Here is a 42612-nt window from a genome sequence, read left to right as displayed (position 1 = left end):
TGCATTTCAGCGCACGGGCGATCTTGAGGATGAGGGGGAGCGTGGGGACATGCTCGCCGCGCTCGATCTTGCCCATGTGAGACCGCTCGATGCCGGCCATGTGAGCCAGCGTTTCCTGAGCGATACCCTGGTTGGTTCTCTCTTCCCGCACGGCAGCCCCAAACGCGATGGCTGGTTCCGCTTCGTAGGTAGTGGTGCCGGTGGGGCGGCCCCTTTGGATCGAACGCTTTGTCCTGAACATGAGTCAGGAACCAGATGCTGGTCACGTCGACCTCGCCCCTCCATCAACAATCCGGAATCAGCCGCGCCCGCAAAAATGGACTTGTTTGTGGACTAAAAAGTCCCGGCTGTAGGCGGATCGCAGTGGACCACGGCAGAACGTCAAAGAGAGGAAAAGTCTTTGTGGAGCAATGACTTGCAGACTCTCTTGGACTTCTGCGGAAGTCCGCAGAATGATGCAGTGGAGCGGGTGATGGGAATCGAACCCACGCTTGAGGCTTGGGAAGCCGCCGTTCTACCATTGAACTACACCCGCCCGGGCGCTGCGGTGACAGATCTTGCTAAAATGAAGCCCTGCACCGAACTCCGAAGCATTGCATTTTATCAGCATTTTGAATCCTTCCAAATCCCCCCTGCCTGCACCCACGTCGCTGGGGCCTTCAGGCCGTACGCACATCCACAGTTTCGTGCATCGGCGCGCGCACATCACCGCCGCCCAGGAAAACGCCCTGGCGCGCTGGCTGCCGCAATGGTCCGTCGCCTGGCAGGACACGCCACTTGACTTCATGCAGGTGTTCGGGCGGCAGGCTCCGGCGGTGCTCGAGATCGGCTTCGGCATGGGTGAAACCACGCGCCAGATCGCCCAGGCGCGGCCCGATGAAGATTTCCTGGCCATCGAAGTCTTCCAGGCCGGGGTGGGCGCGCTGCTGCGCCAGATTCACGAACACGGCCTGCGCAATATCCGTATCATCCAGCACGACGCGGTCGAGGTCCTGCACGCCATGATCCCGCCCGCAAGCCTCGCTGGCATCCACATCTATTTTCCGGACCCCTGGCCCAAGAAGCGTCACCACAAACGGCGCCTGATCCAGCCGCCATTCGTCGAGTTGCTGGTCAGCCGCATGGCCCCGGGGGCTTACATACACTGTGCAACGGATTGGGCACCCTACGCCGAGCAGATGCTGGCGGTGCTCTCCGGGCACCCTGAACTGCAGAATACCGGCGCGGGGTACGCGCCACGGCCCGCATGGCGGCCACAAACCAAGTTCGAACGCCGTGGCCTGCGCCTGGGCCATGGCAGCCACGACCTGATTTTCACCAGGCGGGAACCCACACGCGATGTATCCTGAAATCAACCCCCATGCGCAAGGCCATCTGGATGTGGGCCACGGGCACCAGGTGTACTGGGAGCTCTGCGGCAACCCGCAGGGCCGCCCGGCGATCTTCCTGCACGGCGGGCCCGGCGCGGGGTGTTCTGTGCAGCATCGCCGCCTGTTCGACCCGCAGCGCTACCACATCCTGCTGTTCGATCAGCGGGGTTGCGGCCGCTCCACCCCGGGCGCGTGCCTCGAGCACAACACCACGCAGGATCTGGTCGCGGATATCGAGCGCTTGCGCATCGAAATCCTGCAGGCCGAGCGCATGGTGGTGTTTGGCGGCTCATGGGGTTCCACACTGGCCCTGGCCTACGCGCAGTCCCATCCGCGGCATGTCGCAGCCCTGATCCTGCGCGGCATCTTCCTGCTGCGTCGCGCCGAGTTGCGCTGGTTCTACCAGGAAGGCGCCTCCTGGCTGTTCCCCGATCATTGGCAAGACTATCTGGCCCCCATTCCAGCCGACGAGCGGCACGATCTGATCACGGCCTACCACCAGCGCCTGACGGGCCCGGACGACGCCGCGCGCCTGCGGGCGGCCCACGCCTGGACGCAATGGGAAAGCCGGACCATCAGCCTGCTGTCAAACCCGGAACACCTGCGCTCGCACGCCACCGATGCGGCAGCGCTGGCCTTCGCGCGCATCGAGAACCATTATTTCCACCACCACGGCTTCATCGAGGAGGGCCAGCTGCTGGCCCAGGCCAGCCAGCTGGCGGACATACCCGGGGTCATCATCCAGGGGCGCTACGACGTCTGCACCCCCGCGCGCTCCGCATGGGACCTGCACCAGGCCTGGCCACAAGCAGATTTTCATCTGATTCCGGATGCGGGCCACGCCTATGACGAACCGGGGATCCTGAAGCAGCTGCTGGCGGCCACGGATCACTTTGCCCACGCCTGACGAGACCTTGCCATGAACCTGACCCTGCACCTGAACGGGCAACCCACCACCCTCGAGCGCACAGGCACCGTACGCGAATTGCTGCTGCACCTGGGCCTGGAAGACAAACGTGTTGCAGTCGAGCGCAACGGCGAGATCGTGCCCAAGAGCAGCCATGCCAGCACCATGCTGGCCGATGGTGACCGGATAGAAATCATCACCGCCGTCGGCGGCGGCTGAGCGCTCAGCGCCGCCCGCCCATGCCGGGCAGGCCGCGCAAATTGCCCATGGCGCGCATCATCTTGGCCATGCCGCCCTTTTTCATCTGCTTCATCATGCCCTGCATCTGATCGAACTGCTTGAGCAGACGGTTGACTTCCTGTACGGGTACGCCGGCCCCGGTTGCAATGCGGCGCTTGCGCGATGCCTTGATGAGTTCGGGCTTGCTGCGCTCGAGTGGCGTCATCGAATTGAGTATCCCTTCGGTGCGCGCGAGCTGTTTTTCAGCCTGACCGCCCTGCACTTGCGCTGCCGCCTGGGCAAACTGCGCCGGCAGCTTCTCGAGCAGGGACCCCATGTCGCCCATTTTCTTGACCTGCTGCAGTTGTTCGCGAAAATCGTTCAGATCGAAGCGGGCACCGGATTTCAAGCGGGTCGCCAGCTTTTGGGCCTCGGCGATATCGATGTTCTTCTGCGCCTGTTCGACCAGTGAAACGATGTCGCCCATGCCGAGGATGCGCTGGGCCATGCGCTCGGGATGGAAGGGCTCGAGGCCATCAAGCTTCTCGGAAACCCCGACGAACTTCAGCGGCTTGCCGGTGATCTGGCGCACGGACAGCGCCGCGCCGCCACGTGCATCCCCATCCAGCTTGGTGAGCACCACCCCGGTGAGCGGCAGCGCCTGGGCGAAGGCCTGGGCCACATTGACGGCATCCTGGCCCTGCATGGCATCCACCACGAACAGGGTTTCCACCGGCTTGAGCACGGCATGCAGTTCGGCGATTTCGTCCATCATCACCTGATCGATACCCAGGCGCCCGGCGGTGTCGACGATGAGTACATCATGGTGATGCCGCCGGGCGTGATCCAGGGCCTGGCGCGCAATATCGGCCGGCTTCTGGCTGGTGTCGGTGGGCAGGAAATCGACCTCGACCTGGGCGGCCACCGTGCGCAGCTGCTCGATGGCTGCCGGGCGGTAGACGTCGGCACTGACCACGAGCACTTTCTTCTTGCCCGTCTTGCGACCCTGCTGGATGTGCCCGCCTTCAGCCAGCCACTTGGCCAGCTTGCCGGTAGTCGTGGTCTTGCCGGCCCCCTGCAGGCCGGCCATGAGAATGACGGCTGGCGGCTGCACCGCCAGGGACAGTTCGGCAGCGCCCTCGCCCAGATCACCGCCCATGAGGGCCGTGAGCTGCTTGTGCACCACGCCCACCAGCGCCTGCCCCGGGTTGAGGCTGCCCACGACTTCCTGGCCCAGCGCCTGTTCCTTGACGCGCGCCACGAAGTCACGCACCACGGGCAGCGCCACATCGGCCTCGAGCAGGGCCATGCGCACTTCACGCAGCATGTCCTGCGTATTGGACTCGGTCAGCCGGGCCTCGCCACGCATGGTTTTGGCGATGCGCGAGAGACGGGAGGTGAGATTGTCTAGCATGAAAGGATCCGGAAGCTGGTTGATGCGGCAGGCAGGGCTTAAAATGGGAGATTGCCGCTTGCACGAGACAAGTGGCCAACCGCCAGAGAAACCATGTCTGTCAGCATTGTATTTCACTTGCTTGCTGCACTGGCTTACGCCTTGCTGGGTCTGGCCGCCTGGCGCCCGCTGCTGCGGCCCTCGGTCCGTCCGGCAGCCGAGCCGGACCTGTCTGGCTGGGCCCACGCCACGCCCATTTCGCCGCGTCTGGGCCGGGGCTGCCTGCTGGGTGCCATCATCCTGCACGGCATCGGGCTGGGCGCTGCCATTCTGGTGCCGCAAGGCCTGTATCTGGGCTGGGCACTGGCCCTGTCGGTCGCCTTCTGGCTGGGCATGATCGTCTTCTGGATCGAAAATTTCCTGCTGCGCCTCGACAGCCTGCAATTGCTTTTGCTGCCAGCCGCATCCCTGGCCTGCATCCTGGCTGCACTGTTTCCCGAAGGCTACCTGGTACCACACGCCAGCAGCGACTGGCTGCGCCTGCATCTGCTGATCTCCATGGTCGCCTATGGGCTGATGACGGTGGCGGCATTGCATGCCCTGCTCATGGCCACCCTCGATCGCCATCTGCACCGCCCCATCCGTGCTGACGGCGATCGCGGGCCCATGCAGAAGGCCATGAGCCTGCTGCCCCCCCTGCTCACCCTGGAACAACTGCTGTTTCGCCTGATCGGCATCGGCTTCGTGGTCCTCACGCTGTCGATTCTCAGTGGCATTGTGGTCTCGCTGCAATTCAGCGCACTGATCCTGCCTCTGGATCACAAGTCCATCTTCACGCTGCTGTCATGGCTCACCTTCGGGGTGCTGCTGGCGGGCCGGCGCCTGCGCGGCTGGCGCGGGCACACTGCCCTGCGCTGGACACTGGCCGGCTTCGTCTTCCTGCTGCTCTCCTATACCGGCAGCCGCTTCGTGCTCGAAGTCATACTGCAAAGGGCTCCGATTGGCTAAGTTCCTGCTGTGGGTCGTCATCATCCTGGCGGTCCTTCTCGTCTCACGCATCCTGGCCCAGCAAAAGGCCCGGGCACGCCATCTTGCCGAGCGGCGTCAGGCCGAGATCGGCCAGCGCGCCGCCGAAACCATGGTGCGCTGCGCCCACTGTCACATCCATCTGCCGCGCTCCGAAGCATTCTTCAGCCAGGGTCAGACCTGGTGCAGCGCCGACCACGCACGCATGGGCCTGAAGAAATGAGCCCGGATACCGCTCGGTCTGCCACATCGACGACGCCGGCAAGAAGCCCGCAAAGCAGCGAACACGCCCTGATACTCGGGGAAGACGGCTGGCTTGTGCCCGCTGCGGGCATTCTGTTCCGGCCCTCACCCAACCATGACCCGCGCCCCGGCAATGAAAACCCCACATTGCTCGTGCTGCACAACATCAGCCTGCCACCCGGTGTCTTCAGCGGCAATGCCGTCATCGATTTTTTCTGCAACACGCTGGATTTCGACCAGCATCCATGGTATGAGAACATCCGCGGCGTGCGGGTCTCGGCGCATTTCTTCATCCGCCGCGACGGCACCATCGTCCAGTTCGTGGCCACGACAGAGCGCGCCTGGCACGCTGGCGCCTCATCATTCAGGGGGCGCGCACGCTGCAATGATTTTTCGGTGGGCATCGAACTCGAAGGCACCGATACCCTGCCCTGCACAGCCATCCAGTACACACAGGCGGCTGCCCTGACCCGTGCCCTGCGCACGCGCCACGCGCTCACGGATGTTTGCGGGCATGAACACATCGCTCCGGGGCGCAAGACAGATCCTGGGCCGGCCTTCGACTGGCTGCGCTACGGGCGCGCAGCGGGTTGGGCGGATGAGGTACTGCCGCGGTTGGCGCAGTGACCCGGATACAAGAAAATGCCCGCTGAGCAATACCTACTGTTGATTGTTTGCACGCTGGGAAAACCTGCGGTCGAAGACGTGCTCGGCAATCCGATTCTTCAGGATCTCGATTGAACCGCCGGCAATCATCCATCCCCGACAGCGCCGTACACAGTATTCAACCAGAGACTCACGGCTATAGCCCATACCCCCCATCACCTGAAGCGCATCATTGGCCACATCGAAACCGGCCTGATTGCAGTAGGCCTTCGCAATCGCCGTTTCTGCAGCCGACGGAAACCCCGTATCGGCATTGGAGGCCGCACGGTACAGCAGCAGCTGTGCCGCATCCAGTTTGATCTGCATATCGGCAAATTTCCACTGCAGACCCTGAAATTCGCACAACAGGCGTCCGAACTGGCGCCGCTGCAATGCCCACTGTCGGGCTTCCTCGAATGCGTAGCGACCCAGCGCCAACGAACGCGCCGTGTTGCCTATGCGCTCGACATTGAAACCCGCCATCTGTTTCTTGAAGCCCCCCTCGCCCAGCACGACCTGCTCGTCTGGAACGTAGGTGTCATCAAAAAATATCTCCACCCATTCCTCATCGGACATGAAGGCTGAACGTTTGCCCAACCGTACACCCTCGGCGCCGGTTTCGATCAGCACGGAACCAATACCGCGCGTACCTGGTCCGAAGCGTACGTACGCCAGAATGAAGTCTGCATGGGGCCCGTGTGTGGTGAATATCTTCGAACCCTGAATACGCCAGCCCTCACCCTCCCGTGTAGCGGTTGTCTTCAATTCTGTCACTGCAGAACCCGCATCGGGCTCCGTCATGCCCACCGAGATCAGCGCCTTGCCCTGAAGCAAGGGTCGCAGGTACTTTTCTTTCTGGAAGACGCTGCCATACTCGGCCAGCACACGAATCGCACCGAAATTCCCTGCCTGCACCACGTCTGCACTGCGTGGACAGACAGACGCCACCGCTTCGATGGCGATGACGGCGTCCATCAAAGTGCCACCCGATCCCCCATCCTGCTCGGCAACGATCAGCCCCAACAGGCCCTGTGCCGCCATGGCCTGCGCAACATCCCATGGATAATCGCGTGAATGGGCTCGCGCCACAGCCCCTTCACGCAAGTGTTTCTCGGCAAACCGGCGCACTGCCATCTGGAAATCTTTTTGCTCCGGGGTCAAGGAAAATTCGTACATCGTGGATTCCTGGTAGAGGTCGTGTATTGTGTATGAATCGAATTGAAGCGTTCATGCCTGCCCGTCCATGAAACACAGGATGGCCGATCATGGCTCAGACCAGGCGGATCAGGGCATCGACAGCCATCACGCCATTTTCCTGCACGAACAGCGGATTGATCTCGGCCTCTTCCACCACAGGATCACGCAGCAAGGCCAAATGGGAGAACTGCACGATGGCGGCAGCCAATGCCTCGACGTCCCCTCGTGGGAGATTGCGGTAGCCGCGCACCAGGCGCGTCAGACGCACTTCGGAGATCATTTGTCGTGCGCCGGCAAGATCGACTGGCGCCAGACGCAGTGCAAAATCCCGATTGAGTTCGGCAGTCACGCCCCCCGCACCCAGCATTACCGTAGGCCCCACCAGGGGATCACGCCGATAGCCGAGGATGAGTTCGATCAGGCCACGCTCCATGGACTGAATCAGCACACCATCCAGACGGGCATCTGGCCGTTGCGCGCGGACATCAGCCAGAAGGCTCTGCACCTCCTGCTGCAGGGCCTGCGGCGTTGCAATACCGACACGCACGCCATTCACCTCGGTCTTGTGCGCAATATCGCGAGAACAGATCTTCAGCACCACCGGATACGGTATGGGGTGCTCGTGTTGGTCAGCGTCCAGCAAGTGCGCCGTCGCTGCAGGGATCCCGAGGGCCTGAAGTACCTTGATGGCTTCATGTTCATTGAGAAAGCCGTGGCCAGGCAAGCCATCTGGCCAGACGGGTACATCCGCCATCTCAGTCGGCGGCCCGGGTACATGCCGACTGAGGAATGCCGACAAGGCGTCGGCACAGGATTCAGGTGTGCGAAAACCAGCAATCCCGTGAGCGTGAAGCAGACGCAGGGACGCGTCGGCCTCGGGCGCCAGGAACACCGCCAGTGGCTTGTCTGCCGGCCGATGTGCGCTGATGAGCGGGCGGACTGCATATTCGGGATGAAACTGTGCCGATGAGCCCACGACACTCAATACCGCATCGCACCAAGGCGCCAGCAACAGTTGTTCCAGCAGATCGCGGTACTGCGCGCCACTGGCCGCCATGGTCAGATCGATCACGGGTGACTGACGCAGGTGAAGCCCGCGTTGCGCCATCTGGGCAACGAATTCAGCTGGTGGGGCAACAGCCTCCAGGCCCATCAATCCCATGGCATCCACCACCGTAGCGGCTCCGCCCCCCGTGGTCGTCATGATCGCCACACGAGGCGTGCGATCATGCACCGGCAATGCCTCACGTGCATAGGCTTCAGCCAAAGGCAAGGCTTCGAACAAAGCCTCCAGGGTGCGTATGCGAATAGCGCCATGCGCCTGGAAAAATGCTGCTGTCGCTGCATCGTTGCCCGCAATGGCCCCTGTGTGGGATCGGGACAGGGCCTCTCCGAGTTCGGAGCGGCCCAGCTTGTACACAATCACAGGCTTGCCTGCCTCATGAGCCCTGCGCATGGCGGCCGCCAGTACCGAGGCCTCGCGAATGGTCTCCATGAACAGCAGGATGGAACGTGTCTGTTCATCATCAACCAAGGCATCCAGAATTTCGCCCACCGAGATATCGGATTCGTTGCCTACGGAAATCGATTTGGCAAAACCAAAACCACGGGCAGCGGCACGCGACAGCAAAGACCCCATCATGGATCCGCTTTGCGAAATCATGCTGACATGCCCAGACACCAGGTCCCTGGCTGCGAATGCTGCATTCACCGAAATAATGCAACCCGATGTGATATTGGCCAGACCAATCGAATTTGGCCCCAACAGACGCAGACCCAGGGCTCGAGCGCGTTCCACCAGGGCAGTCTGCCGTCTGAGGCCTTCGCACCCTGTTTCGCCGAAACCGTCCGAATAAATTGTGACGACCCGAGCCCCTGCAGCAGCGCACTCTTCCAGCAGCCCTTCCACCAGCTGATTGGCGACCATGATGAACACATGGTCGACGGGCTCAGGCAATGCGCCAAGCGAAGGGTAGGCCCGAACCCCAAGCACCTCGTCGTGCTGCGGGTTGATAGGGTAGACCCGCCCGGCAAAGCCATGCTGTTGCATGAACAACAACGGACGGGCCGTATTTTTCCCTGCATTGCCCGACACACCGACCAATGCGACCCGGCGCGGCTCGAACAGAGCCTGGACAAAATCACCATGGTTCATGGGCACGCTCACAAGATCAGGTCAGCCAGATCAAGCGTGTCCAGAAGCCACACTCGATCACGCAGGTTTTGCGCCGCTTCGACGCCCAGGACGGTACTCGCAAGGCGCAGGAATTTTTGATCCAGATCGGCATCTGACAGCGGCTCCTCGGGATCACCCTTGCGGTGCGGTGAAAAATGTTCGAGCGTCGTACCATCATGCAGCGTCATGCGGACGCGTGCCGCCCGCTGGCGCGGAAAGCGTGCGCTCAGACCGGCATCTTCATGCAGACTGACGCGTGCCATCAATTGACGTACCTGCGGATCGGACAATTTGTCCGGTGCAAACGAAGCAGGGTCTACAGCGCCCTCGACAAGAGCGTGGCACATGACGTAGGGCAGGCTGAACTTCCCCTCGAACGCGGAGAGCGGGTTCGGATTGCCGGCGACTTCAAGCGCAGTACCATATGTATGGACTTCAATGCGGTCTACCTCACTGGCCTGGATTCGATGGCTCGCGCGCAAGTGCAACACGGCGTCTATCGCTGCGAACGTATGCCCACAACAGGCATGCGTCTTCTGTGTCATGCGAGTAATGTTGAAATGCGCTCCAGCCCCCTGAAGCAGACAAAACCAATCGGGCCCCTCGGCCAGTGCGGCACCGAAGCCCACCGGGCCTTCCATGATATCGGCCACACCTGTCACACCCTGTTTCGCGGCCTGGGCGGCACGCACTCCTACGGCAGCGGCATGGCCAGCATGCAGTGCCTTGGTCATGGCATCGGAACGAAAAGCCTGCTGCAGGCCACTGGCAAAACTGGCGGCCGTTGCCATCGCATGCTGGGCGACGAACGCATCACCGGGCGTCAGGATAGCGGCAGCCGCAGCAGCCGCGCCAATGCAGCCCACTGTGCCAGTGGTGTGAAAATAACGATAGTGCGCTGGCTGAATTGCGGCTGCAATGCGGGTAGACACCTCGTATCCTGCGATCACGCCACGCAGGAACGTCGAACCCGAGGCACGGATGTCATCGCCCACCGCCAGCGCCGCGGCAATGACCGGGCATCCCGGGTGGTACAAACCATCCTTGAAAATGTCATCCAGTTCTGCCGCATGCGAGGCCGATCCATTCAGCCAGGCAGCCGTTGCGGGAAATACCGTGTCCCGGGTACCTGGCACCCGGCTGCGACCAAGCCCGACCTCTTCGCACCACGCCTGGCGCAACAAGGTAGCTGGAGCCATCTGTGTACCAGGATACAGTGCAGCGAGCCAGTCCAGAAACACCCGCTTGGCAGCATGCGTCACCCCAGCCTCGAGTTCTGCCTCCGACAATCTGGCAGCATATGCGGCCAGACCGGCAAGCACCGTCCCTTCTTCGGCCATGTGTCTGGTCTCCCTGTCATCCATTTTCACCTTACCCATGCACTGTACTCATGGAGAAGGCGGGCAGCCTTGAAAATTGATCAAGCCTGCGTTCTCAAAACCTGCAGGAATGAGAATGCATCTGTTCCAAACGGGAAACTCTGACTCGCCATTCCCTCGGTACCATGACCATAGGTGTATGGGCACACCCATCACACATGATCACAATGTTCCGGAGACACAGAATGGCGGAGAAAAACAGCCCAATTGCTTTGGGGTTCATCGGACTGGGCGTGATGGGCGAGCCCATGTGCAGCAATCTGGTGCGCAAGTCCGGAAACACGGTCCACATATTCGATCTGCAGGCCGAGCCGGTACAGCGGCTGGGCCAATTGGGCGCTACCGTATGCTCATCGATCCAGGAAGTCGCTCGAGAAGCGGAAATCGTGTTTCTGTCCTTGCCCGGGATCGCGCAGGTCGAACAGGTCTGCCTGGGCAGCAATAGTTTGTCTGACGCAGGTGGCCGGGTGCGCATCATCGTCGACATGAGCACCAGCGATGTCAGCCGGACACGAGCCCTGGCCGAAAAGCTCAGGGCTCATGGCATTACCCTGGTCGATGCGCCGGTCGCCCGCATGCGTCAGGCAGCAAGGGACGGTACCTTGCTGATCGCGGTCGGCGCCGGAAAAAAGGACTTCGATGAAATCACCCCGTTTCTGCAGTGCATGGGCACGGACATCGTGCACTGTGGCGGATCGGGTAACGGTCAAGTAGTCAAGATCATGAACAACATGGTGGTGTTCATGACCGTGCACGCCCTGGCCGAGGCCATCACGATAGGTCGCGCAGCCGGCATGGATGGTGCCGCCCTGCTCGATGCCCTGAGCAAGGGTTCGGCCAACAGCTTCGTGCTTCAGAATCCTGGCCTCAAGTCCCTGGCTACCGATACATTCCCCGAGAAGACCTTCCCGACAGAATACGCGATCAAGGATATTTCGCTCGCACTGGAACTGGCCAAGGCCGGCGGGGTAGAGGCCCGATCCGCCGGGCTCACACACACCCTGTTGACGCAGACACGTGATGCCGGATACGTCAAGGAATACTACCCAATCATGGTACGCCTGATCGAAAAGGGATATCACTGAGCACACCAGCACCTCGCCACACGCGCCCATCAACTCACGGAATCAGGGAAACCGTCATGCTTTATCCACAGCCCGGGCTTTTCATCAACGGCCACTGGATTGATCAGAGCCGCGACGCACTCGCGGTGCTGAATCCCGCTACGGTCGAGACGCTGGGCCAACTGCCCATGGCCAGCCCCGCTGACATCGCCCGGGCCATTGCAGCAGCACACCAGGCCTTTCGAACATGGCGCAGGACGCCGGCCAGAACCCGTGCAGCCATTCTGCAACGCACGGCCAGGATTCTGCTCGACCGCAAGGAGAAATTGGCCCGCATCATCACGCTGGAACTGGGCAAACCCCTGGCGGAATCCAGGGCAGAAGTGGATACGGCGATCGGCATGTTCGAATGGCACGCTGAGGAAGCCCCTCGCACGTACGGGCGCATCATTCCCGGACGCGAACCACTGACCCGGCAAATGGCCGTGCTCGAACCTGTCGGCCCGGTGGCCGCCTTTTCGGGCTGGAACGCGCCCGCCATCACACCATCCAGAAAAATCGCCGGAGCCCTCGCCGCAGGCTGTACCATTGTGCTCAAGCCGGCAGAAGAAACCCCCGCCACAGCCTGCGAAATCGGTCGGGCCTTGCAGGAAGCCGGTGTACCCGAGGGCGTGGTCAACCTGGTATTCGGTAACCCAGGCGCAATTTCAGATCAGTTGCTGGCGGCCGAGGAAATCCGGGCGCTCACATTCACAGGCTCCACCGTCATCGGTCGCGCCCTGGCGCAGAAGGCTGCTGCAGGTCTCAAGCGGGCCACGCTCGAACTGGGCGGACATGCGCCAGTTCTGGTCTTCGAAGATGCCGACATGGAATCTGCCATCCGGCACATTGCCACAGCAAAATTTCGTAATTCCGGCCAGGTCTGCACCTCACCTACCCGGATCTATGTCCAGGAGGCCATGTACGAAACCTTTTGCAACCATTTCGCAGAAAGGGCTGCAGCACTGAAAATTGGCAATGGTCTTGATGAAAGCGTGCAGATGGGGCCTTTGGCCAATCCACGGCGGCTTGCCGCAATGCAGGCCCTGACGCGCGATGCGCTCGAAAAAGGGGCCACCCTGTTATGCGGAGGTGATTCTCCGTCTGCTACAGGCTGGTTCTGGGCACCCACCGTTCTGTGTGACTACCCGGATCACTGCGACGCCGCGCACATCGAACCGTTCGGGCCAATGGCCTTGCTGCACCGGTTCACGAACCTGGACGACGCCATTGCAAAGGCCAACCGCCTGCCCTTTGGCCTGGCAGCCTATGCCTTCACCAACAGAGCCGACCAGATCAATGTACTTGGCCAGGAAGTGGAAAGTGGCGTGATCTGTTTCAACCACTGTCGTGCTTCGCTGCCCGAAACCCCTTTCGGCGGGGTCAAGGACAGCGGACTGGGCCGCGAAGGCGGCACCGAAGGCCTGCGTGAATTCCTGCAGGTCAAATACCTCAGTCAGGCGAGTTAAGGCAGCCTGATCCCAAGTCAGCCTACTCCAAGGGAGACACCCTCATGAAAACTCAACTGGCCATTACGTTGCTCAGCCTGGGATTTTTTACCCTCCAGGCACCCGCCCTGGTCAATGCCAATGGCATCTCCGACGATATCGTGAAGATCGGCGTACTCACGGATCTGTCGGGCGCATACTCCGGCAACGTCGGCCCCGGCTCCGTACTGGCCACCAAATTGGCGATCGATGAATTTGGCGGCAAAGTAGCGGGCAAACCCATTGACATGCTGGTCTTCGATCACCTGAACAAAGCTGATGTCGCAGCTGCCAAGGCTCGCGAATGGCTGGATCTGGACCAGGTGGACGTGATCACGGAACTGGGCAATAGTGCCGTGGCCCTGTCGGTCATGGATATCGCAGAAGCCAAGAACAGAATGACCATGGTCACTGGCGCCGGGGCTACCAAGATTACCAGCGAGAGCTGCAAGCCCACCAACGTCATGTGGGTCTATGACACCTACGCTTTGGCCAAGGTTGGCACCATGCCCCTGGTCGAATCCGGCACCAAGACCTGGTACTTCATTGCAGCGGATTATTCTTTTGGTCATTCGCTGGAAAAGGACGGTACACGCTTCATCAACGAAGCCGGCGGAGAGGTGCTGGGTAGCTCGCGCTATCCGTTCCCAGGCACGGATTTTGCATCCTATTTGCTCTCTGCACAAACCAGTGGCGCACAAGGCGTCGCCCTGGCCAGCGCTGGTGCCGACCTGATGAACGAAATCAAGCAGGCCAAGGAATTCGGCCTCAGTGACCGACAGAAGATGGTTGCCATGCTCATGAGCATTACCGATGTCCATGGCGTCGGGCTGGATGCGGCACAGAAGATGAATTTTGCCGAAACCTTTTATTGGGACATGGACGACGAGACTCGGAATTTTGCCCAACGGTTCTATGAAGAGTCCGGCAAAATGCCCACTGCCTTGCAGGCAGGACAATACTCGGCGGTACTCAACTATCTGCGTGCCGTTGAGAAATCGGGCAGCGATGACGTCCATGACGTGATTGCCACCCTGAAAACCATGCCCATCCATGACGCTTTTGCGCGTAACGCCCACCTGCGTGAAGACGGCAAGCTGATTCACGACCTGTACGTCGTTTCAGTCAAGACACCCGAAGAATCGACCGGTCCCTGGGACTACTACAACCTCGTGGCCACCGTGCCGGGTGAACAGGCCTTCAATCCCCTGTCCGAAAGCCAATGTCCCTTGGTGAAACAGCAATGATTCAGCGCACCTTGCCCGAATTCGAAGTCTTTGCCATCCGCTACGCACACGTGTTGCGCCATGCACGGGAAAACTTCCTGCAGGGCGATATCCATGACGGGATGATGGATCTGGATTTTTATTTCTGGCTGGTGCGCAACGATCAGAAATGCGTGCTGGTGGACACAGGCTTCAGTGCCTGTTCCGCCCGGCAACGCAAGAGGCAGTATCTGTGCGAACCCCTGCAGGCTCTGGCACAGTTGCAGGTAAAGCCCGAGATGGTGAGTGAACTCATCCTCACCCATCTGCATTACGATCATGCGGGCAATGTGGATTCCTTTCCGAATGCGCGCGTGCACCTGCAGGACACCGAAATGAACTATGCCACGGGCCGCTACATGAGGCACGTGGCGTTGAGTCATTTCTTTTCCGTGGATGATGTCATCACCGTACTGCGTCGTGTCTTTGCCGACGAGGTCTGCTTCCACGACGGCCATGGCGTGGTGACCCCCGGCATTGAGCTGTTCCGTGTCGGTGGACATACTGCCGGCCTGCAGATCGTGCGCATCCACACCCGCAGGGGTTGGGTCGTGCTGGCTTCCAATGCCATGCACTATTATCGCAACCACGACGAGGCAAATCCCTTTCCAGCCATCTTCAACGTGGGTGAAATGCTCGAAGGATATCGCCTGATCGACACATTGGCCGAAACCCCGGCACACGTCGTGCCGGGGCACGACCCCGAGGTGGCCCGGCGTTATCCACGTCTGCCCGGCACTGAAGTGGAAATCTATCAGTTGCACGAATCGCCGCGAGAGCCCGCATGAAACACCAAGCACTGATCACACAGTTCCTGCCCGGACAATTCAACAATCAGGCACGCCTCGTCGAACATGCGCGACACCTGAACACCCGCATGCTGTTGCAGGTGGGTGATGATCAATACCGCATGCACATCCGTGCCGGGCGCATCGAATCGGCCACCCCAGGCCCATTCGTAATGAACGACTGGGATTTCTCGCTGTGCGCCGAAGCAGACGTATGGTCCACCTTCTGGCTGGCAGTACCACCGCCCGGCTTTCATGATCTGTTTGCCCTGTTGAAATTCAGGCGCATGACATTGCAGGGCAATCTGCACCCCTTCATGTCAAATCTGCTGTATTTCAAATCATTGCTGGCCACACCACGCCACATCGAGGTCTCATGATGAATCCAGGTCAAACCGCGTTTGAACCTATACACGGGCGCTACGTTCAACTGGAATTGTCCGGGAAGACCCATCGCATCTACTTCGAAGAAGCCGGTGAGGGGATCCCGTTGCTGTGTCTGCATACGGCCGGATCCGACAGCCGACAGTACCGAGGGCTGATGAATGACACACGCGTCACGGACCGATTTCGAGTCATCTGCTTCGACATGCCCTGGCATGGCAAGTCCTCGCCACCTCCCGGATGGCAGGATGAAACCTACCGCCTCTCGTCGAGCGATTACGTCACCATGATACTGGCCATGGCCGACGTGCTTGCGCTGGACCGACCGGTCGTGATGGGCTGCTCCATTGGCGGGCGCATCGTTCTCCACCTGGCCCTGGATCATGCAAGCCGGTTCCGGGCCCTCATCGGCCTGCAGTCGGGTGCTCACGTGGATCCTTACTATGACCTCGACTGGCTGTACCGACCCGACGTTCATGGTGGGGAGGTGTGCGCCGCCGTCGTCTCTGGCCTGGTTGGCCCGCAAAGCCCGGATGCCGATCGATGGGAAACGTTGTGGCACTATATGCAGGGCGGTCCGGGCGTCTTCAAGGGTGACCTGCACTTCTACACAGCCGATGGCGACATGCGAGGCAAAGTCGCTGCCATTTCCACGCAAGCATGTCCGCTTTGGCTGCTGACGGGCGAATACGATTATTCCTGTACACCGGAAGACACACAGAAGCTGGCAGACTCGATTCCCGGCGCGTGCTATACCCTGATGCCGGGCTTGGGTCATTTTCCGATGAGCGAGGATCCGGCACGATTTCTGACCTACCTGATGCCCATTCTGGACACAATCGCCGACACTTGAATCGCACTGCGCCAAACCCGGCGCAGCGCGCTCCGGCAATATCAGGACCGCACGTGCTCACTGCCACGTGCTGCATCAGGGCTCAGTGTGTGCAGCAGTTCCTTCACCCGCGGGCCGCTGTCTGTTTCACTGAGGATACAGATGAAGAAATGGCGTACGGCCCAGTCATCTTTCAGGCGCAACATCGTCAGGCCCATGCTGCTCAGGTAGTTGCTCGCGATCCGCTCGGGCACAATGCCGATCCCCAACCCTTCCCGGATCATGTTGCAACGTGTCTCGAAGCTGGAGACCTGCAGTTTCACGGTGGGCGGACGGCTGACACTGGAGCCCACATAGGCCAGAAACTTGTCAAGCGAATGCAAGGGAAAATATCCCAGCAGATCAAAATCGAGGGCGTCCTCGAGGTGGAGCTCCTGCCGATCGGCCAATGGGTGCCCCAACGGCACGACCAGGCCGACGCGATCCTTCACAAAAGGAAACGACGTGACTCCGGCGGCCGGATACTTGGCATGATAGATACCCAGATCGACCGTGCCCTCAGCAACCATACGGGGTATGTCAAAACTGTGCGCCTCCACCAGATCCACGCTCACGTTGCTTCTGCCCTTGAAGAATTCGGCCATCTTGCCGGGCAGGAACTGCAGTAGCGTGGATGGGTTTGCCGCGAGGCGGATCTTGGCCATCCCGTCGTTCGAGTACTTGTTGATGGCCATCTCGGCCAATTGCACGCTGCGCAGGATATTCTTGGCCCGTTGATACAACAAGGCACCCGCAGGGGTGGGCTCGACCCCCCTGCCATGGCGCAGCAGCAATGTGCGTTCGAGATGCTTCTCGAGTTCGGCGATCCGCTTGCTGACCGCCGAGGTCACCAGGTTTTCCCGATCCGCGGCGCGCGACAGGCTTTTCTCCTCCACCGCCGCCACGAAAACTTCCAATGATGGGATATCCAGCCCTTTCATGAGTTTCCCTGATCCAGTGTTGACAGTTACAACGCCTTTGCCAAAGTATAGGCCGTACGCCTGTTCACGATCTGCAACGGTATGATCCAGACACAATGAACGCTCCTTTTCCGTTTGATCAAACCAGTGGATGGAGGCGCTCGGTATAGTCATTCCACGCATTGATCACAAGTGCGCAATATGAAGCGCCGCAAGCGCGTGCCCATTCTGGAGACATCGATCATGAAATTCAAACTGCTCGTATCGAGCCTCGTGTTCTGCGCAGCCATGCCATTTGCTTCCTCGCATGCTGCCGACGACACAATCAAGGTCGGAGCCATTTTCCCTTTGTCCGGCGGTTCCTCGCCTCAAGGACAGACCTTGCTGCAAGGTGTACAGGCCATGGCTGATCTGATCAACGAAGACGGCGGAGTACTCGGAAAAAAAATCGTGATCATCGAACGTGACGATGAGGCGACTCCAGCAGTAGGCGTGTCACGCGCCAATGATCTCATTGCCGAAGACGTCGCAGCCATCGTCGAAGGCTGGATCAGTTCCGTCACTCTGGCCATGCAGCCGGTGATCAGCCGTGCAAACATCACCGATATCACGGCCAGTTCGACAGCCGACAAGATCCTCTCCGGCGAGGGCAATCCGGCGCCTGTGCGCATCAACAGCTCAATCGGCCAGAATGGCCGCTTCATGTCCGACTTCATCACCGACAAACAGTACAGGAAGGTCGCTTACGTATCCGAAAACGACGTCTATGGCAAGGACACGCGCGACGCTGTGAAAAAGAAACTGGAAGAGGCTGGATATGATTACGAAGTCGTCGCCGACGAACTCTTCCCATTCAGCGAATCCGATTTTCGCGTCATGCTCACCAAGATCAAGGCTGCCAACCCGGACCTGACGGTGATCATCAACGCCAATGGTGGCGTCGGTTTGCCCGCATTCCTGCGTCAGGCCAAGAGCGTGCGCCTGCCGGGTGACATTCTGGCTGCCGTCGGCACCTTGCTCCCGGTCGTCGTGCAGACGACCGGACCGGCCGCGGATGGTGTCTACAGTCATGACATTTATTTCCCCGACGTCGAACCGCTGGCCTCGCTGCCCATGAATCAGCGCTTCGTCGCCAAGGTGAAAGAACGCTTCGACACTTTGCCCGACAAGAACACTGCCAATGGGGGCCAGGCATTGTTGGTCTGGGCCAAGGCTGCCAATGAAACCAAGTCACTCGACAAGGACACCATCACGCAACACATACGTGGCGGCGCATTCAAGGACACTGTGTACGGCGACGTGCAATTCGAAGACAACGGCCAGATGCAGAGCAAGGGCTATATGTTCCAGGTGGAAGACGGCAAGTTCGCCTTTCCGAAAGACTAGCCTTCACCGGAGAGCAGCCAGATGTCGGTTCAGGCAGGCATGAGTCGGCCCGGCGGCGCCACATCGTTGCGCGCTGACGGGTTGACCGTGAAATTCGGCGGCCTCACTGCCCTTGCTGACGTGTCCTGGAGCGTGAGCTCAGGCGAGATTCTGGGCATCATAGGGCCCAATGGCGCCGGCAAGAGCACCTGCCTGAATGCCGTCACTCACTTCGTGCCGCATCAGGGGAAGGTGCTCATCGGCACAACCGATATCTCCGCAATGCCTTCCTGGCGTCTTCACGAATATGGCATACGCAGGGCATTCCAGCAAAATAATTTCTTTCGTGACCTCAGCGTGCTGGACAACATGGTCGCGGTACTCATGCCCCGCCTGGGGAAAAATTTCTTCTACAGCCTGTTTCGGCCACTCGCCTACAGCGATCACCTCGGGCAGCTCAAGGCCAGGGCGGCCCAGATCCTGAGCCGCATCGGCGTACCTGAATCAGTCTACGCCCACTATCCCGATGAATTATCGTATGGCACACAGCGCATGTTGTCCATCGCCCTGGCCTACGGAAGTAATCCCGCCGTACTCATGCTGGATGAACCTGCGGCAGGGCTCGGCGGCGACGATATGGACCGGCTGCGCATGCTGATCCTGTCATTCAGAGAGGAAGGGCTGGCCGTAGTGGTCATCGAGCACCACATGGATCTGATCATGGAAATTGCCGATCGCATTCTGGTGCTGGACCACGGCCGCACGCTCGCCTACGCCAGCCCCGAGGCGGTGCAGAATGACGAACGGGTGCTCGAAGCCTATCTGGGGCGACAAGATGAATGAGTCCGCCGCAAATGTTTTGCAGGTACTGCAACTGCAGGCGCGTTATGGCGGCAATCTGGCAATACAGATCGAAGCCCTGAACATCCGGCCCGGCGAAATGGTGGGCGTGATAGGCGCCAATGGTGCGGGCAAAAGCACATTGGTCAATGCAATCCTGGGATGGTCGCGCGGTCAACCGAAAATCAGCGGTCGAATCCATCTGGCTGGCGAAGACATCAGCCATCTGCCACCATTTCAGCGTGTTCGCAAAGGCCTTGCGCTGGTACCCGAGAACAAGCTGATTTTCGACCAGCTTACGGTTGAACAGAACCTGATCGACTCCGGCACCACCCAGGACACTGGCGATCGCCGGAAATTCTCGATGGACGATATCTATGCCCTGTTCCCGAACCTGAAAAACCGGCGCCACCACCGAGGCAGCCAGCTCTCCGGTGGCGAACGGCAGATGCTGGGCATCGCCCATGCGCTGCGCCTTGCCCCACGGGCCCTTCTGCTCGACGAGCCCTCCATAGGCCTCGCACCCATGCTGGTGCAATCGGTGCTGGCCACCGTACGAGAATTGGCACAGGATGGCCTGGCCGTCCTGCTGGTCGAACAGAACATACATGCCGCGCTGCGCGTGACGGATCGGATGTTGTTGCTCGAACGAGGGAAACTGGTGCTTGAAGGCACTCCCAGTGAGTTGAAGATCAACCCCGTCGTAGCCCAGGTCTACCTGGGACGACGGGCCTGAGTGGGGCAAGGCAGCATGGAAAACTTCATACAGCAACTGATCAATGGTTTGGTCATCGGTCATGCCTACGCCTTGATCGCCATCGGCTGGACCATACTTCTGGGGGTCGCACGACTGGTCAATTTCGGGCATGGCGAGCTGTACATGCTGGGCGCCTTCACCACCTGGTGGGCCATTTCGGCATATGACATCCCGTATGGCCTGGCTATCTTGATCAGCATGGTGATTGGCGGTCTGATCGGTTTTCTGATGCAGTTGATCATGCTCAGGCTGACCTTCAGGAAAGATCTGATCGCCATCATGATCGTGACCCTGGGCTTCGGCAAGGTGATCAGCGGGGTTGCCTCACTCTTGTTCGGGGCCAATGGCGAAATCCTGCAGACCCCGTTGTCGAGCGTCGATCTGTACTGGAACGATCTGTGGTTCACCTACCAGGATATCGCCATCGTCATCACTGCATTACTGATGTACGGTCTCACGTGGCTGATCATCCAATATACCCGCATCGGCCGGATGGCCCGCATGGTGGCAGAAGACCCGCCCCTGGCTGCCCTCTACGGCATCAATGCCCGACTGGCGTATTTCCTGATCTTTGCCTTCGAAGGTGTGGCCGTCACGCTGGCGGCAGCCATGGTGGCGCCCCGCAGCCCCATACTCACCTCCATGGGGTTCGATGAAACCATCATCACTTTCATCGTCGTCATCATAGGCGGCATCGGCAATGTTCTGGGCAATTACATTGCTGCCCTGCTGCTGGGCATTTTCATCGCTTTCTTCAGCACTTACATCTCGGCTGCCTTTGCCACCGCCGCTGCGTTCGTAGTGCTGATCGTGCTGTTGATCGCGCAGCCCAATCGCTTGCAAGCCTGAGCCCGCACCGACATGAAGATCATGAAACCTCTGATGACTGCCCTGCTGGCCATCGCGCTGTTCTTCGCACCACAGCTGATGGGGGGCTCCAACGTATCCTACAGCCTGCTGGTCATCATCGGCATATTCGCCATTTTGGCCTATAGCCTGGATCTCGTGGTCTCTGATCTGGGAGAAGTCAGCCTCGGCCATACCGTATTCTTTGGCACTGGCGCCTATACGACGGCCGTCGCTTCCTCGCAGTTCGGTCTGGGCGCCCTCGAGACGCTGATGCTGGCGCTTGCCGCAAGTACCCTCGTCGCGGCTTTCGTAGGCTTGATCACGCTCAAGCTACGCGAGTTCATTTTCTCCCTGGTCACCTATTCACTTGCCGTGATTTCGATCACCCTGGCCGATAACTGGATGTTCGTGGGTGGCACCGATGGCATCAGCGGCATCCCGCCGCTCAAGTTTTCCATCCTTGGGCTGGACTACCTGGCACGCACGGATCAGCAACTGTGGCCTGTCGTGTATCTGGGCTTGCTGGCCACCCTGTACCTTGTACATACATTCCGACGATCCAGACTGGGTAGTGAAGCCATGACTGTGCAGTTGAACACGGGGCTCGCCATCATGTCGGGCATCAATCCCATGCTGGTGCGCATGAAGGTTCTGGTGCTTTCCGCACCACTGGCCGGGCTCGCTGGCTGGCTCTATGCCTATCAGCGTGCCTACATCAGCAGTGACGTATTTGGCGCCTATTTCCTGCTGATCATGCTGACAGCCGTGATCATGATCGGTCGACGCCAGCTGCTGTGCCCTCTGATCGGTGTGGCGTTGATCATCACCCAAGAGAAAATGTTTTCTCTGGGAGCCTACTGGGACAATATCATCCTTGGCACGATCATCATTCTGGTGCTCTGCTTCTTTCCCGGGGGGCTGTCGCGCCTGTTCACTCGCCGCGTCGCCCACACCTGACCCCGGATCAGACCGCAACCGTTCACACATCCACATTGACAAGCAGCAGGAGGATTCCCACATGTCAGACAATGTCGCCCTTATCGCAGGAGTTGGTGGCACCTGCGGATCCAATCTCGCAGAAATGCTGCATCGTGATCATCACTGGAAACACATCATAGGCATCTCGCGCAGCAATCCTCGGCTCGACGTACCCATAGACCACCGAGCGGTTGATCTGCTCGACAAGGGCCAATGCAACCGCCTCCTGGGCGATCTGAGTTCGGTCACCCACATTTTCTGGACGGCGCTGATCAATGGAAAGACCCGTACCGAAGAAAACACACTGAATACAACCATGTTCGAGAATTTCATGGATGCGGCCCTGCCTCGCATCCCGGGGCTTCAGCATGTACACGTTCTCGAAGGGATCAAGCAGTACGGCTATGATCTCGGCCCCTACAAGACCCCATGCCGGGAAGATGATCCTGATGGAGACCCTCCTTATTTCTATACGGATCAACACGCCCATACCCTGAAATGTCGTTCCGGCCAGAACTGGACATGGTCGACATCACGCCCCGGTGCAGTATGCGGCTACGCCTATCGTGGCCGTATCAACCTGACCAACGTGATTGCAGTGTACGCATCCATCATGAAGGAATTGGGCGAACCTCTGCACTATCCCGGTGATGACGGAACCTTTGGGCGCCTGACGTTCGCCACGGATGTCCGTATTCTGAATCGCCTGATGATCTGGGCATCCACCGACCCAAGGGCAGCAAATCAGGCGTACAACGTCGCCAATGGCGATCATTTCCGCTGGGAGCACATGTGGCCCCGGATCGCGTCGATGTTCGAAATGCCCATGGGCGAAGTAAGGCCCATGGATCTGGTCGCCTTCATGGAATCACACTCGACGCTGTGGGACGACATGGTACGGCGCCATGGCTTGCGTGAAACAAAATTGATGGAAATTGCACCCTGGCCTTATGCAAACATCGTCTTCAGGCGCAACTGGGACAGCGCCATCAACACAGTGAAGGCGAATCGATTCGGATTCACTGAAATGATCGACACCGAGGATATGTTCCGGGGGTACATCGAGCAATTCCGGGCGGCACGCATCATCCCTTGATGGACATCACACCGCCACGCGGTGTGATGTCACGACAGCGTCACCTACCCCAGCAACAACGCATTCATGCGCTTGACGAACCCGGCCGGATCCTTCAGCGCCGCCCCTTCGGCCAGCAGCGCCTGATCGAGCAGCAAGGCGGCCCATTCGGCAAATGACGCATCGTCCTGCGCCTCAAGGCGCTTGACCAGTGCGTGCTGCGGGTTGACCTCGAGGATGGGACTCAGCTCCGGGGCTTCCTGGCCTGCAGCCTTCAGCATGCGCAGCAGATGCGGGCTGAGCTCGTTTTCGTCGACGACCACACAGGCCGGTGAATCCACCAGGCGAGCCGTCGCGCGGACATCCTTGACGCGCTCGCCCAGGGCGCCCTTGAGGCGCTCGAGCGTCGGCTTGAAGGCCTCGGCCGCTTCGGCCTGCTGTTTCTTCTCGGCCTCGTCTTCGAAGGCATCGAGGGCCAGGTCACCCTTGGCCACCGAGGCCAGCGACTTGCCGTCGAACTCGCGCAGATAGGAAAGCATCCACTCGTCTACCCGATCGGACAGGAGCAGCACTTCGATCCCCTTGCGCTGGAAGACTTCCAGGTGCGGGCTGTGGGCCGCTGCGGCATGGGAATCGGCGCTGAGATAGTAGATTTTGGTCTGCCCTTCTTTCATGCGCCCCACATAGTCGGCCAGCGAGACGTTCTGGATGGGGCTGTCGGACTGGGTGGACGCAAAGCGCAGCAAGGCTGCGATCCGTTCGCGGTTGGCCGTATCCTCGCCCACGCCTTCTTTCAGGACCTGACCGAACTGACCCCAGAATTCGGCGTAGTCCTCGGGCCTGTCCTGGGCCATTTCGTCGAGCAGGCCCAGGATGCGCTTGGCCGAGCCGTCGCGAATCGCACGCACATCACGGCTTTCCTGCAGGATCTCGCGCGAGACATTGAGCGGCAGATCGGACGAGTCGACCACCCCGCGCACGAAACGCAGATAGGCGGGCAGCAGCTGCTCGGCGTCGTCCATGATGAAGACCCGGCGCACGTAGAGCTTCACCCCATGGCGCGCATCACGATCCCAGAGATCGAATGGCGCCCGCCTGGGCACGTAGAGCAGCTGGGTGTATTCACTGCGCCCCTCGACCCGGTTGTGCGTCCAGGCCAGCGGGTCCTCGAAGTCATGGCTGACGTGCTTGTAGAATTCTTTGTACTGTTCGTCAGTGATGTCGGCCTTGTTGCGCGTCCACAGGGCACTGGCCTGGTTGACGGTTTCCCATTCATCCCTGACCACCTGCTCGGACTTCTCGGCATCCCATTCTTCCTTGTGCATCTGAATGGGCAAGGAGATGTGATCCGAATAGCGCCGCAGGATGTCACGCAATTTCCAGCCGGACAGGAACTCATCTTCATCGGCGCGCAGGGTCAGCGTCACGCGCGTACCCCGTTCGGGCTTGTCGACTGCGGCAATGGTGAACTCGCCCTGGCCGTCGGACTCCCAGAGCACCCCCTCGGCTGCAGGCAGGCCTGCGCGCCGGCTGTGCACCGACACCTTCTCGGCCACGATGAATGACGAATAGAAACCGACCCCGAACTGACCGATCAGCTGGGCATCCTTTTGTTCGTCGCCCGTCAGGCGGCTGAAGAATTCGCGTGTGCCGGAACGGGCGATGGTACCCAGATTGGCAATCGCCTCTTCGCGCGACAGCCCGATGCCGTTGTCATCCACCGTGAGCGTACGGGCATCCTTGTCGTACTCGACCCGGATGCGCAGCTCTTCTCCGCCTTCCATCCATTCGGGCTTGTCCATCGCCTCGAAGCGCAGCTTGTCGCAGGCGTCGGATGCGTTGGAGATCAGCTCACGCAGAAAGATTTCCTTGTTGCTGTACAGCGAATGGATCATCAACTGCAGCAACTGCTTGACTTCTGCCTGAAACCCCAGGGTATCGGCTGCTTGTGTGTCTGTCTGGCTCATAGTGATCTATGCATGATATGTGTCAGGATTGAACGAATCGGCTGTGCCACCAGGGTATGCGGAGGGTACACAGCCACTGTCTGGCTAGCTGGGGGCGGGGATGCAAATATCAAGTCAGGCCCATGCACGAACAGTGAGCATCGACACGTCCCATACACAAGAATACACAAAAAACTTTGCTGAATCGCAAAGATAATGATTCTTGTTTGACATACAATGCAGGTTGACATTTATCGTGAGACACCACCATGACCCACCTCACCCGACGTCATTTTCTGCGCAACAGCCTGGTGCTCGGCAGCGGGGCCCTGATAGCCGCCCCATGGTTGCGCAGTGCCCGGGCGGCCGATACCAGAACGCTGGTCCTGTACAACGGCCAGCACAGCCGTACCACGCAGGCGCTGGTCGATGCCTTCCAGCAGGCCACCGGCATCGAAGTACAGATCCGCAAGGGCAGCAGCACTCAACTGGCCAACCAGATCATCGAGGAAGGCAGCCGCTCACCCGCAGATCTGTTCTTTGCCGAAGAGAGCCCACCGGTCGCGGCGCTGGATGATCACCATCTGCTGGCGCCCCTGCCGCAGGACACGCTCGATCAGATCATTCCGGGCTACGGATCCCGCGATGGCACCTGGACCGGCGTCACGGCCCGCAGCCGGGTGACCGTATACAACCGCAATCTGGTGCAGGCAGCCGAGTTGCCAGCGTCGATTCTCGACATGGCCACCGAGGCCTGGAAGGACAAGGTCGGCTTCGTGCCTACCAGCGGTGCGTTCCAGCAGCAGATCATTGCCATCAAGCTGCTCAACGGGCGCGACGCAGCGCTGGGCTGGCTCAAGGGCCTGAAGAAATACGGGCGCATCTACAACGGCAACATGGCCGCCATGCGTGCCGTCGAGCGCGGCGAAATCCCCACCGCGCTGGTGAACAACTATTACTGGTTCATCGTCGCCAAAGAGGTCGGGGCCGAGAACATGCAGTCGGCCATACACTATGCCGGCCCGGGCGATCCAGGGGGGCTGATCACGGTATCGGCCACCGGAGTGCTCAAGACGGCAGCCAACCCGCAGGCTGCGCAGCAACTCGTGGCCTTCATGGTCAGCCCGGCAGGCCAGCAGGCCATGGTCGATACCGTCGCAGAATACCCGCTGCGCCCCGGGATTCAGTCGCCGTTCGATCTCAAGCCCTTCGACACGCTCAACCCGCCGGCCATCAGCCCGGCTGAACTGGGCGATGCCGCTGATGCCCTGGTGCTGCGGCGCGAGGCTGGCCTGGCGTGACCAGTCTGAGCCTGGGCCAGCGCCGGATCAGGCGCATCCGCCCCAACTGGCTGGCGGCAGCTGCCCTGTTGCCCATGGGGCTGGTGGCCCTGCCGCTGATCTATGTGGCGGTGCGCACACTGCAAACCGGTCTGGCCGGCTCGGTGGCCGAACTGTTCCGCAGCCGCACGGCGGAACTCCTGATCAACACCATCACCCTGGCCATGGGGGTGATGATCCTGTCGGCCCTGATCGGCCTGTCTGTAGCCTGGTGTGTCGAGCGCACCGATCTGCCCGGACGTCGCGCCTGGCGAGTACTGGCGGGCCTGCCACTGGCGGTACCCGCCTTCGTGTCCAGCTATGCCTGGGCGTCGATCGACGTGGCCTTCCAGAACCTGGCCGGGGCCATTTTCATCCTGGCGCTGTCCAGCTATCCGCTGGTGTACCTGCCCGTGGCTGCGGCCTTGCGCAGCACGGACCCAGGCTGTGAAGATGTGGCACGCTCACTCGGACATGGCCCGTGGCGCAGTTTCACGCATGCCCTGCTGCCCCAGCTGCTGCCCGCCCTGGGGGGTGGGTCGCTACTCGTACTCACCCATATGTTCGCCGAATTCGGGGCGCTGGCCCTGTTGCGGGTACAGACATTCACCACGGCCATCTTCGAATCCTACGAGCTGCAATTCGACAGCGCCTCGGCCGCCCTGCAATCCGTGGTGCTGATGCTGCTCTGCATTCCGGCCGCCTGGGCGGAAATGCGCCTGCGAGGCCGTCGGCGCATATCACGCAGCGGTCGGGGCAGCGCCCGGCTTGCCCAGCCGCTGCCCCTGCGGCGCGCCACCTGGCCGGTACTCGGCGCCTTTGGCATGCTGGGCTTCCTGTCCCTGGGTGTGCCACTGCTCACGCTGGCCTGGTGGCTGACGCACGGCAGTTCGGCCGGCAGCGGCATGACGCAGCTCTGGCCTGCCGTCCGGGGCACCCTGTCGCTGGCCACATCCGGCGCGTTGCTCACCAGCGCGCTCGCCATTCCGCTGGTTCTGCTTTCGGTACGACATCGCGGACCCCTGGCCCAGTTTGCCGAACGCCTGCCGTACATCGTCCACGGGCTGCCCGGGGTGGTGGTCGCATTGGCGCTGGTCTACCTGTCGATCCGCGTGGCACCCGCGCTGTACCAAGGTGTGGCCGTCCTGCTGGCGGCCTATGCCATTCTGTATCTGCCACTGGCGCAATCCTCATTGCGCGCGTCGGTCGAACTGGTATCGCCACAGCTCGAGCCCATTGCACGCAGCCTCGGGCGCCGGCCCATCACGGTGTTCTTCACCGTGATCCTGCCCAACATCGCGCCCGGTATCGGAGCCGCGCTGGCCCTGATGATGCTCGAGATCGTGCGCGAGCTCACTGCCACGCTGATGCTGGCCCCCACCGGCACTGTTACACTGGCCACGGAAGTCTGGATGCATACGGTCGATGCCGAATACGCCGCAGCGGCACCTTTTGCCGCCCTGCTGGTACTGGTCTCCATCGTGCCCGTCTGGATCTTTACCCGTCGCATGCTGTATCAGGCCCCATGAGCCATATCACGATCACCGGACTGCACAAGCAATACGGCCAGACTCCGGTCTTGCGGGGCATCGAGCTCGACATCCCGCAGGGCTCGGTGCTGGCTCTTCTGGGCCCCTCGGGCTGCGGCAAGACAACCCTGCTGCGCCTGATCGCGGGCTTCGAGCCCCTCGATCGGGGGCGCATCGCATTCGATCAACAGGTCATGGCCTCCGAGCGGGTGTTCGTGCCGCCCGAACGCCGCGGTATCGGCTACGTCCCGCAAGAGGGCACGCTGTTTCCCCACCTGACCGTGGAGGGCAATGTGCGCTTCGGCCTGACACGCCAGGATGATCCGGCACGTCGTATCGAAGAGGTTCTCGCGCTGACCGGGCTTGAAGGCCTGGGCAAGCGTTACCCCCACGAACTCTCGGGGGGCCAGCAGCAACGGGTGGCCCTGGCGCGTGCACTGGCACCCGGGCCGGACCTGGTGCTGCTGGATGAACCCTTCAATGCGCTTGATCTGGATCTGCGCCGCAACATGTGCGAAGACGTGATCCAGGTCCTGCGCCAGACCGGCACCACGACGGTTCTGGTCACGCACGACCCCGGCGAGGCGTTCGCGGTGTCGGACCAGTTGGCCGTCATGCAGGACGGGCGTATCATGCAGCGCGCGCACCCCGAGGAAGTCTACTGGCAGCCAGCCAGCCCGGCCGTGGCCCGGCTGACGGGCAGCGCCCTGTTTCTCTCGGGCGATGTGACCGAACACGCCGCCCAGTGCGCCCTGGGCACGCTGCCGCTGCATCCGGGGCAACCCGGGGTGCGCGGCGATGCCATGATCATGGTGCGCCCCGAGCAGCTGCAATGGCACGACGCACCGCCAGGCACCCCCGCCCAGGTCGACCGCCGTTCATTCCGGGGGGATCATACGCTGGTCAGCCTGACGCTGGATGCCTTGTGTCTCGACCTGCGCATGGCTTCGCTGCTGGCGCCTGCGTTGCACGCCAGCGGGTATGTCCGTGTGCTGGGCGCGTGCATGGTCTACCCGGACCGTACTACCCACTGATATCAATCGATACCGGCCTGCATCGTGCAACATACCCTGGTCCTGATCCTGGCCGTACATGCCATGGCAGTCATCCTGCCCGGGCCGGATTTCGCCGTCATCACACGCCTGTCCATCGTGGGTGGGCGTCAGACCGGGTTGTGGGCCGCCGCCGGTGTGGCCACCAGCATCGCCGGCTACACGCTGGTTACACTGCTGGGGCTGAGCCTGGTCCTGGCGGCGTTGCCTGGGCTGTCACGCATCCTGTCCGTGGCCGGCGCCCTGTACCTGATGTGGCTCGGCATCCAGAGCCTGCGCTCGCAGGGCACGCTGCCCCAGGCAGCCAGCCTGCAGGCCGGCCGTCGGCAGGCGTGGACCACGGGATTCCTCACGAACCTGCTCAACCCCAAGGCCATGCTTTATTTCGGTTCCATTCTCTCGCAGGCGATCAGCCCGGGGTTCACCAGGTGGCAGCTGAGCCTGCTGTTCGTGCTGCTGGTGGCCGAGACGTTCCTGTGGTTCGCGCTTGTGGCGAGCCTGTTTTCCACGCCCAGGATGCTGCACTGGCTGCGCGCCCACCTGCAGGGCTTCGAGCGCGTCATTGGGGTCGTCTTGCTGGCTCTGGCTGCCAGGGTGGGCAGCCTCGCCTGGTGCGGCTGAACCGGCCGGGGCATCGCGCGCCAGTACGCACGCGAGGTGGCATGCCTCATCGAAGCGGCCCCTGGATGAACCGGGACCAACCTGGGCCAACCTGGACCAACCGGGATCGGCCTGGATCAGGCTACAGCAACCCCGTCACCAGACCGTTGATCAGGGCGCCACCCAGCAACAGCCAGATGAACAGCATGGCGGCCAGCAGCAGCGGGCGCGCACCCGCCTGGCGTATGGCCGAGATGTGGGTGGTAAGCCCCAGGGCCGCCATGGCCATGGTCAGGATCAGGTTGTCCAGCACCAGCAGATTCTGCACAAGCTGTGCAGGCAACCAGCGCAGGGAATTGAACCCGGCAACGGCAATGAAGGCCACCGCAAACCAGGGAATGGCATGCAGCGACGCATGGCCATCCGGATGACCTGAGGCACCCCGACGATGGGCGAGCCAGGCGGCCAGGGCAATCAGGAAGGGTGCGAGCAGCATGACCCGCAGCATCTTGATGATGACGGCATTCGTGGCGGCCAGCTCGCCGACCGCGCGGCCAGCGGCCACCACTTGCGCCACCTCGTGCACAGTGGAACCCGTCCAGATGCCGTAGGCCGATTCACTCAGACCCCAGGGCTGCACGAGCGCGTAGAGGACGGGGTAAAGAAACATGCCCAGGGTACCGAACACCACCACCGTGGCCACGGCCACGGCCACCTGGTCGGCACGTGCCCGCACCACGGGCTCCGCAGCAAGGACTGCCGCCGCGCCGCAGATCGAGCTGCCGATGCCGATCAGCATCGTGCTCTGCTCATCGAGCCCCATCTTCCTGTGCCCCACCCACCAGGCCAGGGTGAATGTAGACGCAATCACCAGAACGTCGATCAGCAACCCATCCAGGCCCACAGCGTAAATATCCTGAAAGGTCAGCTTGAAGCCGTACAGAACAATGCCCAGGCGCAAGAGCCTGGCTTTCGAAAACCCCACGCCGGCCCCACACTGGCAGGTCAGTCGAGGGTATAGCGTGTTGCCCAGCAGCATGCCGCCCACAATCGCCAGGGTCAGTGCGGAAAGCCCAATACTGGAGAAAAGCGGGCGCTGCGCCAGGACGATCGCCACCAGGGCAATGCTCAGGGTCAGCAGAAGGCCCGGCACAATCTGTATGGGTCCCGTGAAATGCACACGGCGTGTCAATGTGGTCATGAGTGATGGCAGGTCAGGGGTCAGGGGTCAGGGGTCAGGGGTCAGAGGCCCGAGGGCGGTACCGAAAATGCGCTGGCCCATTGCCAGCGCGTGACGCCACGATACGCGCTATGATGCAAGAAATAAAACAAATACTTTTTATCTGATCGATCGGTATTTCTTGTCAATCAACCATGCCCTGGTATATCAGCCTGCGCGAGCTCGAAGTTTTTCTTGGCATCGTGGACCAAGGCACGGTCACGGCCGCCGCGCAACAGGCCGGCATGACCCAGTCCGCCGCCAGCCAGGCCCTGCTGTCGCTGGAAAACGGCCTGTCCACTCCGTTGTTCGACCGGGTCGGGCGCGGCCTGCTGTTGAATGCCCAGGGGCATGCGCTGCTGCCCAGGGCACGCGCACTGGTGGATCAGGCGCTGGATCTGCAGCGTCTGTTCACGGACGACGCCGGCATTTTCCTGCGCCTGGGGGCCAGCACCACCATAGGCAATCACCTCCTGCCCGCGTTGCTTGCCCAGTTCAGCCAGGCCCACCCGCGTGCGTCGATCCAGCTGGTGGTGGGCAATACGGCCGACGTGGTCGAAGCCGTCGCGCAGCTGCGCATCGACGCCGGGTTTGTCGAAGGCCCCAGCCATCATCCCGAACTGCTCATGGCCCCCTGGCAATCAGACCGCATGTGTGTCTTTGCGGCCGCCAGCCACCCCCTGGCGCAAGGCCCGGTCACCTTGCAGGCACTGACCGAGGCGCCCTGGGTCCTGCGCGAACCGGGCTCGGGCACCCGCGAAGAAGTCGAGCGGCTCCTGCTGCCGCATCTGGGCCGCCTGAATGCCGTGATGGAACTGGGCCAATCGGAAGCCATCAAGCAGCTGGTCGCAGCCGGCATGGGGATCAGTTGTCTGTCATGCCATGTGGTGGCCGAATGGCTCGAGCAGGGTCGCCTGGTGGAATTGCAGTCGCCCTTGCCCCCGCTCGAGCGGTCGCTCTACCGCATCCAGCACAAGGACAAGCCGGGCAGCCGGGCCATGGCCCTGTTCGACGCCATGCTGCAAGCCCATTTTGCCAGCGCTGCGTGACCCGCCAGCGGCATCGTGTCCTTGGTATCGCACCCCAGGCATCGCACCCCAGGTATCGCACTCTTGGCAGCACTCTCCTGGCATCGTACCCGTCAGCGCCGCATGACCAGAAGATTCAGGGCGAGCCCCAGAAACACCCCGCCGGCGATGCGATTCAGCCAGCGCTGCACCCCGGCCGAGCGCCGCAGAACATCCCCGGCCTTGCCACTGAAGCACGCAATGCCGCCGAAGACCAGCAAGGTGGCCACGATGAACAGCGCGCCCAGCACCACGATCTGGATCGCAATGGGGCCACGCGACGGGTCCACGAATTGCGGCAGAAACGCCAGAAAGAACACCAGTACCTTGGGGTTGGTGATGTTCATGATGATACCGCGCCCCACCATGCGCAGTGGATGAAACCCGTTCGTGGGTACTGCACCCCCGGATTGGCCCGGTGCAGCCATGTTCCCCACCTGCGACGCAGCCCGGAAGGCGCCCCAGGCCAGGTACCCGAGGTAGGCGGCACCGGCGATTTTCAGCCCCATGAAAGCAGTGGCCGATGCCAGAAACAGCGCCGCCAGCCCCAGCGCCACCGCCGTGGTCTGGATCACCAGCCCCAGGCACAGCCCGATCACCACGGCAAGACCGGCCTGCCAGCCCTTCTGGGCCGAAACCACCAGCACGAACAGATTGTCGGGCCCCGGACTGAGCGCCAGCAGGAGGGCAACGCCCATGAACCCAGTGAGTGTGTCAGCGCCGGGCATGATGAGGCGCCACGTTCGCGACCCTTGCCGTGTTCCTGATCCTCATGTCGACTGGCTGGCCCGTGTGATTATGGATGCGTTCAAGGCACACATCATGCCACAATAATGCCGGATATTTTGCCTGGACGCGCCAAATGCAACACCGTTGGCTGGACCGCCCCGCCCCCTACGAACCGGTATGGCGGGCGATGCAGGAATTCACCGATCAACGCAGCCCCGAAACCCCCGACGAACTCTGGCTGGTCGAGCACACACCCGTCTACACGCTGGGTCAGGCGGGCCGAAGCGAGCACATTCTGAACCCGCACGGCATACCCATAGTGCACTGCAACCGCGGCGGCCAGGTCACCTACCACGGACCAGGGCAGGTGATCCTGTATACGCTGGTGGATCTGCGCCGCCGAAAGGTCTCTGCGCACGCCCTCGTGCATCTGCTCGAACAGACGGTGCTCGATACGCTGGCGCAGCATGGCATCCTGCAGGCCTGCCGCAAGCCTGGCGCCCCGGGGGTCTATGTACCCCAATCCGCCCTGCAGCGGCCACACGGCACGCAACTGGCAAAAATTGCCGCACTGGGCATCAAGATCCACAAGGGCTGTGCCTATCACGGCATCGCCCTGAACGTGGACATGGATCTGACGCCCTACCAGGGCATCGATCCATGCGGCTACGCAGGCCTGCAAACAGTCGACATGGCTGCATGCGGCGTACACTGCAACGTGGCCGACACTGGCGATGCCCTGGCCCGCATCTTCACCGCGGCCTGGTGCTCCAGCATGGACTTCAGCTCGGCCAGAAACGCCCGACACACCCTGAAGCGCCATTGGCATTCTGGCCCGCCCAACATTCCCCGACCCACGATTGACATTCAGACATGACCACAGACACCCCCATCATCCGCGCCCGCGTACGCCCCGGGGCCAAATTCATCAGCCCGCAGGGTACCCGTGCCGTGAAGGACGGCATGCGCCCCAGCAGCCTGGCCGAGCAGCCAGATGCCGCACCCAAGCCATCCTGGCTGCGGGTGCGCATCCCGGCGGGGGGCAAATATGAGGCCATTCGTGACATCGTGCGCGAGCACCAGCTCAACACCGTGTGCGCCGAGTCCAAATGCCCCAACATCGCCGAATGCTGGGGGCGGGGCACTGCCACGCTGATGCTGATGGGTTCGGTCTGCACGCGCGCCTGCAAATTCTGTGCGGTCAGTACCGGCAACCCCCATGGCTGGCTGGATCACCATGAGCCCGAAAGCGTGGCCGAAGCCGTGATTCTCATGCAACTGAAATACGTGGTGCTCACCTCGGTCGACCGTGATGATCTGGCCGACGGTGGTGCCGGCCATTACGCCGCCTGCATTCGCGCCATCCACCAGCGCTCGGCCGACACCGCTGTCGAGGCACTCACGCCGGATTTCCAGGGCCGGCACGAACACGTCGCCACCGTACTCGATGCCGGGCTGACCACATTTGCCCAGAACATCGAGACGGTCGAACGCCTCACGCACGTGGTGCGCGACGTACGCGCCGGCTACCAGCAGACCCTGGGCGTACTGAAATTTGCCAAGGCCCATGCCCCACAGACGCTGACCAAGACCAGCATCATGCTGGGCCTGGGCGAAGCCGATGAAGAAGTCATCCAGACCATGGAAGACGCCCGCGCCCACGATGTCGACATCCTGACCCTGGGTCAGTACATGCGCCCCACCAGAAATCATTTGCCGGTGCAGCGCTTCGTCACCCCCGAACAGTTCCGCGAATTTCGCAGCCTGGGGCTGGCCATGGGTTTCCGGGAAGTGGTGGCCGGTGCGCTGGTGCGCTCGAGCTACCGCGCCGAGCGCGTGCTCGAGGCTGACAACGTGGGCCTGTGAAGCGGCGCATCGGTCAGGGCCTGCAGGGCTTCGAATGACAGCCCGTCGACCATTTCGCGCACATGCATCGCACCATCGTGGATTTCAATGACGCACAGATCCGTATACACGCGCTTCACGCAACCCAGCCCGGTGAGCGGATAGCTGCAGGACCTCATCAGCTTGGGCTGGCCATCGCGCGTGGTGTGCGTGGTCATCACCCAGACATTGCGCGCGCCCACGGCCAGGTCCATGGCCCCGCCTACCGCCGGGATGGCATCGGGGTCGCCCGTGTGCCAGTTGGCAAGATCGCCGTTCTGCGCAACCTGGTAGGCCCCGAGCACACAGATGTCCAGATGGCCGCCACGCATCATGACGAATGAATCGCCATGGTGAAAGAATGCAGCACCGGGCACGGTAGTGACCGGCTGCTTGCCGGCGTTGATCAGATCGGGGTCTTCTTCACCCGGCGCAGGCGCCGGGCCCATGCCCAGAAGACCATTTTCGCTGTGCAACATCACATGCTTGCCCGGGTCGATGTAATTGCCGACCAATGTAGGCAGGCCGATGCCCAGATTGACATACGCACCAGGAAAAATATCCGCTGCGACGCGTTGCGCCATGGCTTCCTTGTTCATGCGAACATACGACATCATCACTCCTGGGGTGGAACCACCACGACACGTTGCACGAAGATGCCCGGCGTCACGATGGTTTCCGGATCAAGCTGGCCCGGTACCACGACCCGGGTCACCTGCACGATGGTGGTCTTTGCCGCAGCGGCCATGATGGGCCCGAAATTTCTGGCCGTCCTGCGATAGATCAGATTGCCGAACTCGTCGGCCACATGGGCCTTGACCAGCGCCACGGCCGCGTGCAACGGGTATTCGAGCACATAATGCCGACCGTCGATTTCACGGACTTCCTTGCCCCGGGCCAGGTCCGTGCCGTATCCCACGGGCGTGAAGATTGCCCCCAGGCCCGCACCTGCTGCCTCGATGCGCGCCACCAGATTGCCCTGGGGCACCAGTTCGAGCTCGATCTTTCCTGCGCGGTACAGGCCGTCGAATACATGAGAATCATGCTGGCGCGGAAATGAACAGATGATTTTCCGCACCTGACCCCGGGCCAGCAGGGCAGCCAGGCCCGTGTCGCCATTGCCGGCATTGTTGTTGATGATCGTGAGCTCTTTCAGGTTCAGGTCGGCCAGGCCCTCGATCAGCGCTGCGGGCTGGCCCGCGAGGCCGAACCCGCCGATCATGATGGTGTCGCCGTCACGGATGCCCTGCAGGGCGTGAGCGATATCGGGGTAGCGTTTGTTCAAAATGAATCCTCGCGAGAACGGCAGGGTACCGGGCCGATGTTTGAGCATTATACGTATGTGATGATGGCCTTCTGATCCCACGACCGAGGTCTGTCATGGATCGCCGTCGAGGACAATACACATATGCTGCGCACAGGTACCTTGCGGCGTTGCAGGGATATGACCTATATGACCTTCATGAAAGGGCCGACTGGACGGAGACGTCGGGCGCCTTCTTCGGCCACTGCTTCTCGACGATATAGCAATAGGCACTCCTGATGTCGTCTTGCAGCGCCGCAGCGGCCGCATCCGCGTCGGCCTGTTCCAGGGCACTGATCATGCGCGCATGGTGCCCTACTGCGGTCTGATTCTCGGTACGCTCCGAACCAGAGCGCAGGTCGTAGTTGAGCACGGGCCCGATCCGCAGCCATGACGATTCGATGATCTTCATCAGCATGGGCATGTGCGCCGTTTCATACAGCGAGAAATGCAGGGCCTTGTTCACGAGAACCGCCTTCCCCAGACTGTCGCCCCCCTCACTCATGCGCAGGGCAAGTTCCTGGTTCAGATCGCGCAATGACTGAATCAGCGCTGGCGTGACGTGCGCTGCCGCCTCGCGTACGGCATACCCTTCGATGAGCAACCGGATCCTGGTGATCTCGTCGAATTGCTCGGCGCTCATGACGGGCACCCGGATCGAGCGGTTGGGAGCAACCTCGAGGGCCTGATCCGAAATCAGCCGATAGACGGCTTCGCGCACCGGCATCATGCTGACACCCAATGCCTCTGCCATGGAGCGCAGGGACAGGCGCTCGCCTGGCATCACCCGGCCCGTGAGCAGCAGATCCTTGATGCGGTTCAGAACATCCATGCCCAAGGTGCCGCGAGGGGGTAACGGGTTGAGGAGTTTGGTCATGACGCCCTTCCTTTATAAGGGAAAACACTTACTGTGATCTGTGATCACAGAGAATTAATATAACAATAACGGCGGGCCGAATCCATAGAACCGTCGTCATGAATGACGCGGTCATTTGACACCCAAACGCCGCAACAGGCCAGACTTTTGAATTCACCATACGGAGCACACCATGTTCGAGCACATCAGCATGAAAGACAAAAAGGTCCTGATCACAGCCGGTGGCAGCGGCCTGGGCCTGGAGATGGCGCGAACATTCCTCGAGGCGGGGTCAAAGGTCATGGTGTGCGATATCAATGACGGCATGCTGGCCGACGCCGGGAAAGCGCATCCACAGCTGATCACCCTGCATGCCGACGTATCGGACGAAGGCAGCGTGCAAGCCCTGTTCGATCAGGTCGACCAGCAACTGCATGGCCTGGATGTCATGATCAACAATGCGGGGGTCGCAGGCCCTACAGGCTATGTCGAAACCCTGAGCCTGGAAGACTGGAACCGCACACTGTCAGTGAACATCACCAGCCAGTTCCTGTGTGCACGGCTGGCGATTCCACTGCTCAAGCAATCGGAATCCGGTGTCATGATCAATTTTTCATCGGCTGCAGGCCATCTGGGCTTCGCCGGACGCGCACCCTATTCGGCATCCAAGTGGGCGGTGGTTGGCTTCACCAAAACACTGGCCATCGAACTGGGCCCATTCGGCATCCGGGTGAATGCCATCCTGCCCGGGGCGGTGGATGGCCCGCGCATCCGCGCAGTGATCGATGCCAAGGCCCGGACCCTGGGGCGCCCGGTGGAAGAAATCACGGCGCTCTACGAACAACAGGCGTCGCTGGGCCGCATGGTGACGGCACGCGACGTGGCCAACACGGTGCTGTTCGTATCCAGCGGCGCGGCAGGTTGTGTCAGCGGCCAGGCGCTGGCCGTCGACGGCCACACCCAAGCCTTGATCTGAACCCAAGTGAAACGGTGCCACCCTGGCGGGTGGCACGATGCTTCAACAATACGGGGCACGGCCCCGGTTTTCCCCCAACCAGGAGACTGAAATGAACGGTACCAAGGGCATGAAAACACTGGTGACCTCGATGATGGCCGCATCGGCCATGCTGCTGGCACCGGCCTCGCATGCAGAATCGGACAAATACAAGATATTCCTCAGCATGAGCTACATTGGCAATGACTGGCAGGCCGAAGCCACCAACATGATCAAGGCCATGGCCAAGACGCCCGAACTGCGTGACAAGGTGGATCTCGAAATCCAGGTGGCTGGCGCCGATGCACAAAAGCAGATCCAGCAGATCAATGCCATGATCCAGGCAGGTGCCAACGCCATCGTGGTGTACCCAATCTCACCCACGGCACTCAATCAGGTGATCAAACGGGCATGCTCGAAAGACATCAAGGTGTTCGCCTATGATGGCGAAGTCACCGAACCCTGCGCCCACAATATCCACATCGACCAGAAAGAAGCGGGCGTGGCAACCGGCGAATGGCTGGTCGAGCAAATGGGCGGCAAAGGCAACGTCGTCATGATCACCGGCGTGCCGGGCACATCGGTGGACAAGCTGCGGACAGAAGGTGCCAAATCCGTTTTTGCAAAGTATCCGGAAATCAAGGTGGTCAACGAAAGCCCGGGCATGTGGAGCCAGGCGGTCGCGCGCACCGAGCTGACCAAAATCATGGCCGTGCGAGACTGGGATGACATCGATGGCCTGTGGATGCAGGTGGGCTGCTACACGGCCAACGCCATGCAGCTCGAGGCCGACCGCAAGCCAGAAGATCTTCTGCCCTGCGCCGGAGAAGGCTCCAATGGCGGGCGCATCCAGATGCTGCCACCCGACACTCAACTGGACGGTGCAAGTGGTGCGTATGCACCCCTGGGCGCGCCGCGCTTTTCCTACGCATCCGTGCCGTACTCGGGCGCGCTGGCTCTGAAACTGGCGGTCCAGGCTCTGGATGGCAAAGAGGTGCCGCAGGAAGTGATCCTGCCCTTGCCGCGCATCACCAACGAAACCGTCAAACTCTGCCAGAATGGCACGTGGAAAGAAATGGATGACGGCTGCAACGTGTTCATGCCGTCAATCGTGAAGAACCCCGGCTGGTTCGCATCCATCTATTCCCCGGAAACCGAGAATCTGGGTCTGGAAGCGGCCCTGAACGGGGAGCCTGACGAGGAATAGGCCACTGGCACCGGCCGGCGACAAACCACTGGCACGCCGGCCGGCACCCTCGTTTCACACCGTCCACCCACGCTCAGAAAGGCCCCGACATGCAGCCATCCGACAGCGCACTGCGCCTGCATCATCTGTCCAGACGATTCGGTCCGGTGGTTGCGCTTTCGGACGTCTCACTGGACATCAGGCCCGGGCGCGTACATGCCTTGCTGGGCGAGAACGGTGCCGGCAAGTCCACGACGGTCAAACTGCTTTCGGGGCTCATGCCCCCCACCACGGGGCACATCGAAGTCTTCGGCGAGCAGGTCAACCTGGCATCGCCCTTGAAGGCCCAGGCACTGGGCATCCAGACCGCCTTCCAGGAAATGACCATGCTCCCGGATCTCTCGGTTCTGGACAACATGCTCTTGCCCCGTGCGGCGATTCATGCCTCCGGGATGATACGCCGTGCACAATTGCGCAGGCTCATCCTGGCGCACATGGCGGAACTCGAATTCGAGGTGGATCTTGACGAACCCGTGCGCAACCTCAGCCTGACGGTGCAGCAGAAGATCGAAATCACGCGCGCGATCTTCAGGAAGCCAAGAATCCTCCTGCTCGACGAACCCACTTCCACCCTGTCATCGGTGGATGTTCAATGGCTGGGCGGAATCATTGCCAGGCTCAAGGCTCAGGGATTGACCATCATATTCATCTCTCACCGGATGAAAGAGGTGCGCGAATTCTGCGATGACCTGTCCATCCTGCGCAACGGTACCCTGATTTCGTCGGGCATTGTCAGCGACTACACTGACGACGAGGTGGTCGAGCTGATTGCCGGCCGCTCAGTACACAATGTTTTTCCGCCCCGGGAGAGCCACGACAAAGGCCCATGCGTGCTCGAGCTGCAGGGCCTGTCCGCAGGCTCGATCCAGAATGCCAGCCTGCAGCTGCATCAGGGTGAAATCCTTGGCATTGCGGCACTTCAGGGCATGGGCCAGCTCGACCTCTTTGAAGCCTGCTTCGGCCTGCGTCTGCCCGAATCGGGCCAGATGCTCATCGATGGCAAAGCCACCCTGCAGCTCGGCCCGATGGATGCCATCCGGCACGCAGGCATCGGTTTTGTGCCGGAAGACCGCAAGACGGAAGGCCTGCTGCTCAACCAGAGCGGCCTGAAGAACGCATCACTACCCATTCTGCGGCAACTGGCGCGTGGCGGCGCCATCCGTCAGTCCGCCGAGGTTGCGGGTGCCGCCCGGGTGTTCGAGCGCATCAATCTGGACCAAAGGGCGCTCTGGATGGACGCAGGGTCGTTTTCCGGTGGCAACCAGCAAAAAATAGTCCTCGCCCGCTGGTTGCTGGCCCGCAGCCGCATCCTGCTGCTCTTTGACCCCACACGCGGCATCGATGTAGGCACAAAACATGAAATCTACAAACTGATGCTCGATTACACGCGCCTCGGGGGCGCCGTACTGTTCTATTCAACGGAAATCGCCGAAGTGATCAATCTGAGCCACCGGATCCACGTCATTTATCGCAGCCACATCACCCGGACCTTCGAGGCGTCCGACATCACCGAGCACGCCGTGGTATCCACCATGTTGGGCCAGCCGCATACCGAAACGGAATTGACGCATGTCTGATCATTCGTATGGCCGCATGCTGGATCAATTCGGCAGCGTGATCGCTGCTGCGGCCGTATTGATCCTGCTGGTCTTCATGGTCACGCTCAAGAGCGGCGCGAGCTTCGAATATTTCGACCTTCTGCTGCTGATACAAGGGGGCACGACGCTGGCGATTGCGGCCATAGGCGGCACGCTGGTGATACTGGGGGGTGGCTTCGATCTGTCCGTAGGGGCCGTGATTTCGTTGGTCAACGTCGTACTGGCGAGCCAGTTCATCGAGGGCGACGGGCCGGGCACGTTCCTGGCCATGCTGGTGCTGGCAATCGGGATCGGCAGCGCGTGCGGGTTGGTCAACGGCCTGCTGGTCGCTTATCTCAGACTGCAGTCCATCGTCGTCACCCTGGCCACCATGTTCATTCTTCAGGGGGTCACCCTGCTGATCATGGATTCGCCGGGCGGCGAAGTGCCTGGCATCATCAGTTCGACGCTCATGGGCGATCTGATCCCCGATGTCATGCCCACGGCCGGATTCATGATTCTCGCCTGCCTGGGCGCCTGGGCATGGCTCAAGCGGACACCCTACGGCCTGCACCTCTATGCCGTGGGCGGCAACATGGCCTCTGCCAGTGCCGTCGGGATCCGGATCCGACGCGTTCTGCTGCTGAAATACTGTGCCGCAGGCGCCCTGTACGGCCTGGCCGGCCTGTTCCTCACGGCACAGACGGGCTCGGGGGACCCGCTGGTAGGCAACTCTTTGCTGCTGCCCGTCTTTGCAGCCATCGTCATTGGCGGTACGCGCCTGGGCGGCGGACGGGGCGGCCCGCTGGGTTCGGTACTGGGTGCCTATATCCTCATGGTGATCGTGAATCTCCTGCTGATTTTCAGCGTATCGGCGTACTACTCGACGATCGCGCAGGGGGTCGTGCTGATCATCGCCGTACTGCTCAACGCCCTGGGGTCTGGCTCACCACTGCGCGAATTCATCGCACGAACACTGGCGCGGATGCATTTTCGCCGGACGCATGGCCGCGATCGCCGCAATGCACACCATGCCAGGCCGGGTATCGACATTGTCCAGTCATCCAGTACCCCGCCACCGCATATCAGCCTGGCGAAACGGTACAGAAAGGACATCATGCTCTCCGTGCCGGCCCTGATCGCACTGATTCTCATCGTGCTGGCCACCGCCGTGATCCTGGACCTCAATATATTCCGCTGGTCCTACTGGAATTCACTGATCGTCCTGTCCACCTTCCTGATCATTCTGGCGCTCGGCCAGGGTGCCGTCATTCTCACCGGCGGCCTCGATCTTTCACTACCGTGGACCATTGCCCTGTGTGCCTTCATCTTTACCGGGATCACGCAGGGCTCCAATGAGAACCTCGCCCAGGCCCTCATTCTCGTGACGCTGACCGGGCTGGCCATTGGCTTGCTCAATGGCATCATGGTGGCCGTACTCGGATTTTCGTCCATCGTGGCGACACTCGCGACCAACGGCATCCTGCAGGGGCTCGCGCTGCTGTACTCGCAAGGGACGCCCAGCGGCTTTCCGGCGCCTGCCGTCTCGTGGCTGATGACGGCAAAGCTGTTCGGCATCACACCGATTGCCTACCTGATGCTGCTGTTCGTGGCCTTTGCCGTGTTCCTCCTGACGTGCACGCCCTTTGGCCGACAGGTCTATGCAACCGGCAGCAACCTGAAGGCAGCGCACCTGTCGGGTGTGCCTGCCAATCGCATCCTCATCCTGGTGTTCGTATTGTCCAGCCTGTGCGCAGCACTGGTGGGGGTTCTGCTGACGGGTTTCTCGGGCCAGGCCAGCCTGGGCATGGGCGATGATTTCCTGCTGCCCTCGATCGCCGTCATCGTGGTCGGCGGCGGCCTGATCACTGGCGGCCGTGGTCACTACCTGGGCATGCTGGCCGGGGTCTTGCTGCTTACGGCACTGCAGATGCTGCTGTCGGGCAGCGGGCTGCCCTATGCCGTCAGGCCCATCATCTTTGGTTCGGTTCTGCTGCTGGCAGTTGCCAGTCTCAAGGAGCGGTTTTCTTAGGAGCTCAATATGAAGATTGAAG

Annotated in this window: 42 protein-coding genes and 1 tRNA gene (1 of these 43 only partly in view); 30 read left to right on the top strand and 13 right to left on the bottom strand. The window is 61.2% G+C overall.

Going from position 1 to position 42612, the window contains the following annotated elements; translation table 11 throughout:
• On the bottom strand, positions 1-241 hold a 241-nt coding region (locus tag WCY17_RS05525; RefSeq protein WP_372701172.1), incomplete at its 3' end, for a helix-turn-helix transcriptional regulator.
• A gap of 220 nt (positions 242-461) precedes the next feature.
• Positions 462-535 (bottom strand) — tRNA-Gly (locus tag WCY17_RS05520).
• Between the two features lie 67 nt (positions 536-602).
• Here WCY17_RS05520 and trmB point away from each other — a divergent pair.
• From trmB to thiS, 3 genes are read left to right on the top strand one after another with little or no spacing between them, the layout of a single operon-like run.
• The gene (gene trmB, locus WCY17_RS05515; protein WP_372701177.1) at positions 603-1349 is read left to right on the top strand and encodes a tRNA (guanosine(46)-N7)-methyltransferase TrmB; all 747 of its coding nucleotides are present in this window, start codon (positions 603-605) and stop codon (positions 1347-1349) included.
• Positions 1339-2277, top strand: a complete 939-nt coding sequence (pip, locus tag WCY17_RS05510) for a prolyl aminopeptidase (RefSeq protein WP_372701171.1) — start codon at positions 1339-1341, stop codon at positions 2275-2277. Before trmB ends, pip begins: the two co-directional genes overlap by 11 nt.
• Positions 2278-2295: 18 nt before the next feature.
• Complete coding sequence (gene thiS / locus WCY17_RS05505) at positions 2296-2496, top strand: sulfur carrier protein ThiS (protein WP_372701176.1); 201 nt, start codon at positions 2296-2298, stop codon at positions 2494-2496.
• Between the two features lie 4 nt (positions 2497-2500).
• Here the strand turns inward: thiS and ffh are convergent, their stop codons facing one another.
• Positions 2501-3910, bottom strand: a complete 1410-nt coding sequence (gene ffh, locus WCY17_RS05500) for a signal recognition particle protein (RefSeq protein WP_372701170.1) — start codon at positions 3908-3910, stop codon at positions 2501-2503.
• A 93-nt stretch (positions 3911-4003) separates the two neighbouring features.
• On the opposite strand from ffh, the gene WCY17_RS05495 reads away from it, so the two are divergent.
• From WCY17_RS05495 to ampD, 3 genes are read left to right on the top strand one after another with little or no spacing between them, the layout of a single operon-like run.
• Positions 4004-4897, top strand: a complete 894-nt coding sequence (locus tag WCY17_RS05495; protein ID WP_372701169.1) for an inner membrane protein YpjD — start codon at positions 4004-4006, stop codon at positions 4895-4897.
• Entirely contained in the window at positions 4890-5138 is a 249-nt protein-coding gene (locus WCY17_RS05490) for a PP0621 family protein (protein WP_372701168.1), read from the top strand. Before WCY17_RS05495 ends, WCY17_RS05490 begins: the two co-directional genes overlap by 8 nt.
• The gene (ampD, locus tag WCY17_RS05485) at positions 5135-5785 is read left to right on the top strand and encodes a 1,6-anhydro-N-acetylmuramyl-L-alanine amidase AmpD (RefSeq protein ID WP_372701167.1); all 651 of its coding nucleotides are present in this window, start codon (positions 5135-5137) and stop codon (positions 5783-5785) included. The genes WCY17_RS05490 and ampD overlap by 4 nt, the downstream gene beginning before the upstream one ends.
• Positions 5786-5818: 33 nt before the next feature.
• On the opposite strand, the gene WCY17_RS05480 is transcribed toward ampD, so the two are convergent.
• The 3 genes from WCY17_RS05480 to WCY17_RS05470 all read right to left on the bottom strand — a co-directional run bounded on the left by WCY17_RS05480 (position 5819) and on the right by WCY17_RS05470 (position 10516).
• Positions 5819-6979, bottom strand: a complete 1161-nt coding sequence (locus tag WCY17_RS05480) for an acyl-CoA dehydrogenase family protein (RefSeq protein ID WP_372701166.1) — start codon at positions 6977-6979, stop codon at positions 5819-5821.
• Between the two features lie 94 nt (positions 6980-7073).
• Positions 7074-9155 carry an acetate--CoA ligase family protein gene (locus WCY17_RS05475; RefSeq protein ID WP_372701165.1) on the bottom strand — a complete coding sequence of 694 codons (2082 nt, stop codon included), beginning with the start codon at positions 9153-9155 and terminating at the stop codon, positions 7074-7076.
• A gap of 8 nt (positions 9156-9163) precedes the next feature.
• Positions 9164-10516 (bottom strand): MmgE/PrpD family protein, encoded by a 1353-nt coding sequence (locus WCY17_RS05470; RefSeq protein WP_372701164.1) that lies wholly within the window; start codon positions 10514-10516, stop codon positions 9164-9166.
• A 224-nt stretch (positions 10517-10740) separates the two neighbouring features.
• Between WCY17_RS05470 and WCY17_RS05465 the strand changes: the two genes are divergently transcribed.
• The 6 genes from WCY17_RS05465 to WCY17_RS05440 are packed head-to-tail and all read left to right on the top strand — an operon-like array spanning position 10741 to position 16435.
• Positions 10741-11640, top strand: a complete 900-nt coding sequence (locus WCY17_RS05465; RefSeq protein WP_372701163.1) for an NAD(P)-dependent oxidoreductase — start codon at positions 10741-10743, stop codon at positions 11638-11640.
• Between the two features lie 56 nt (positions 11641-11696).
• The gene (locus WCY17_RS05460) at positions 11697-13127 is read left to right on the top strand and encodes an NAD-dependent succinate-semialdehyde dehydrogenase (protein ID WP_372701162.1); all 1431 of its coding nucleotides are present in this window, start codon (positions 11697-11699) and stop codon (positions 13125-13127) included.
• 44 nt (positions 13128-13171) lie between these two features.
• Positions 13172-14392, top strand: a complete 1221-nt coding sequence (locus tag WCY17_RS05455) for an ABC transporter substrate-binding protein (RefSeq protein WP_372701161.1) — start codon at positions 13172-13174, stop codon at positions 14390-14392.
• Entirely contained in the window at positions 14389-15198 is an 810-nt protein-coding gene (locus WCY17_RS05450; protein WP_372701160.1) for an N-acyl homoserine lactonase family protein, read from the top strand. Before WCY17_RS05455 ends, WCY17_RS05450 begins: the two co-directional genes overlap by 4 nt.
• Complete coding sequence (locus WCY17_RS05445) at positions 15195-15578, top strand: hypothetical protein (protein WP_372701159.1); 384 nt, start codon at positions 15195-15197, stop codon at positions 15576-15578. The genes WCY17_RS05450 and WCY17_RS05445 overlap by 4 nt, the downstream gene beginning before the upstream one ends.
• Positions 15578-16435, top strand: a complete 858-nt coding sequence (locus tag WCY17_RS05440; protein WP_372701175.1) for an alpha/beta fold hydrolase — start codon at positions 15578-15580, stop codon at positions 16433-16435. Before WCY17_RS05445 ends, WCY17_RS05440 begins: the two co-directional genes overlap by 1 nt.
• Before the next feature lie 41 nt (positions 16436-16476).
• On the opposite strand, the gene WCY17_RS05435 is transcribed toward WCY17_RS05440, so the two are convergent.
• Positions 16477-17394: a LysR family transcriptional regulator gene (locus WCY17_RS05435; protein WP_372701174.1), complete on the bottom strand. Its 918-nt coding sequence runs from the start codon at positions 17392-17394 to the stop codon at positions 16477-16479.
• Between the two features lie 222 nt (positions 17395-17616).
• Between WCY17_RS05435 and WCY17_RS05430 the strand changes: the two genes are divergently transcribed.
• From WCY17_RS05430 to WCY17_RS05405, 6 genes are all read left to right on the top strand, one after another.
• Positions 17617-18759 (top strand): ABC transporter substrate-binding protein, encoded by a 1143-nt coding sequence (locus WCY17_RS05430; protein WP_372701158.1) that lies wholly within the window; start codon positions 17617-17619, stop codon positions 18757-18759.
• A gap of 87 nt (positions 18760-18846) precedes the next feature.
• On the top strand, positions 18847-19581 hold the full coding sequence (locus WCY17_RS05425; RefSeq protein WP_372701157.1) for an ABC transporter ATP-binding protein: 735 nt from the start codon (positions 18847-18849) through the stop codon (positions 19579-19581).
• Positions 19574-20314: an ABC transporter ATP-binding protein gene (locus WCY17_RS05420; protein WP_372701156.1), complete on the top strand. Its 741-nt coding sequence runs from the start codon at positions 19574-19576 to the stop codon at positions 20312-20314. Before WCY17_RS05425 ends, WCY17_RS05420 begins: the two co-directional genes overlap by 8 nt.
• A 15-nt stretch (positions 20315-20329) precedes the next feature.
• Positions 20330-21184, top strand: a complete 855-nt coding sequence (locus WCY17_RS05415; RefSeq protein ID WP_372701155.1) for a branched-chain amino acid ABC transporter permease — start codon at positions 20330-20332, stop codon at positions 21182-21184.
• A 21-nt stretch (positions 21185-21205) separates the two neighbouring features.
• The gene (locus WCY17_RS05410) at positions 21206-22141 is read left to right on the top strand and encodes a branched-chain amino acid ABC transporter permease (RefSeq protein WP_372701154.1); all 936 of its coding nucleotides are present in this window, start codon (positions 21206-21208) and stop codon (positions 22139-22141) included.
• 61 nt (positions 22142-22202) lie between these two features.
• Entirely contained in the window at positions 22203-23258 is a 1056-nt protein-coding gene (locus WCY17_RS05405) for an NAD-dependent epimerase/dehydratase family protein (protein ID WP_372701153.1), read from the top strand.
• A 44-nt stretch (positions 23259-23302) separates the two neighbouring features.
• Here the strand turns inward: WCY17_RS05405 and htpG are convergent, their stop codons facing one another.
• Positions 23303-25204, bottom strand: coding sequence for a molecular chaperone HtpG (gene htpG / locus WCY17_RS05400; RefSeq protein ID WP_372701152.1), 1902 nt, complete (start codon positions 25202-25204; stop codon positions 23303-23305).
• Between the two features lie 248 nt (positions 25205-25452).
• On the opposite strand from htpG, the gene WCY17_RS05395 reads away from it, so the two are divergent.
• The 4 genes from WCY17_RS05395 to WCY17_RS05380 are packed head-to-tail and all read left to right on the top strand — an operon-like array spanning position 25453 to position 29704.
• Positions 25453-26484, top strand: coding sequence for an extracellular solute-binding protein (locus tag WCY17_RS05395; protein WP_372701151.1), 1032 nt, complete (start codon positions 25453-25455; stop codon positions 26482-26484).
• Positions 26481-28031, top strand: a complete 1551-nt coding sequence (locus tag WCY17_RS05390) for an ABC transporter permease (RefSeq protein ID WP_372701150.1) — start codon at positions 26481-26483, stop codon at positions 28029-28031. The genes WCY17_RS05395 and WCY17_RS05390 overlap by 4 nt, the downstream gene beginning before the upstream one ends.
• Positions 28028-29065, top strand: coding sequence for an ABC transporter ATP-binding protein (locus tag WCY17_RS05385; RefSeq protein ID WP_372701149.1), 1038 nt, complete (start codon positions 28028-28030; stop codon positions 29063-29065). Before WCY17_RS05390 ends, WCY17_RS05385 begins: the two co-directional genes overlap by 4 nt.
• A 24-nt stretch (positions 29066-29089) precedes the next feature.
• Positions 29090-29704, top strand: coding sequence for a LysE family transporter (locus WCY17_RS05380; protein WP_372701148.1), 615 nt, complete (start codon positions 29090-29092; stop codon positions 29702-29704).
• Positions 29705-29825: 121 nt separating this feature from the next.
• Here WCY17_RS05380 and WCY17_RS05375 read toward each other — a convergent pair whose 3' ends face one another.
• Entirely contained in the window at positions 29826-30884 is a 1059-nt protein-coding gene (locus tag WCY17_RS05375) for a YeiH family protein (RefSeq protein ID WP_372701147.1), read from the bottom strand.
• Positions 30885-31057: 173 nt separating this feature from the next.
• Here WCY17_RS05375 and WCY17_RS05370 point away from each other — a divergent pair, with 173 nt between their 5' ends.
• A complete protein-coding gene (locus tag WCY17_RS05370; protein ID WP_372701146.1) occupies positions 31058-31951 on the top strand; it encodes a LysR family transcriptional regulator in 894 nt (297 codons plus the stop codon).
• A 92-nt stretch (positions 31952-32043) separates the two neighbouring features.
• Here the strand turns inward: WCY17_RS05370 and WCY17_RS05365 are convergent, their stop codons facing one another.
• The gene (locus tag WCY17_RS05365; protein ID WP_372701145.1) at positions 32044-32697 is read right to left on the bottom strand and encodes a LysE family translocator; all 654 of its coding nucleotides are present in this window, start codon (positions 32695-32697) and stop codon (positions 32044-32046) included.
• Between the two features lie 134 nt (positions 32698-32831).
• Here WCY17_RS05365 and lipB point away from each other — a divergent pair, with 134 nt between their 5' ends.
• Together lipB and lipA are read left to right on the top strand one after the other, a co-directional pair.
• Positions 32832-33575, top strand: coding sequence for a lipoyl(octanoyl) transferase LipB (gene lipB, locus WCY17_RS05360; protein WP_372701144.1), 744 nt, complete (start codon positions 32832-32834; stop codon positions 33573-33575).
• Complete coding sequence (gene lipA / locus WCY17_RS05355; protein ID WP_372701143.1) at positions 33572-34564, top strand: lipoyl synthase; 993 nt, start codon at positions 33572-33574, stop codon at positions 34562-34564. Before lipB ends, lipA begins: the two co-directional genes overlap by 4 nt.
• Here the strand turns inward: lipA and WCY17_RS05350 are convergent.
• From WCY17_RS05350 to WCY17_RS05340, 3 genes are all read right to left on the bottom strand, one after another.
• Positions 34519-35181, bottom strand: a complete 663-nt coding sequence (locus tag WCY17_RS05350) for a 3-oxoacid CoA-transferase subunit B (protein WP_372701142.1) — start codon at positions 35179-35181, stop codon at positions 34519-34521. The two genes, lipA and WCY17_RS05350, sit on opposite strands and share 46 nt — an antisense overlap.
• 17 nt (positions 35182-35198) lie before the next feature.
• Positions 35199-35870: a 3-oxoacid CoA-transferase subunit A gene (locus WCY17_RS05345; protein WP_372701173.1), complete on the bottom strand. Its 672-nt coding sequence runs from the start codon at positions 35868-35870 to the stop codon at positions 35199-35201.
• 172 nt (positions 35871-36042) lie between these two features.
• Positions 36043-36762 (bottom strand): GntR family transcriptional regulator, encoded by a 720-nt coding sequence (locus tag WCY17_RS05340; protein ID WP_372701141.1) that lies wholly within the window; start codon positions 36760-36762, stop codon positions 36043-36045.
• 172 nt (positions 36763-36934) lie between these two features.
• On the opposite strand from WCY17_RS05340, the gene WCY17_RS05335 reads away from it, so the two are divergent.
• The 5 genes from WCY17_RS05335 to WCY17_RS05315 all read left to right on the top strand — a co-directional run.
• Positions 36935-37717 carry an SDR family oxidoreductase gene (locus WCY17_RS05335; protein ID WP_372701140.1) on the top strand — a complete coding sequence of 261 codons (783 nt, stop codon included), beginning with the start codon at positions 36935-36937 and terminating at the stop codon, positions 37715-37717.
• Between the two features lie 91 nt (positions 37718-37808).
• Positions 37809-38942 carry a sugar ABC transporter substrate-binding protein gene (locus WCY17_RS05330; protein WP_372701139.1) on the top strand — a complete coding sequence of 378 codons (1134 nt, stop codon included), beginning with the start codon at positions 37809-37811 and terminating at the stop codon, positions 38940-38942.
• A gap of 89 nt (positions 38943-39031) precedes the next feature.
• Complete coding sequence (locus tag WCY17_RS05325; protein ID WP_372701138.1) at positions 39032-40558, top strand: sugar ABC transporter ATP-binding protein; 1527 nt, start codon at positions 39032-39034, stop codon at positions 40556-40558.
• The gene (locus WCY17_RS05320; protein ID WP_372701137.1) at positions 40551-42590 is read left to right on the top strand and encodes an ABC transporter permease; all 2040 of its coding nucleotides are present in this window, start codon (positions 40551-40553) and stop codon (positions 42588-42590) included. Before WCY17_RS05325 ends, WCY17_RS05320 begins: the two co-directional genes overlap by 8 nt.
• Positions 42591-42599: 9 nt before the next feature.
• Positions 42600-42612, top strand: the start of a protein-coding gene (locus WCY17_RS05315) for an SMP-30/gluconolactonase/LRE family protein (protein ID WP_372701136.1). Its footprint extends 863 nt past the window's final position; only the first 13 of its 876 coding nucleotides appear in the window; it begins with the start codon at positions 42600-42602; the stop codon falls past the right edge of the window.

This window comes from Castellaniella sp., from assembly GCF_041677825.1.
Lineage (GTDB): Bacteria > Pseudomonadota > Gammaproteobacteria > Burkholderiales > Burkholderiaceae_B > Castellaniella.
Note: the sequence above shows the minus strand (reverse complement) of the source record. Positions and strands in the feature narration are given on the sequence as shown.

Bases quoted from the DNA above. Each gene is read 5' to 3' on its own strand.
- lipA (WP_372701143.1), top strand. From the start codon at position 33,572: ATGACCACAGACACCCCCATCATCCGCGCCCGCGTACGCCCCGGGGCC.
- WCY17_RS05475 (WP_372701165.1), bottom strand. From the start codon at position 9,155: ATGAACCATGGTGATTTTGTCCAGGCTCTGTTCGAGCCGCGCCGGGTC.
- WCY17_RS05330 (WP_372701139.1), top strand. From the start codon at position 37,809: ATGAACGGTACCAAGGGCATGAAAACACTGGTGACCTCGATGATGGCC.
- WCY17_RS05450 (WP_372701160.1), top strand. From the start codon at position 14,389: ATGATTCAGCGCACCTTGCCCGAATTCGAAGTCTTTGCCATCCGCTAC.
- WCY17_RS05370 (WP_372701146.1), top strand. From the start codon at position 31,058: ATGCCCTGGTATATCAGCCTGCGCGAGCTCGAAGTTTTTCTTGGCATC.
- WCY17_RS05320 (WP_372701137.1), top strand. From the start codon at position 40,551: ATGTCTGATCATTCGTATGGCCGCATGCTGGATCAATTCGGCAGCGTG.
- WCY17_RS05365 (WP_372701145.1), bottom strand. From the start codon at position 32,697: ATGCCCGGCGCTGACACACTCACTGGGTTCATGGGCGTTGCCCTCCTG.
- WCY17_RS05410 (WP_372701154.1), top strand. From the start codon at position 21,206: ATGAAACCTCTGATGACTGCCCTGCTGGCCATCGCGCTGTTCTTCGCA.
- WCY17_RS05455 (WP_372701161.1), top strand. From the start codon at position 13,172: ATGAAAACTCAACTGGCCATTACGTTGCTCAGCCTGGGATTTTTTACC.
- WCY17_RS05465 (WP_372701163.1), top strand. From the start codon at position 10,741: ATGGCGGAGAAAAACAGCCCAATTGCTTTGGGGTTCATCGGACTGGGC.
- WCY17_RS05350 (WP_372701142.1), bottom strand. From the start codon at position 35,181: ATGAACAAGGAAGCCATGGCGCAACGCGTCGCAGCGGATATTTTTCCT.
- ffh (WP_372701170.1), bottom strand. From the start codon at position 3,910: ATGCTAGACAATCTCACCTCCCGTCTCTCGCGCATCGCCAAAACCATG.
- WCY17_RS05325 (WP_372701138.1), top strand. From the start codon at position 39,032: ATGCAGCCATCCGACAGCGCACTGCGCCTGCATCATCTGTCCAGACGA.
- WCY17_RS05405 (WP_372701153.1), top strand. From the start codon at position 22,203: ATGTCAGACAATGTCGCCCTTATCGCAGGAGTTGGTGGCACCTGCGGA.
- WCY17_RS05460 (WP_372701162.1), top strand. From the start codon at position 11,697: ATGCTTTATCCACAGCCCGGGCTTTTCATCAACGGCCACTGGATTGAT.
- WCY17_RS05395 (WP_372701151.1), top strand. From the start codon at position 25,453: ATGACCCACCTCACCCGACGTCATTTTCTGCGCAACAGCCTGGTGCTC.
- htpG (WP_372701152.1), bottom strand. From the start codon at position 25,204: ATGAGCCAGACAGACACACAAGCAGCCGATACCCTGGGGTTTCAGGCA.
- WCY17_RS05480 (WP_372701166.1), bottom strand. From the start codon at position 6,979: ATGTACGAATTTTCCTTGACCCCGGAGCAAAAAGATTTCCAGATGGCA.
- ampD (WP_372701167.1), top strand. From the start codon at position 5,135: ATGAGCCCGGATACCGCTCGGTCTGCCACATCGACGACGCCGGCAAGA.
- WCY17_RS05435 (WP_372701174.1), bottom strand. From the start codon at position 17,394: ATGAAAGGGCTGGATATCCCATCATTGGAAGTTTTCGTGGCGGCGGTG.
- WCY17_RS05385 (WP_372701149.1), top strand. From the start codon at position 28,028: ATGAGCCATATCACGATCACCGGACTGCACAAGCAATACGGCCAGACT.
- WCY17_RS05375 (WP_372701147.1), bottom strand. From the start codon at position 30,884: ATGACCACATTGACACGCCGTGTGCATTTCACGGGACCCATACAGATT.
- WCY17_RS05470 (WP_372701164.1), bottom strand. From the start codon at position 10,516: ATGGCCGAAGAAGGGACGGTGCTTGCCGGTCTGGCCGCATATGCTGCC.
- WCY17_RS05335 (WP_372701140.1), top strand. From the start codon at position 36,935: ATGTTCGAGCACATCAGCATGAAAGACAAAAAGGTCCTGATCACAGCC.
- lipB (WP_372701144.1), top strand. From the start codon at position 32,832: ATGCAACACCGTTGGCTGGACCGCCCCGCCCCCTACGAACCGGTATGG.
- WCY17_RS05445 (WP_372701159.1), top strand. From the start codon at position 15,195: ATGAAACACCAAGCACTGATCACACAGTTCCTGCCCGGACAATTCAAC.
- WCY17_RS05495 (WP_372701169.1), top strand. From the start codon at position 4,004: ATGTCTGTCAGCATTGTATTTCACTTGCTTGCTGCACTGGCTTACGCC.
- WCY17_RS05440 (WP_372701175.1), top strand. From the start codon at position 15,578: ATGAATCCAGGTCAAACCGCGTTTGAACCTATACACGGGCGCTACGTT.
- WCY17_RS05340 (WP_372701141.1), bottom strand. From the start codon at position 36,762: ATGACCAAACTCCTCAACCCGTTACCCCCTCGCGGCACCTTGGGCATG.
- WCY17_RS05420 (WP_372701156.1), top strand. From the start codon at position 19,574: ATGAATGAGTCCGCCGCAAATGTTTTGCAGGTACTGCAACTGCAGGCG.
- WCY17_RS05415 (WP_372701155.1), top strand. From the start codon at position 20,330: ATGGAAAACTTCATACAGCAACTGATCAATGGTTTGGTCATCGGTCAT.
- pip (WP_372701171.1), top strand. From the start codon at position 1,339: ATGTATCCTGAAATCAACCCCCATGCGCAAGGCCATCTGGATGTGGGC.
- WCY17_RS05430 (WP_372701158.1), top strand. From the start codon at position 17,617: ATGAAATTCAAACTGCTCGTATCGAGCCTCGTGTTCTGCGCAGCCATG.